At 68.5% G+C, this 54669-nt stretch carries 56 protein-coding genes and 3 tRNA genes (2 of these 59 cut by a window edge); 31 read left to right on the forward strand and 28 right to left on the reverse strand.

Annotation, left to right across the window (positions count from 1 at the left end):
- Both purD and CBM2586_RS04335 read right to left on the reverse strand, forming a co-directional pair.
- A protein-coding gene (gene purD / locus CBM2586_RS04330) for a phosphoribosylamine--glycine ligase (protein ID WP_115686911.1) crosses the window boundary here: on the reverse strand, positions 1–52 show its beginning. It extends 1217 nt beyond the left edge of the window; only the first 52 of its 1269 coding nucleotides appear in the window; it begins with the start codon at positions 50–52; the stop codon falls past the left edge of the window.
- An 89-nt stretch (positions 53–141) separates the two neighbouring features.
- Positions 142–867 carry a YebC/PmpR family DNA-binding transcriptional regulator gene (locus tag CBM2586_RS04335; protein WP_111518978.1) on the reverse strand — a complete coding sequence of 242 codons (726 nt, stop codon included), beginning with the start codon at positions 865–867 and terminating at the stop codon, positions 142–144.
- A 208-nt stretch (positions 868–1075) separates the two neighbouring features.
- On the opposite strand from CBM2586_RS04335, the gene CBM2586_RS04340 reads away from it, so the two are divergent.
- Positions 1076–2599 (forward strand): helicase HerA-like C-terminal domain-containing protein, encoded by a 1524-nt coding sequence (locus tag CBM2586_RS04340; RefSeq protein WP_115686912.1) that lies wholly within the window; start codon positions 1076–1078, stop codon positions 2597–2599.
- Positions 2600–2668: 69 nt separating this feature from the next.
- Here the strand turns inward: CBM2586_RS04340 and CBM2586_RS04345 are convergent, their stop codons facing one another.
- The 6 genes from CBM2586_RS04345 to CBM2586_RS04370 all read right to left on the reverse strand — a co-directional run bounded on the left by CBM2586_RS04345 (position 2669) and on the right by CBM2586_RS04370 (position 10437).
- Positions 2669–2833: a DUF3149 domain-containing protein gene (locus tag CBM2586_RS04345; RefSeq protein WP_115662737.1), complete on the reverse strand. Its 165-nt coding sequence runs from the start codon at positions 2831–2833 to the stop codon at positions 2669–2671.
- 129 nt (positions 2834–2962) lie between these two features.
- The gene (gene upp, locus CBM2586_RS04350; protein WP_012352165.1) at positions 2963–3613 is read right to left on the reverse strand and encodes a uracil phosphoribosyltransferase; all 651 of its coding nucleotides are present in this window, start codon (positions 3611–3613) and stop codon (positions 2963–2965) included.
- Between the two features lie 138 nt (positions 3614–3751).
- The gene (locus CBM2586_RS04355; protein ID WP_240987888.1) at positions 3752–5152 is read right to left on the reverse strand and encodes an MFS transporter; all 1401 of its coding nucleotides are present in this window, start codon (positions 5150–5152) and stop codon (positions 3752–3754) included.
- Between the two features lie 599 nt (positions 5153–5751).
- Positions 5752–8691 (reverse strand): c-type cytochrome, encoded by a 2940-nt coding sequence (locus CBM2586_RS04360; RefSeq protein WP_115686913.1) that lies wholly within the window; start codon positions 8689–8691, stop codon positions 5752–5754.
- Entirely contained in the window at positions 8688–9185 is a 498-nt protein-coding gene (locus tag CBM2586_RS04365; RefSeq protein WP_115686914.1) for a (2Fe-2S)-binding protein, read from the reverse strand. Before CBM2586_RS04365 ends, CBM2586_RS04360 begins: the two co-directional genes overlap by 4 nt.
- Positions 9186–9276: 91 nt before the next feature.
- Complete coding sequence (locus CBM2586_RS04370; RefSeq protein ID WP_115686915.1) at positions 9277–10437, reverse strand: FAD-dependent monooxygenase; 1161 nt, start codon at positions 10435–10437, stop codon at positions 9277–9279.
- Between the two features lie 375 nt (positions 10438–10812).
- On the opposite strand from CBM2586_RS04370, the gene CBM2586_RS04375 reads away from it, so the two are divergent.
- Genes CBM2586_RS04375 through CBM2586_RS04390 form a run of 4 tightly spaced genes read left to right on the forward strand, consistent with a single transcriptional unit; the run spans position 10813 to position 14137 of the window.
- A complete protein-coding gene (locus tag CBM2586_RS04375) occupies positions 10813–11565 on the forward strand; it encodes a maleate cis-trans isomerase family protein (protein WP_115662733.1) in 753 nt (250 codons plus the stop codon).
- Between the two features lie 11 nt (positions 11566–11576).
- On the forward strand, positions 11577–12407 hold the full coding sequence (locus tag CBM2586_RS04380; protein ID WP_115686916.1) for an alpha/beta fold hydrolase: 831 nt from the start codon (positions 11577–11579) through the stop codon (positions 12405–12407).
- Positions 12408–12420: 13 nt separating this feature from the next.
- A complete protein-coding gene (locus CBM2586_RS04385) occupies positions 12421–13509 on the forward strand; it encodes a 2,5-dihydroxypyridine 5,6-dioxygenase (RefSeq protein ID WP_115662731.1) in 1089 nt (362 codons plus the stop codon).
- A complete protein-coding gene (locus CBM2586_RS04390) occupies positions 13502–14137 on the forward strand; it encodes an N-carbamoylsarcosine amidohydrolase (RefSeq protein ID WP_115686917.1) in 636 nt (211 codons plus the stop codon). The genes CBM2586_RS04385 and CBM2586_RS04390 overlap by 8 nt, the downstream gene beginning before the upstream one ends.
- 27 nt (positions 14138–14164) lie before the next feature.
- On the opposite strand, the gene CBM2586_RS04395 is transcribed toward CBM2586_RS04390, so the two are convergent.
- Positions 14165–14917: a TetR/AcrR family transcriptional regulator gene (locus CBM2586_RS04395; RefSeq protein WP_115686918.1), complete on the reverse strand. Its 753-nt coding sequence runs from the start codon at positions 14915–14917 to the stop codon at positions 14165–14167.
- Positions 14918–15035: 118 nt separating this feature from the next.
- Between CBM2586_RS04395 and CBM2586_RS04400 the strand changes: the two genes are divergently transcribed.
- Positions 15036–17333 (forward strand): xanthine dehydrogenase family protein molybdopterin-binding subunit, encoded by a 2298-nt coding sequence (locus tag CBM2586_RS04400; RefSeq protein WP_115686919.1) that lies wholly within the window; start codon positions 15036–15038, stop codon positions 17331–17333.
- A gap of 69 nt (positions 17334–17402) precedes the next feature.
- Here the strand turns inward: CBM2586_RS04400 and CBM2586_RS04405 are convergent, their stop codons facing one another.
- Positions 17403–17879 (reverse strand): MarR family winged helix-turn-helix transcriptional regulator, encoded by a 477-nt coding sequence (locus CBM2586_RS04405; protein ID WP_115662727.1) that lies wholly within the window; start codon positions 17877–17879, stop codon positions 17403–17405.
- A 204-nt stretch (positions 17880–18083) separates the two neighbouring features.
- Here CBM2586_RS04405 and CBM2586_RS04410 point away from each other — a divergent pair, with 204 nt between their 5' ends.
- From CBM2586_RS04410 to CBM2586_RS04425, 4 genes are read left to right on the forward strand one after another with little or no spacing between them, the layout of a single operon-like run.
- The gene (locus tag CBM2586_RS04410) at positions 18084–18971 is read left to right on the forward strand and encodes a DMT family transporter (protein WP_115663802.1); all 888 of its coding nucleotides are present in this window, start codon (positions 18084–18086) and stop codon (positions 18969–18971) included.
- A 54-nt stretch (positions 18972–19025) separates the two neighbouring features.
- On the forward strand, positions 19026–19814 hold the full coding sequence (locus tag CBM2586_RS04415; protein ID WP_115662726.1) for an SDR family oxidoreductase: 789 nt from the start codon (positions 19026–19028) through the stop codon (positions 19812–19814).
- 54 nt (positions 19815–19868) lie between these two features.
- Positions 19869–20276: a methylglyoxal synthase gene (locus tag CBM2586_RS04420; protein ID WP_115662725.1), complete on the forward strand. Its 408-nt coding sequence runs from the start codon at positions 19869–19871 to the stop codon at positions 20274–20276.
- A 50-nt stretch (positions 20277–20326) separates the two neighbouring features.
- The gene (locus tag CBM2586_RS04425; protein ID WP_115662724.1) at positions 20327–21304 is read left to right on the forward strand and encodes a quinone oxidoreductase family protein; all 978 of its coding nucleotides are present in this window, start codon (positions 20327–20329) and stop codon (positions 21302–21304) included.
- 69 nt (positions 21305–21373) lie between these two features.
- Here the strand turns inward: CBM2586_RS04425 and CBM2586_RS04430 are convergent, their stop codons facing one another.
- From CBM2586_RS04430 to CBM2586_RS04455, 6 genes are all read right to left on the reverse strand, one after another.
- Positions 21374–21667 (reverse strand): YkvA family protein, encoded by a 294-nt coding sequence (locus tag CBM2586_RS04430; RefSeq protein ID WP_115662723.1) that lies wholly within the window; start codon positions 21665–21667, stop codon positions 21374–21376.
- Positions 21668–21767: 100 nt separating this feature from the next.
- A complete protein-coding gene (locus CBM2586_RS04435; protein WP_115686920.1) occupies positions 21768–22913 on the reverse strand; it encodes a BMP family ABC transporter substrate-binding protein in 1146 nt (381 codons plus the stop codon).
- Positions 22914–22966: 53 nt separating this feature from the next.
- Positions 22967–23887: an ABC transporter permease gene (locus CBM2586_RS04440; RefSeq protein ID WP_115662721.1), complete on the reverse strand. Its 921-nt coding sequence runs from the start codon at positions 23885–23887 to the stop codon at positions 22967–22969.
- A gap of 18 nt (positions 23888–23905) precedes the next feature.
- On the reverse strand, positions 23906–25015 hold the full coding sequence (locus CBM2586_RS04445) for an ABC transporter permease (protein WP_115686921.1): 1110 nt from the start codon (positions 25013–25015) through the stop codon (positions 23906–23908).
- Positions 25008–26570 (reverse strand): ABC transporter ATP-binding protein, encoded by a 1563-nt coding sequence (locus CBM2586_RS04450; protein ID WP_115686922.1) that lies wholly within the window; start codon positions 26568–26570, stop codon positions 25008–25010. The genes CBM2586_RS04445 and CBM2586_RS04450 overlap by 8 nt, the downstream gene beginning before the upstream one ends.
- A gap of 373 nt (positions 26571–26943) precedes the next feature.
- Positions 26944–27870 (reverse strand): pirin family protein, encoded by a 927-nt coding sequence (locus CBM2586_RS04455; RefSeq protein WP_115686923.1) that lies wholly within the window; start codon positions 27868–27870, stop codon positions 26944–26946.
- A gap of 670 nt (positions 27871–28540) precedes the next feature.
- Here CBM2586_RS04455 and CBM2586_RS04460 point away from each other — a divergent pair.
- The 5 genes from CBM2586_RS04460 to CBM2586_RS04480 are packed head-to-tail and all read left to right on the forward strand — an operon-like array spanning position 28541 to position 32466.
- Complete coding sequence (locus CBM2586_RS04460; protein WP_115662717.1) at positions 28541–29257, forward strand: ABC transporter permease; 717 nt, start codon at positions 28541–28543, stop codon at positions 29255–29257.
- 27 nt (positions 29258–29284) lie between these two features.
- On the forward strand, positions 29285–30214 hold the full coding sequence (locus CBM2586_RS04465) for a glycine betaine ABC transporter substrate-binding protein (RefSeq protein ID WP_115686924.1): 930 nt from the start codon (positions 29285–29287) through the stop codon (positions 30212–30214).
- 10 nt (positions 30215–30224) lie between these two features.
- Positions 30225–30875, forward strand: a complete 651-nt coding sequence (locus CBM2586_RS04470; RefSeq protein ID WP_115686925.1) for an ABC transporter permease — start codon at positions 30225–30227, stop codon at positions 30873–30875.
- Positions 30872–32044 (forward strand): osmoprotectant ABC transporter ATP-binding protein OsmV, encoded by a 1173-nt coding sequence (locus CBM2586_RS04475; RefSeq protein WP_115662714.1) that lies wholly within the window; start codon positions 30872–30874, stop codon positions 32042–32044. The genes CBM2586_RS04470 and CBM2586_RS04475 overlap by 4 nt, the downstream gene beginning before the upstream one ends.
- A gap of 50 nt (positions 32045–32094) precedes the next feature.
- Complete coding sequence (locus CBM2586_RS04480) at positions 32095–32466, forward strand: hypothetical protein (RefSeq protein WP_115686926.1); 372 nt, start codon at positions 32095–32097, stop codon at positions 32464–32466.
- A gap of 43 nt (positions 32467–32509) precedes the next feature.
- Here the strand turns inward: CBM2586_RS04480 and CBM2586_RS04485 are convergent.
- Positions 32510–32599 (reverse strand) — tRNA-Ser (locus tag CBM2586_RS04485).
- A 287-nt stretch (positions 32600–32886) separates the two neighbouring features.
- On the opposite strand from CBM2586_RS04485, the gene CBM2586_RS04490 reads away from it, so the two are divergent.
- Positions 32887–33396, forward strand: a complete 510-nt coding sequence (locus tag CBM2586_RS04490; protein ID WP_115662670.1) for a glycine zipper 2TM domain-containing protein — start codon at positions 32887–32889, stop codon at positions 33394–33396.
- 82 nt (positions 33397–33478) lie between these two features.
- Here CBM2586_RS04490 and hemW read toward each other — a convergent pair whose 3' ends face one another.
- The 5 genes from hemW to CBM2586_RS04515 all read right to left on the reverse strand — a co-directional run bounded on the left by hemW (position 33479) and on the right by CBM2586_RS04515 (position 38205).
- A complete protein-coding gene (hemW, locus tag CBM2586_RS04495) occupies positions 33479–34711 on the reverse strand; it encodes a radical SAM family heme chaperone HemW (RefSeq protein WP_115662669.1) in 1233 nt (410 codons plus the stop codon).
- Positions 34708–35325, reverse strand: a complete 618-nt coding sequence (gene rdgB, locus CBM2586_RS04500) for an RdgB/HAM1 family non-canonical purine NTP pyrophosphatase (protein WP_115662668.1) — start codon at positions 35323–35325, stop codon at positions 34708–34710. The genes hemW and rdgB overlap by 4 nt, the downstream gene beginning before the upstream one ends.
- Positions 35326–35341: 16 nt before the next feature.
- Complete coding sequence (gene rph, locus CBM2586_RS04505; protein WP_115662667.1) at positions 35342–36061, reverse strand: ribonuclease PH; 720 nt, start codon at positions 36059–36061, stop codon at positions 35342–35344.
- A gap of 105 nt (positions 36062–36166) precedes the next feature.
- A complete protein-coding gene (locus tag CBM2586_RS04510; RefSeq protein WP_115662666.1) occupies positions 36167–37081 on the reverse strand; it encodes a PP2C family protein-serine/threonine phosphatase in 915 nt (304 codons plus the stop codon).
- Positions 37082–37152: 71 nt separating this feature from the next.
- The gene (locus CBM2586_RS04515) at positions 37153–38205 is read right to left on the reverse strand and encodes a serine/threonine protein kinase (protein WP_115662665.1); all 1053 of its coding nucleotides are present in this window, start codon (positions 38203–38205) and stop codon (positions 37153–37155) included.
- A 228-nt stretch (positions 38206–38433) separates the two neighbouring features.
- Between CBM2586_RS04515 and CBM2586_RS04520 the strand changes: the two genes are divergently transcribed.
- The 4 genes from CBM2586_RS04520 to CBM2586_RS04535 all read left to right on the forward strand — a co-directional run bounded on the left by CBM2586_RS04520 (position 38434) and on the right by CBM2586_RS04535 (position 43003).
- Complete coding sequence (locus tag CBM2586_RS04520) at positions 38434–39369, forward strand: YicC/YloC family endoribonuclease (RefSeq protein ID WP_115686927.1); 936 nt, start codon at positions 38434–38436, stop codon at positions 39367–39369.
- A gap of 18 nt (positions 39370–39387) precedes the next feature.
- Positions 39388–40074, forward strand: a complete 687-nt coding sequence (gene gmk / locus CBM2586_RS04525; RefSeq protein WP_115662663.1) for a guanylate kinase — start codon at positions 39388–39390, stop codon at positions 40072–40074.
- Positions 40075–40179: 105 nt separating this feature from the next.
- Positions 40180–40383: a DNA-directed RNA polymerase subunit omega gene (gene rpoZ / locus CBM2586_RS04530; RefSeq protein ID WP_006578656.1), complete on the forward strand. Its 204-nt coding sequence runs from the start codon at positions 40180–40182 to the stop codon at positions 40381–40383.
- Between the two features lie 205 nt (positions 40384–40588).
- A complete protein-coding gene (locus CBM2586_RS04535; protein ID WP_115688638.1) occupies positions 40589–43003 on the forward strand; it encodes a RelA/SpoT family protein in 2415 nt (804 codons plus the stop codon).
- Positions 43004–43018: 15 nt separating this feature from the next.
- Here CBM2586_RS04535 and greB read toward each other — a convergent pair whose 3' ends face one another.
- A complete protein-coding gene (greB, locus tag CBM2586_RS04540) occupies positions 43019–43582 on the reverse strand; it encodes a transcription elongation factor GreB (RefSeq protein WP_115688640.1) in 564 nt (187 codons plus the stop codon).
- Between the two features lie 156 nt (positions 43583–43738).
- On the opposite strand from greB, the gene CBM2586_RS04545 reads away from it, so the two are divergent.
- From CBM2586_RS04545 to CBM2586_RS04555, 3 genes are all read left to right on the forward strand, one after another.
- Positions 43739–43815, forward strand: a tRNA-Arg gene (locus CBM2586_RS04545).
- Between the two features lie 181 nt (positions 43816–43996).
- Positions 43997–44257: a hypothetical protein gene (locus CBM2586_RS04550; protein WP_018006978.1), complete on the forward strand. Its 261-nt coding sequence runs from the start codon at positions 43997–43999 to the stop codon at positions 44255–44257.
- 150 nt (positions 44258–44407) lie between these two features.
- Positions 44408–44483: transfer RNA gene (locus tag CBM2586_RS04555), tRNA-Met, on the forward strand.
- A gap of 123 nt (positions 44484–44606) precedes the next feature.
- Here the strand turns inward: CBM2586_RS04555 and CBM2586_RS04560 are convergent.
- Positions 44607–44888, reverse strand: a complete 282-nt coding sequence (locus tag CBM2586_RS04560) for a hypothetical protein (protein ID WP_115662662.1) — start codon at positions 44886–44888, stop codon at positions 44607–44609.
- A 149-nt stretch (positions 44889–45037) separates the two neighbouring features.
- Between CBM2586_RS04560 and CBM2586_RS04565 the strand changes: the two genes are divergently transcribed.
- Positions 45038–45721 carry a Fe2+-dependent dioxygenase gene (locus CBM2586_RS04565; RefSeq protein WP_115686928.1) on the forward strand — a complete coding sequence of 228 codons (684 nt, stop codon included), beginning with the start codon at positions 45038–45040 and terminating at the stop codon, positions 45719–45721.
- Between the two features lie 58 nt (positions 45722–45779).
- On the opposite strand, the gene CBM2586_RS04570 is transcribed toward CBM2586_RS04565, so the two are convergent.
- Entirely contained in the window at positions 45780–46088 is a 309-nt protein-coding gene (locus CBM2586_RS04570; protein WP_012352256.1) for a hypothetical protein, read from the reverse strand.
- Between the two features lie 154 nt (positions 46089–46242).
- A complete protein-coding gene (locus CBM2586_RS04575; RefSeq protein ID WP_115686929.1) occupies positions 46243–47703 on the reverse strand; it encodes a PLP-dependent aminotransferase family protein in 1461 nt (486 codons plus the stop codon).
- Between the two features lie 161 nt (positions 47704–47864).
- Between CBM2586_RS04575 and CBM2586_RS04580 the strand changes: the two genes are divergently transcribed.
- The 5 genes from CBM2586_RS04580 (at position 47865) to CBM2586_RS04600 (ending at position 50285) form a co-directional block, all read left to right on the forward strand.
- A complete protein-coding gene (locus CBM2586_RS04580) occupies positions 47865–48308 on the forward strand; it encodes a carboxymuconolactone decarboxylase family protein (protein ID WP_115662659.1) in 444 nt (147 codons plus the stop codon).
- A 50-nt stretch (positions 48309–48358) separates the two neighbouring features.
- On the forward strand, positions 48359–48544 hold the full coding sequence (locus tag CBM2586_RS04585) for a hypothetical protein (RefSeq protein WP_373424219.1): 186 nt from the start codon (positions 48359–48361) through the stop codon (positions 48542–48544).
- Positions 48545–48571: 27 nt separating this feature from the next.
- The gene (locus CBM2586_RS04590) at positions 48572–48883 is read left to right on the forward strand and encodes a hypothetical protein (protein ID WP_115662658.1); all 312 of its coding nucleotides are present in this window, start codon (positions 48572–48574) and stop codon (positions 48881–48883) included.
- Positions 48884–49046: 163 nt separating this feature from the next.
- Positions 49047–49949 carry a lipid A hydroxylase LpxO gene (gene lpxO, locus CBM2586_RS04595; protein WP_115662657.1) on the forward strand — a complete coding sequence of 301 codons (903 nt, stop codon included), beginning with the start codon at positions 49047–49049 and terminating at the stop codon, positions 49947–49949.
- Positions 49950–50018: 69 nt separating this feature from the next.
- The gene (locus CBM2586_RS04600) at positions 50019–50285 is read left to right on the forward strand and encodes a putative hemolysin (protein WP_115662656.1); all 267 of its coding nucleotides are present in this window, start codon (positions 50019–50021) and stop codon (positions 50283–50285) included.
- A gap of 53 nt (positions 50286–50338) precedes the next feature.
- Here the strand turns inward: CBM2586_RS04600 and CBM2586_RS04605 are convergent, their stop codons facing one another.
- Positions 50339–51850, reverse strand: coding sequence for a sensor domain-containing diguanylate cyclase (locus CBM2586_RS04605; RefSeq protein WP_240987889.1), 1512 nt, complete (start codon positions 51848–51850; stop codon positions 50339–50341).
- A 176-nt stretch (positions 51851–52026) separates the two neighbouring features.
- The gene (locus CBM2586_RS04610) at positions 52027–53463 is read right to left on the reverse strand and encodes a PLP-dependent aminotransferase family protein (RefSeq protein WP_115686930.1); all 1437 of its coding nucleotides are present in this window, start codon (positions 53461–53463) and stop codon (positions 52027–52029) included.
- A gap of 175 nt (positions 53464–53638) precedes the next feature.
- Here CBM2586_RS04610 and CBM2586_RS04615 point away from each other — a divergent pair, with 175 nt between their 5' ends.
- Positions 53639–54010 carry a hypothetical protein gene (locus CBM2586_RS04615; RefSeq protein WP_115662654.1) on the forward strand — a complete coding sequence of 124 codons (372 nt, stop codon included), beginning with the start codon at positions 53639–53641 and terminating at the stop codon, positions 54008–54010.
- Between the two features lie 66 nt (positions 54011–54076).
- Positions 54077–54669: the 5' portion of an NAD(P)/FAD-dependent oxidoreductase gene (locus tag CBM2586_RS04620; protein WP_115662653.1), read on the forward strand. The gene runs 1033 nt beyond the window's last position; 593 of the gene's 1626 nt are visible here — the first part of the coding sequence; it begins with the start codon at positions 54077–54079; its stop codon lies off the right edge, out of view.

A 54669-nucleotide genomic window follows, 5' to 3' on the forward strand; every position in this document is an offset into this window, starting at 1 on the left:
TCCAGGCCAGCGCGTGTTCACGTCCACCCGAGCCGACAACCAATACTTTCATGATCCACTGCCAGAAAAGAAACGCATGCAAAAAAGGCGGCAGCTTGGTCTTGGGAGCCGGGCTGCCGCCGTTGGGAGCTTGTTACCGTTTTAGTCTTCGATCACCGCGTTGGTGAAGACTTCCTGCACGTCGTCCAGGTTTTCCAGGGCGTCGAGCAGTTTCTGCATCCTGGCCGCGTCGTCGCCGCTGAAGCTGACTTCGTTCTGCGGCTTCATCACCACGTCGGCAACTTCCGCCTTGAAGCCGGCGGCCTCCAGGGCCGCCTTGACCGCGGAAAAATCGTTGGGCGGGCAGGTGACTTCGATCGAGCCGTCGTCATTGGTGACGATATCGTCGGCGCCGGCTTCCAGCGCGGCTTCCATCAGCTTGTCTTCCGGCGTGCCTGGCGCAAACAGGAACTGGCCGCAGTGGGTGAACATGAAGGCCACCGAGCCCTCGGTGCCCATGTTGCCGCCGTGCTTGGAAAAGGCGTGGCGCACTTCGGCCACGGTGCGGGTGCGGTTGTCGGTCAGGCAGTCGACGATGATCGCCGCGCCGCTCAGGCCGTAGCCTTCGTAGCGGATTTCCTCGTAGTTCACGCCTTCCAGGCCACCCACGCCGCGCTGGATCGCGCGCTGGATGTTGTCCTTGGGCATGTTGGCGTCCATGGCCTTGTCCATGGACAGGCGCAGGCGCGGGTTGGAGTCGGGATCACCGCCGCCGAGCTTGGCGGCCACGGTGATTTCCTTGATCAGGCGGGTCCAGATCTTGCCGCGCTTGGCGTCGGCGGCAGCTTTCTTGTGTTTGATATTGGCCCATTTCGAGTGACCGGCCATGATTCTCTCCGAAGCGGAATGCGGTGATCTGCGGTGATGTTGTGCGGGGTCGCCAGGCGCGCCGCGGCTGCATCGGCAAGGCGGGCGCGCGGCGCGCGCCAGGTGACGGATATGCCTGGCGGCTGGCTATAATCAGCCCAGGATTTTATCACGCGGGCCTGCCTGCGCCGCCCAGACCGAACCCACCCTCACGGAATCCAGGAACATCATGGCCGACCCCATCCTCATCGCCAAGAACGCCGAACATGAACTGGTGCTGCTGCCGCAGATGGGTAACCGGCACGGGCTGATCACCGGCGCCACCGGCACCGGCAAGACGGTCACGCTGCAGACGCTGGCGCAGGGGTTCTCGCGCCTGGGCGTGCCGGTATTCATGGCCGATGTCAAAGGTGACCTGACCGGCATTTCGCAACCGGGCCAGCCGTCGGACAAGCTCAAGCAGCGGCTCGCCGACCTGAACCTGCCCGAGCCGGTCTGGGGCGGCTGCCCCACCACGCTGTGGGATGTATTCGGCGAGAAGGGGCACCCGGTGCGCGCCACGGTCTCGCACATGGGGCCGCTGTTGCTGTCGCGCATGCTGGAGCTGAACGATACCCAGCAGGGCGTGCTGAACCTGGTGTTCCGCATTGCCGACGCCAACGGCCTGCTGCTGCTCGACGCCAAGGACCTGCGCGCGATGCTGCAGTACGTCGGCGACAACGCCGGCCAGTTCACCACCGAATACGGCAATATCTCGGCCGCCTCGGTCGGCGCGATCCAGCGCGGGCTGATCGCGCTGGAGTCGCAGGGCGGCGACGTGTTCTTCGGCGAGCCCATGCTGAACCTGGAAGACTTCATCCAGACCGACGAGGGCCAGGGCGTGATCAATATCCTGGCCGCGGACAGGCTGATGAACTCGCCGCGGCTGTACGCGACCTTCCTGCTGTGGATGCTGTCCGAGCTGTTCGAGAAGCTGCCCGAGGCTGGCGACCTGGACCAGCCCAAGCTGGTGTTCTTCTTCGACGAGGCCCACCTGCTGTTCAACGATGCGCCCAAGGCGCTGCTCGACAAGATCGAGCAGGTGGTGCGCCTGGTGCGCTCCAAGGGCGTGGGCGTGTACTTCGTCACGCAGAACCCGGTCGATATCCCGGATACCGTGCTGGGGCAACTGGGCAACCGCGTGCAGCATGCGCTGCGCGCCTTCACCCCGCGCGACCAGAAGGCGGTCAAGGTGGCGGCCACCACCATGCGCGCCAACCCGAAGCTGGACCTGGAAACCGCGATCGGCGAACTGGGCGTGGGCGAGGCGCTGGTGTCTTTCCTCGACGCCAAGGGCACGCCGTGCGTGACCGAGCGCGCCTGGGTGCTGGCGCCCGGCAGCCGCATCGGCCCGGCCACCGAGGACGAGCGCAAGCAGCTGATCGCGAACTCGCTGGTGGCGGGCGCCTACGAGCAGACCGTCGACCGCGAATCCGCCTATGAAAAGCTGCGCGGCAGCGTGCCGACGGTGGCGAATGGCGGCAAGGGCGCGGGCGGCGCACCGGCCGGGCAGCCGGCCGGCGCGCAGGACGGCGGCTGGCTGGGCACCGCCGGCGAAATCTTCGGCACGCTGACCAAGGGCACCGGCAAGAGCGGCCGCGGCGATTCGATCCTGGAATCGATGGCCAAGTCGGCGGCGCGCACGGTGGGCTCGCAGGTCGGGCGCGAGCTGATTCGGGGCGTGCTGGGGAGTCTGCTGGGAAAGAAGAAGTAGGAGCGTCCTGCCGGTTCGCTCCCCTCGCCCGCGCGCGGGAGAGGGCGTACACCAGCGGTCATTGATGGGTCAGCGCCGCTGCGCCGCGTCGCGCGCCTTCGCCGCTTCAGCGTCCTCGCGCATCTTGCGCGCGAACATGCGGGCGAAGAACCAGCCCATGCCGATGATGAAGACGATCACGGCCAGGCTCATCAGCCCGGTGCTGGTACTGAACAGGATCTTGAAGGCTTCCATGCGTGGCTCCCTTTAGGTGTGGACGGTGGCACGCGGCGAGGTCTCGCCGGCGCTTGCCGCCAGTGTAGGGAGCCGCCCCGGGCGGGCTATTGAGGCGGGTCAAGCGCCGGCCAGCCCGCCCGCGCGCCGTCAGTTCTTGGTGCCGAACAGGCGGTCGCCCGCATCGCCCAGCCCGGGCACGATATAGGCATCGGCATCGAGGTGGCTGTCGAGCGAGGCGACGAACAGCTTCACCCCCGGATGCGCCTTCTGGAACACTTCCACGCCCTCTGGCGCGGCCACCAGCGCGACGAAGGTGATGGCCTCGTCCTTGACGCCGCGGCGCTTGAGCACCTCCACCGCGTGCGCTGCCGAATAGCCGGTAGCGACCATCGGATCGCACAGGATGAAGCTGCGGTCTTCCAGCGCCGGCAGGCGCACCAGGTATTCCACCGGGCGGTGCTGCTCGTCGCGGTACACGCCGATATGGCCGATGCGCGCCGACGGGATCAGCTCGACCAGGCCATCGCTCATGCCCACGCCCGCGCGCAGCACCGGCACGATGGTCAGCTTCTTGCCGGCGATCACCGGCGCGTCCAGCTCGACCAGCGGGGTCTCGATGCGGCGGGTGGTCAGCGGCAGGTTGCGGGTGATTTCGTAGCCCATCAGCAGCGTGATCTCGCGCAGCAGCTCGCGGAACGTGCGCGTCGACGTTTCCTTGTCGCGCATGTGCGAGAGCTTGTGCTGGATCAGCGGGTGGTCGAGGATGAAGAGGTTGGGAAAGCGCGGATCTTGTTTCATGGCTGGCGGCGAGGGCTCGGCGGGATGGCGAGTGAAGCGGGCGCGCGAGATCGGATGGACTCGCGCGCCGCGCCGTTGCAGCCGGATTGTAATGGAAGCGGGCCGCCGCGCCCGGCGGCGGCCCCGTGGCGCCCTGGGCTAGTCGAGCGCGCGGTTCTTCGATTCGATATCGACCATGAAGATGGCGAGCGCCGCCACGGCCAGGAACGAGGACAGCAGCGCCAGCGCCAGCGTGAACTGGCTGGCCATGATGGGCGCGACGATGGACGGGGCGAACAGGCCGCCGAAGCGCGCCATCGCGCCCGCGGTGCCCATGCCGCTGGCGCGCAGGTCGGTCGGATACACCTCCGGCGTGAAGGCGTACAGCGCGCCCCAGGTGCCGAGCAGCGAGAAGCTCATCAGCAGGGTCGAGCCGATCACCAGCGCCGGCGCCTGGCCCAGGCTGTACAGCATGCAGCCCGCCGCGCTCAGCAGCAGGAAGCCGATCAGGGTCGGCTTGCGGCCCCAGCGCTCGACGCCGTGCGCGGCCAGCGCGAAGCCTGGCAGCTGCACCAGCGCCAGCACGATCAGGAACACCTGGCCGCGCATGAAGCCGAAGCCCTGGCCCGCCAGCTTCACCGGCAGATAGACGAAGACCCCGTAGTAGGCGATCGAGATCAGCATCCAGGCGGCCAGCAGACAGATGGTGCGGCGCCGGCAGCCGGCCGCGAACAGCGCGAACACCGATTTGCGCTCCATCTTCTGCGGCTCGAGCGCGCCGATCTCCACCGACACGCGGTTGGCCGCGGCCACCCGCTGCAGTACCGCGCGGGCCTCCTCCGAGCGCCCCGATTTATTGAGGTAGAGCGGCGACTCGGGCACGAAGAAGCGGAACACCACGCCGACCAGCGCCGGGATGCCGGTGACCAGGAAGATCAGTCGCCAGGCATCGTCGCCGCGCGACACTGCAATCAGCGCCAGGATCGCCAGCAGGATGGTGCCGACCGCCCAGAACGACTCCAGCAGCACCAGCCAGCGGCCGCGCCGGTCCGACGGCAGGAACTCGGCCATCATGGTGTAGTCGACCGGCAGGGTGCCGCCGACGCCGATGCCGGTCAGGAAGCGCAACAGCAGCAGCCACTGGAAGTCGGGCGCGAAGGCCGAGGCCACGCCGCAGATGGCATCGATGACCACCGCCATCATCAGCACCGGGCGGCGGCCGATGCGGTCGGCCAGCCGGCCGAACACGAAGGCGCCGATCAGCATGCCGACGAAGAACATGGTGCCGGTCTGCAGCGCCGTCGGCACCGGGATGCCGAAGGTCGCCGCAATCGACGGCGCGGTGAAGCCGATCGACAGCACCTGCATGGCGTCGGCGAGCCAGACCAGTCCGAATATGACGAACAGCCGATACTGGAAGCGGCCGACGCCGGCGGCGCGGATGCCTTGCTCGATCGTGATGGATTGCGACGACGCTGCGCGCGCGCTGGGCTGGGGCGACGAGCCCAGCGTGGCGTCCGGGATGGTCGTGGTGGCCATGGATGAAATGGATGACGACATGTTTGTCTACCTGTCTTTATAGGCTGGTTCTGGAACTCGGAAGCACGCGTGGAGCGAAACAGGCCGGCACGCGATGCCGGCTGCTGCGCAATGCAACGGCGCCGGGCTGATGGCACCGCACGGCGTCCCGGCGAGGGGCGATGGCTTCCACCTGGCGAGGCTGGAACTAGCCCGGTAGCACGCCTGCAACAGCTTCCTGGTACTGATACGACATAGTCACTCCTGGTTGTCTACCCTTGGTTTGGTCAGGCCCGGTGTCCCGGTGGTCTGGCGGACCATGCAAGCCCCGCGCCAGCGCGTCCGGTGATGTATCGGGCCGGTCTTATGGTTTTGTGTTCTTGTTTGCCGCTTGCGGCGCGCCGTCCTTGTGCGGGGAGGCACCGCTGCGTGCCTGTCGGCACTCATGTAGTGCGCGCTACATGATCGTTCAGCGTAAGCTACATGAAACTGGCGGGCAAGGCCGAATTGCGGTTTCTCTCCTCGGGGTTTTCCCGCGCGCAAGCGCGCTGGCGCAGGGTCGGTCACGCACGCGCCCACGCGCCCACGCGCCCGGCGCCGATGCGCAAGGCCCGCCAGCGTGGGCACGGTGCTCCGGTGGTTCAGTGGGCAGGCGTCGCGCGCAGGCGCGCGACGGTTTTCTCCAGGTCCTGCCAGGCGGGTTTGTCGGGCGCAAAGCGCGCGCGCAGGTACTGCGCCAGTTGCGCGATCTGCCGGTCGTCGAGCGTGTCGGCATAGGACGGCATCGCGCCCAGTTCGCTGTTGGGCGGTGCCGGCATGCCGCGCAGCAGCACCTGGATCACGTTGTCCGGCAGCTTGCTGTGCAGGTTGGTATTGAGCGCCAGCGACGGCTTCACGCCGAACTGCGCGATGCCCTGGTCGGACTGGTGGCAGACCGCGCAGGCGCTCTGGTACAGGCGCTCGGCGGGGCCGCCGAGCGTGCGCGCGGCCTGCTGGCTGCGTTGTTCGAACTGCGCCGCCTGCGCCGCCAGTATCGATGGCGCCGGGGCGGGCACGCCGAACGAGGCCACGTAATGCGCGATCGCGCGCACGTCGTCCTCGGGCAGTTGCGCGAGTTCTTCCACCACCGGCGCCATCGGTCCCGCCGCGGCGCCATGGTGCGGCGCATAGCCGCCGCGCAGGTAGGTGAACAGCGCGGCCTCGGTCCACGGCACCGGCGCCTGCGACAGCGCGGTCAGGGCCGGCGCTTCCCAGCCTTCGGCGCTGCCGCCGGTCAGGTAGCGGCGCCCGCCTTGCTCGGCGCCGAGCGGGTTGCGCGGCGAATGGCAGGCGCTGCAGTGACCCAGCCCCTCGGCCAGGTAGGCGCCGCGATTCCATTGCGCCGAGCGCGACGGGTCCGGCGCAAAGCGTTCATTGCGATGGAACAGCAGGTTCCAGCCGGCCAGCAGCGGGCGCAGGTTGAAGGGGAAGGCGAGCTGCGTCGGCGGCACCGCGGATGTCACCGGCTCGGCCGACATCAGGTAGCCATATAGCGCCTGCATGTCGCCATCGCTGATTTTGGCGAAGGCGGTGTACGGGAACGCCGGATACAGGCGCCGCCCGTCGCGGTGGATGCCTTCGCGCATGGCGCGCTCAAAGGCGGCGAACGACCAGTTGCCGATGCCGGTCTGCACATCCGGCGTGATGTTGGTGCTGTAGACCGTGCCGAAGGGCGTTTCCAGCGGCAGTCCGCCGGCGTTCTTCGCGCCGCCCGGCGCGGTATGGCAGACCGCGCAGTCGCCGGCGGCGGCCACCAGCCGGCCGCGTTCGAGCGTGGCGGCGGAATAGAAGCCGGGCTCGGGCGGCGCCACCGGCGCGATCGGCGCGCGCCACGGCAACAGCGTGGCGCACACGCCGGCCGCGGCGGCGGCCGCCGCCGCGATCCAGCCGCGCTGCTTGCGTTTGTCGCGGGGGCTGGCCTCGGCCAGTGCCAGGCGGATGCGTTCGGCGCTGAACGGTGGCTTGCGCAGGCGCACGCCGGTGGCATTGTAGATGGCATTGGCCACCGCCGCGGCTGCGGGCAGCGAATCGGTGGCGCCGGCAGCGAGCGCGTCGTGGGTGGCCAGCGTGCCGGCCAGCCGCACTTCCGGCAGGGCCTGTGCCGGCACGGCAGGCAAGGTATCTCCGGCACCATGCGTGGCGGCTGGCCAGGTGTCGAACCCCGGCGTGGCGGCAGTCAGCCGCAGCGCGGCGGCGGCCACGTCCTGCTCGATCGAGCGCGTCGCTGCTGTGGCTTGCAGAGGCGCCAGCGATTCGCTGTCGTGGCCTACGGTAACGCGCGTGACCGCCAGCTCGCCGGTGCTGCGGTCGACCTCGACTTCCGCGACCCACGCCGACCAGCTCCGGCCGGCGTCGTGGTCGATGGTGTGGGCGTAGGCAAAGCCGCGGCCGCGCCGCACATTGCCCGCGGCGGAGTTGGCGCGTGGCGCGGCGGCAGTGCTGTCCAGGTCCCAGCCGGCGCGCTCGGCTACCTGCCGCACCAGCGCGGCGCCGCGCGGGTCGTGCAGATGCGCGAGGCGCAGCGCCACCGGATCGGCGCCGCTGGCGGCGGCAAGCTCGTCGAGATGCGATTCGCGCGCGAACAACTGCGCGCGGGCTGCCGTCAGCGGCGCGGCTGCGAATGCCGCCGGGTCGCCGCACAGCGCGAGCTCGACATGGGGGATGCCATACGGCGGCAGCGCCGCGCCGGCAGTGTTGCCCGCGTCGATGCTGTCCGTCACCGGCACGGGCGTTCGCGTCAGCCACAGCGCCAGCGACGCTGCCGGCGGCGGCGTGCCCGCCAGCGTGGCGGCGTAGGCATCGACGGTGGCGCCGCTGCGCGCGCTATCGACGCGGACATCGAGCGCGGCATCGGCCAGGCCGGCCTCGGCGGCGCACAGTCGGCGCACCACCGGTTGCCCGCTGGCGTGGGCGAGCAAGGCCGCATCGGCGGCGGCGTGTGGTGCCAGCAGCGCGGGGTCGCCACGGTCGTCGTGCGCTTGCCAGCAAACCATCTGCACTTGTGTTGGCGCGATGCCCAGCAGGGCAGCAAGTTCGGTGCGCAGGGCGCCAGGGCGCGTGGCGGGCAGCCATAGCGTCAGCGTGCCATCGCGCCAGTCGGCGACAGCGGTGCAGCAGGCCTCGTCGCCGGTGCTTGCCAGTGGCCACTGGTAATGCTGCGTATCGCGTGCGCCGGCACGCGCCAGTGCCTCGGCGGCATGGCCGCATTGCGCCAGCGTGTGGCGCGCCGCGGGTGTGGCGTCGGCGCGCGGCGGGGCGGACCAGCGCGCCCGCAGCGCCCGCGCCGCGTCGGCGGCCTGGGCGGCAGAGACCGCGGCCACGCCGGCAAAGTTATTGCGGACCACTACCGCGCGGATGCCGGGCAGCGCCAGCGCGGCGTCGCGCGCGGCGTGCAGCAGGCGCGCCGCGAGCGGCTCGCCGCCCACCCAGCGCAGGCCGGGCGGGGTCAGGACATGGGCCACCAGGCAATCGGCCGCGTGCGGCGGCACGCCGGCGGCCAGCGCCGTCGCGTGCGTGGCGGCTGGCACGATGGCCGCGCTCACGATGCCGCCCCTTGCGCGGCTTGTCGCTGCAGCACGGCGGCCCGCCTGACCGCGCGCACGATTTCCACATGCGTGCCGCAACGGCACAGGTTGAAGCGCAAGGCCTCGCGGATCTGCGTTTCGTCGGGGTCGGGGTTCTGCGCCAGCAGTGCCTTGGCGGTCATGATCATGCCGTTCAGGCAGTAGCCGCATTGCGCGGCCTGTTCTTCGATAAAGGCCTGCTGCACCGGGTCGGGATGCTGTGCCGTGCCCAGCCCCTCCAGCGTGGTGACCGCGTGCCCCACGGCGGCCCTGACCGGCAGCACGCAGGAACGTGCGGGCAGGCCGTCCACCAGCACCGTGCAGGCACCGCACTGGCCCAGGCCGCAACCGTACTTGGGCCCGTTGCAGCACAGGTCGTTGCGCAGGATGTAGAGCAGCGGCGTGTCAGGCGCCACCTCGAGGGTGTGCTCGACGTGGTTGACCTGCAGGGTCAGGGGGCGGGGCGCGTTCATCGGGAGCTGGGGGGCGGTTTGAACATCACGCATCGCGGCGCCGCGCCCCATTCTTGGCGAGGGGCGGCGGCGGGCAGGGGTGGTCAGGCGGTCAGGCGGCTTCGGACAGCGGCTTGCTCCCGGCCGACACCAGCGGCACGTTGAACACATCGTAGCCGAAACACCAGTCCGGGTTCTCGTTGCTGCGCAACCAGGTATTGTTGTGCGAGACCAGCTGGACCTTGCCGGCGCGCTCGGCGCGGTTGGCTTCATACAGCGCGAAGGCACTGGCGTAGTCGTCGGTGCCGGCTTCGGTGAAGCAGCGCGTCAGCATGGCGGCATCTTCGATCGCCATCGCGGCGCCCTGCGCCATGTGCGGCTTCATCGGGTGGCAGGCATCGCCCAGCAGTACCAGGCGGCCCCGGCTCCACAGCGGCAGCGGGTCGCGCTCCAGCAGCGGCCACTTGGTCACTTCGACCGTGCCTTCGATCAGCGATTGCACGCCTTCGTGCCAGCCGTCGAAGGCCGCGCGCATTTCTTCGACGCTGCTCGGCACCCAGCTCTTGCTCATGTCCCATTCGGGCTCGGGCACGCCGGTGACGTAGTAGATCTCGTCGAGCTTGCTGGTGTCGAAGTAGACCATCATGTGGCGGTCGTCGGTCCACCACTTGGTGCAGCGCTCGTGCGTGAAGCCCTTGACGCGCGCGATCGGGAAGACCGCGCGGTGCGCGACGTAGCCGGTGTACTTGGGCGGCTCGGCGCCCAGCAGGGTCTCGCGGATGCGCGAGTTGACGCCGTCGGCGCCGATCACGATATCGGCTTCTTCGACCGTGCCGTCGGTGAAGCGCAGTTGCACCACATCGCCCTGGTCAGTGACGCTTTCCAGCTTCTTGTCGAAGAACAGCGTGCCGGGCGCCACCGCGTCGGTCAGCAGCTTGTGGAAGTCGCCACGGTGCACGGTCAGGTAGCTGGCGCCGTAATGGCGCACCGCATAGTCGCCCAGCGGGATCTGCGCGATCACCTCGCCGGTGAGGCCGTCGCGGCTGTACCAGTAGTCGGGGTGGCAACCCATGTCGTTGAGCGCGTCCTCGATGCCGATGCGCCGCATGATCTTCATCACGTTGGGCCCGACGTGGATGCCCGCGCCCAGGCGCGAGAACGCCGGTGCCTGTTCATACAACCTGACTTGGAAGCCGGCTCGCTGCAGCAGGGCGGCCGCGGCCGTCCCTCCGAGTCCGGCGCCGACAACTGCGATTCGCGGTTTGCCTTGCACGTTATTTCTCCTGGCAATGACACAAGGTCGATGGGGGGCTGGGGCGGCCACGCGGCCGACCGTTGAAAACGAGTGTACACACTCAAAATATCGAGGTAAAGGCGAAATTTTGCGAACCTATGGAAAACCCTGATGTCGATGTGATCGTACCGCAATGATGCGCTGCGATGGGGAAAACCGGCGCAAAAACGGGCTTCATTGATTCAGCGTGCACTGAACCAGTGAATCTCCGCGGGCGCAGAATCTGTTTGCCTATATAAAGTGTGTACACTACAATCAGTCGCAGCATGCAGGCCCCCGGCCGCTGCAGGCAGACAGACCGCGAGCGCTACCAAGGCGCAACCAAGGGCAGACAAACAGATGACGGAGTCGACAGTGCAGAAAGTTTTCCGAATCGGCCAGATCGTGCCGAGCTCCAACACCACCATGGAAACCGAAATTCCCGCCATGCTGGCCGCGCGCCAGCTGGTGCGCCCGGAGCGCTTCACCTTCCACTCGAGCCGGATGCGCATGAAGAAGGTGGTCAAGGAAGAGCTGGCCGCCATGGATGCGGAATCCGACCGCTGCGCGGTGGAACTGAGCGACGCCCGCGTCGACGTGCTCGGCTACGCCTGCCTGGTGGCGATCATGGCGATGGGCCACGGCTACCACCGCGTCTCCGAGCAGCGCCTGCAGGCGCATACCGCGGAGAACGGCGGCGATGCGCCGGTGATCACCAGCGCCGGCGCGCTGGTCGATGCGCTCAAGGTGTTGGGCGCGAAGCGCATCGCGGTGGTGGCGCCGTACATGAAGCCGCTGACCGAGCTGGTGGTTGACTACATCCGCAACGAAGGCTACGAGGTGGTCGACTACCGCGCGCTCGAGATCCCCGACAACCTCGACGTGGGCCGCCACGACCCGGCGAAGCTGCCGGAGATCGTCGCGCAGATGGATTACGCCGATGCCGACGTGATCGTGCTGTCGGCCTGCGTGCAGATGCCGTCGCTGCCGGCGGTGGCCAAGGTCGAGGCCATGACCGGCAAGCCGGTGGTCACCGCCGCCGTCGCCACCACCTATGCGCTGCTCAAGCGCCTGGGCCTGGAGCCGGTGGTGCCGGGCGCCGGCGCGCTGCTGTCCGGCGCCTACTGAAGGAGGCGGACATGACGACCAGCACCTTTCTCTACGGCGCCAACGTCCACGCCAACGGCATCCGCCAGCACTACCTGCGCTATGGCGGGCAGGCGGGCGTGCGCGCGCAGCGCGATGCGGTCATCATCGTGCCGGGCATCACCAGTCCCGCGGTGACCTGGGGCTTTGTCGGCGAGCGCTTCGGGCAGCAGTTCGATACCTATGTGCTCGACGTGCGCGGCCGCGGCTTGTCGCAGGCCGGCGCGGAGCTGGACTACAGCCTCGATGCGCAGGCCGCCGACGTGGTTGCCTTTGCCGCGGCGCTGGGACTGCAGCGCTATGCCGTGGTCGGCCATTCGATGGGCGCGCGCATCGGCATCCGCGCCGCGCGCGGCAAGCCCGCGGGCCTGACGCGGCTGGTGCTGGTGGATCCGCCGGTATCCGGCCCGGGGCGCCGCGCCTACCCATCGCAACTGCCGTGGTACATCGATTCGATCCGGCTGGCGCGGCAGGGCATCGACGCCGAAGGCATGCGCGCTTTCTGCCCGAGCTGGAACGAAGACCAGCTGCGCCTGCGGGCGCAATGGCTGCATACCTGCGACGAGCGCGCGGTACTGGCCAGCTTCAACGGCTTCCACGAGGACGATATCCATGCCGACCTGCCGCAGGTCGCCGTGCCGGCGCTGCTGATGACCGCCGGGCGTGGCGACGTGATCCGCGCGCAAGACGTGCAGGAAATGCGCTCGCTGCTGCCGGCCTTGCTGGTCGCGCACGTGGCCGATGCCGGCCACATGATCCCGTGGGACGACGAGCCCGGCTTCTACCGCGCCTTCGGCGACTTCCTCGGCGCGGCGCTGACTTGATCAAGGAGCGAACATGCCCGTAAGCGATTACGACCTGACCGTGGCGTGGCAGCAGGTGCTGACGCTGTCGAAGCTGCAGCCGGGGCAGACCGTCACGGTGCTGACCGGCGCGGCCACGCATCCGCAGACGCTGCGCACGGCGATGGTGGCGGCGGCGTCGATGGGCGCCATCGTCAACCGGCTCGACCTGCCGCCGGTCAACGGCGAGAAAGCGCTCAGCCGCGATGCGCTGGCCTACCTCGGCACCACGCCGCTGACCGGCAATCCCGCGGCGATCGCCGCGCTCAAGGCGAGCGACCTGGTGCTGGACCTGATGACGCTGCTGTTCTCGCCCGAGCAGCACGAGATACTGGCCGGCGGCACCAAGATCCTGCTGGCGGTGGAGCCGCCCGAAGTGCTGGCGCGGCTGGTGCCGACCGAGGCCGACCGCGCACGCGTCCAGGCCGCCACGCAGCGGCTGGGCAAGGCGCGCGAGATGCATATCGTGTCCGATGTCGGCATGGACCTGCGCTGCCGGCTGGGCGAGTTCCCCGCGATCAGCGAATACGGCTTTGTCGACGAGCCCGGGCGCTGGGACCACTGGCCGAGCGGCTTCGTGCTGACCTGGCCCGACGAGGGCGGCACCGACGGCACCATCGTGCTGGACCGCGGCGACATCCTGCTGCCGATGAAGTCCTACCTGCAGGCGCCGGTCCGCATCACGGTCGAGGCCGGCTACGTGCGCCGCATCGAAGGCGGCGTCGATGCCGAGCTGCTGGCCGACTACATGGCCTCGTTCAACGATCCCGAAGCGTATGCGATGTCGCATATCGGCTGGGGCCTGCAGCCGCGCGCCAGTTGGTCGGCGCTGGCGATGTACGACCGCGAGGCCACCATCGGCATGGACGCGCGCGCCTACGAGGGCAATTTCCTGTGCTCGTTCGGCCCCAACAACGAAGCCGGCGGCAGCCGCACCACCGCCTGCCATATCGATATTCCCGTGCGCCACTGCACCGTCAGCCTCGACGGCGAGCCGGTGGTGGTGCGCGGCAAGGTGATGGACGGGCACCATGCGCCCGCCGCATCGCTCTACCAGGCTGACAAGGATTCGCGCCATGGATGACGCAGTGCAGACTTACCAGCGCCAGGGCTTCGGCGCCTCGATGGAGCTAAAGGCGCCGTACGGCCTGCTGATCATCGACTTCGTCAATGGCTTTGCCGATCCGGCGGTGTTCGGTGGCGGCAATATTGCCGAGGCCATCCGCAACACCCAGCCGTTGCTGCGCGCCGCGCGCGAGCACGGCTGGCCGGTGGCGCACAGTCGCATCGTGTTCGCCGACGACGACAGCGACCACAACATCTTCACGCTTAAGGTGCCGGGCATGCTGACGCTGAAGGAAGATGGCCACAACAGCCAGATCGTGCCCGAGCTGGCGCCCGCGGCGGGCGAGCTGGTGGTGCGCAAGACGGTGCCGTCGGCGTTCTTCGGCACCTCGCTGGCGGCATGGCTGACGCAGCGCGGCGTGCAGACGCTGCTGGTGGCCGGCTGCGTCACCAGCGGCTGCGTGCGCGCCAGCGTGGTCGATGCGATGTCGCTGGGATTCCGCCCGCTTGTGGTTTCGGATTGCGTTGGCGACCGCGCGCTGGGACCGCACGAGGCCAACCTGTTCGACATGGCGCAGAAATACGCCACGGTGCTGACGCGCGACCAGGCGCTGGCGCAGGTGGCAGGCGTGCGCGCCGCCGCCTGAGGACGTGGCGGGGCCGTGGGGCGGGCTTCAGCCGGCCGCGCGCCTGCCGCGTGCCGCCTTGCGCGGCGGGGCGGCGGGTGGCACATGTGCCTCCGCCACGGCGCCGGGCACGGCCACCGTGCGCAGCACGGTCTGCTGGATCACATCGCGCCAGTGCGCCAGCGCGGGCGGGCTCATCATGGGCTCGCCCAGGAAAGCGCTGAGCGTATGATGGTTGGAGTTGTAGAAGTAGCCAAGCGAAGCGATCACCATATAGACGTCGCGCGCGCCGGCGTCAGCGCGGAACAGCCCGGCGTCCTTGCCGCGCGCGAGGATGCCGTCGAGCACCGCCAGCGCATAGCTGGAGATCTCGCGCAGCCGCACCGACTTTTTCGCGTGCCTGCCCTGGCTCATGTTCTCGCTGGTCAGGATGGCGACGAACTCGGGATGGTCGAGGTAGTACTGCCAGACGAAGTCGATCAGCTGCGACAGCGCGCGCACGGGGTCGGCGGCGTCGAGCTCGTGCTCCAGCTGCTGCTCGGCCTGGTTGAGCTGCAGGTAGATGGTCTCCAGCACTTCGACGAACAGCTTTTCCTTGCTGCCGAAGTAGTAGTAGATCATCCGGTCATAGGTCTTGGCCAGCGACGAGATGCGCTCGACGCGGCCGCCGTCGTAGCCGCGCTGGGCGAAGACCTTGATGGCAGCCTTGAGGATGCGCTCGCGGCTGTCCTGCGCCTGCCTGGCCCGGGTGCCGGCTGCCGCCCGCCGGGCGGCGGGCGCGGCCGCAGTCTTGGTGGTCATGGTGGGTGGTTGTGCTGTGTGCCTGTTGGCTCGCAGTATAACGGTGACATGCGCGGTGACATGCGCGGTGACATGCGCGGCGACATGCGCGGCGGCTGCTAACGGAGAGAATGGAACGATGACGGCAACCCAGCTGCAACCACCGGCACAGGCCGACGCCGCCACGCCGCGCGCGCTGCGGCTGGCACTGCTGCAGGCCACCGGCGTGCTGCTGGTGACGCGGGCCCCGCAGGCGGCCGCGCGCCCGGCGCCGGGCCAGCCAGGCGCGGCGTCCGACTATGTGCCGGCGCTGCCGGACCTGTTTATCGCCGTGCGCGACAGCGGCGAGGTGCTGGCCTTCAACGGCCACGTCGACCTCGGCACCGGCATCCGCACCGCGCTGGCGCAGATCGTCGCCGAAGAACTCGATGTGCCGCTCGAGAGCGTTCGCATGGTGCTGGGCCATACCGAAGCCACGCCCAACCAGGGCCCGACCATCGCCAGCGCCTCGATCCAGATCTCGGCGCTGCCGCTGCGCCGCGCCGCGGCACAGGCGCGCGCGTGGCTGCAGGCGCGCGCGGCGCAACAGCTCGGCGTCGACGCCGCCGCGCTGGCAGCGGAGAACGGCGTATTCCGCGTGCCTGGCACGCAGGCCGGCATCCGCTACGCGGCGCTGGTTGCCGGCGCGCACGTGGAGCTGCCGCTGGCCGAAGACGTGCCGACCAAGCCGGTCGACGCCTATCGCATCGTCGGCCACGCGGCGCCGCGCGTCGATATCCCCGACAAGGCGCGCGGGGCGCTGACCTTTGTCCACGACGTGCGCGTGCCCGGCATGCTGCACGGCCGCGTGGTGCGCCCGCCGTATGCCGGGCGCGACAGCGGCGCCTTCGTCGGCAACAGCCTGCTGGCCATAGACCGGGACTCGGTGCGCGACGTGCCCGGCCTGGTCGAGGTGGTGGTGCAGGGCGACTTCGTCGGCGTGGTGGCCGAGCGCGAGGAATATGCGGTGCAGGCCGCGCGCCGGCTGCGCGTGCGCTGGCAGCCGGTGCCGCCGTTGCCCGCGCTGGACGACCCGGAGCCGGCGCTGCGCGCCAACCCGGCCACGCGGCGCGAGCTGCTGAGCGAGGGCGAGCTGCCCGCCGACGGCGCCGGCACGGTATTGCGGCGCCGCTACGTGTGGCCGTACCAGATGCACGGATCCATTGGCCCGTCCTGCGCCGTGGCCGACTGGCATGAAGAGGGCCTGACGGTCTGGTCCGGCACGCAGAACCCGCACATGCTGCGCATCGACCTGTCCCGGCTGTGCGGACTGGGCGAGGACCGCATCGAGATCGTGCGCATGGAGGCCGCCGGCTGCTACGGGCGCAATTGCGCCGACGACGTCTGCGCCGACGCGGCGCTGCTGTCGCGCGCGGTGGGGCGGCCGGTGCGCGTGCAGCTGTCGCGCGAGCAGGAGCACTTGTGGGAGCCCAAGGGCGCGGCGCAGCTGATGGATGTCAGCGCCACGCTCGGCGCCGACGGCGCGCTGCTCGGCTATGACTTCACCAGCCGCTATCCCTCGAATGACGCGCCCACGCTGGCGCTGGTGCTGACCGGCGTCGTGCCCAACGCGCCGCGCACGCTGGAGATGGGCGACCGCACCGCCGTGCCGCCCTACGCTTATACCGCGCGCCGTATCGGCTGCGACGACACGCCGGCGATCGTGCGCGCGTCGTGGCTGCGCGGCGTGTCGGCGCTGCCCAATGCGTTCGCGCACGAGTGCGTGATCGACGAGCTGGCGCTGGCGGCGGGCGCCGATCCGGTGGATTTCCGGCTGCGCCACCTGCCGGACCAGCGCGCCGCGGATTTGCTGCGCGCCGTCGCCGAGGCGGCCGGCTGGCAGCGCGGCGCGGCCGGAACGCGCGGCGTGCCGGATGCCGACGGCCAGCTGCGCGGACGGGGCGTGGCCTATGCGCGCTATATCCACAGCCGTTTCCCCGGCTTCGGCGCGGCCTGGGCCGCCTGGGTAGTGGACCTGTCCGTGGACGCGGGCACGGGCCGCATCACCATCGACAAGGTGGTGGTGGGGCAGGACACCGGCATGGTCGTCAATCCCGACGGCGTGCGCCACCAGGTCCACGGCAACGTGGTTCAGACCCTCAGCCGCGTGCTGAAGGAACAGGTCCGCTTCGATGCCGACGGCGTCGCCAGCCGCGAATGGGGCAGCTATCCGCTGCTGACCTTCCCGGAGATCCCGCCGATCGAGGTGGTGCTGATGCCGCGCCAGTCAGAGCCGCCCCTGGGCGCAGGCGAATCGGCCTCGCTGCCAGGCGCGCCGGCGCTTGCCAATGCACTGTTCGATGCGCTGGGGGTGCGCCTGCGCCGGCCGCCGTTCGTGCCGGAAACGGTGCTGGCGGCGATGGCATCGATGACAGCGGCGGCATCTACCAAAGGCTGACGGTGTACTCCCTCTCCCGCTTGCGGGAGAGGGTTGGGGAGAGGGAGACAACCCTCGATATCTGCGGCCCTAGGGCCCATTCCCTTCGTCGATCTCGCTCATCTTGCGCAGCAGGTAAGTCACCGCCACGCGCTCGGCCGGATTGAGGCTGCCGAAGGTCTGCTCCGAGATTTCCTTGGCGAACGGCACGGTCTCGTCGATCAGGGCCAGCCCGGCCGGCGTGACCGTCACCACCACCTTGCGTCGGTCGTTGGGATCGTGCGAGACCGCGATCAGCTTGCGCGACTTGAGCCGGTCGATGATGCCGCGCACCGTGGCCTGGTCGATCGCGGTGGCGCGCACCACCTCGTTCATCGAACACGGCTGCCGGTCGCGCACCGCGCACAGCACCACGAACTGCGCCGCGGTCAGCTGCGAATCGGGGATGGTCTGCTGGAAGATCGCCACATGGCGCTGGTAGGCGCGCCGCAGCAGGTGGCCCACCTGCTCGGTGAAGTCATAGTCGGCGGCGGGCTTGCCGGAAGGCGTGGCGGCGGGCTGGGGCACGAAACAGGTGCGGTGGCTGGAGTGTGACCCAGAGTATACCGAGGAAGCCCCGGAACAGGGGGGCGCGCGGCCGGGGCGGCGTCCGATGCCCTCGCGCCTTTTCGAATACAATCGTCGGGTCGTTTTGCGGGGCCGCCGTGCCGGCCCGCTTTCCCCGTATTCTTCGTGCCCACCTCCCAGAAGTCTCTCGCCGTGCCCGCCGCGCTGCCGTCGCCGCAGCGCTCGGGGCTCGTCATCGCCGCCGTGGGCGCGGTGCTGTTCTCGGCCAAGGCGATCGTCGCCAAGCTGATGTACCGCTACCACGTCGATGCGGTGATGGTGCTGACGCTGCGCATGCTGTTCGCGGTGCCGCTGTTCATGGCGATCGGCTGGTGGCAGTCGCGCCGGCTGGCGCCGCTGTCATGGGCGGACCGTGGCCAGGTGGTGTTTCTGGGTTTTATCGGCTACTACCTGTCCAGCTTCCTGGACTTCATCGGCCTGCAGTACATCACCGCCGGGCTGGAGCGGCTGATCCTGTTCCTGACGCCGTCGTTCGTGCTGCTGGCCACCGCGCTGGTATTCCGCCGGCCCATCGGCACGCGCCAGTGGCTGTCGCTGCTGCTGGCCTATGCCGGCATCGTGCTGGTGTTCGCGCATGACCTCGATGTCAGCGGCAGCCAGGTGTGGCTGGGGGGTGCATTGGTGCTGGGCAGCGCCATCACCTACGGCATCTACCTGATCCTGAGCGGCGAGCTGGTCCAGCGCATCGGTTCGCTGCGCCTGGTGGCGTATGCCATGTGCGTGTCGACCGCCTGCTGCGTGATCCAGTACCTGGTGCTTGGCCGGCCGCTGGCGGAGCTGGCGCAGCCGGCGCCGGTACTGTGGCTGTCGCTGGTCAATGCGGTGTTCTGTACCGTGCTGCCGGTGTCGCTGACCATGGTTGCGGTGGCGCGCATCGGCGCGCCGATGGCGTCGCAGGCCGGCATGATCGGGCCGGTGTCGACGCTGTTCCTCGCCTTCTGGCTGCTCGGCGAGCCTGTCAGCGGCGTGCAGCTGGCCGGTAGCGCGCTGGTGATGGGCGGCATGTATTTGCTGTCGGCAAGGAAAACCTGAATCGGGCCGGCCCGGAGACGGGCCGGTCACAGACAACAGACAAGGGAGAAACACATGGATCTGGGACTGCGCGGCAAGCATGCGCTGGTATGCGGCGCCAGCAAGGGCCTGGGCTTCGCCTGCGCCGATGCGCTGGCGGCCGAGGGCGTCGACGTGGTGATCGTGGCGCGCGGCGCCGAGGCGCTGGAAAAGGCCGCGGCCGACCTGCGCGCGCGCCATGGCCGCCGCGTGATCGCGGTGGCGACCGACATCACCACGCCCGAGGGCCGCAAGGCGGCGCTCGCCGCCGCCGCCAAGCTCGGCGAGCTCGACATCCTGGTCAACAACGCCGGCGGCCCCCCGCCGGGCAATTTCCGCGACTGGGAGCGCAGCGACTGGCTGGCCGCGCTCGACGCCAACATGCTGACCCCGATCGAGCTGATCAAGGCCACCGTCGACGGCATGATCGCGCGCAAGTGGGGCCGCATCATCAATATCACCAGCGGCGCGGTCAAGGCGCCGATCGATGTGCTGGGCCTGTCCAATGGCGCGCGCTCCGGCCTGACCGGCTTCGTTGCCGGCGTCGCGCGCGAAGTGGCGCAGCACGGCGTCACCATCAACAACCTGCTGCCGGGCCCGTTCAATACCGACCGCCTGTTCAAGACCATGGAGGGCGGCGCGAAGAAGGCCGGCCTGAGCATCGAGGAAGTGGCGCAGCGCCGCGCCGCGGCCAACCCGTCGCGCCGCTTCGGCGAGCCCGCCGAGTTCGGTGCCACCTGCGCCTTCCTGTGCAGCCGCCATGCCGGCTACATCACCGGACAGAACATCCTGCTCGACGGCGGCGCCTTTCCCGGCACGTTCTGATCCGCAGTGTCCTGACCTTACCCGTACCCCGCAAAAGGAAGAAAGGAAGCCCTGATGACCCGGCCCTCTATGCCGCGTATAGCGCTGATCGCCCATGACCACAAGAAGGACGACATCGTCGCCTTCGCCGCACGCCATCGCGACTTCCTGTCGCAGTGCGAACTGCTTGCCACCGGCACCACCGGCGGGCGCCTGATCGACGAAGTCGGCCTGGACGTCACCCGCATGCTGTCGGGCCCGTGGGGCGGCGACCTGCAGATCGGCGCGCAGCTGGCCGAAGGCCGCGTCAACGCCGTGGTGTTCCTGCGCGACCCGATGACACCGCAGCCGCACGAACCCGATATCAACGCACTGGTGCGCGCCTGCGACGTGCACAACGTGCCGTGCGCCACCAACGTGGCCAGCGCCGAGTTGCTGCTGGCGGGGCTTGCGCGCGAGAACGGCGCGGCGCAGGCCGGCTGAAGTTCCCCACATCCCCGATCGATGCCTCACCAAAACAAGGAGCGACGCAGATGAGCAAAGCCATCCGGATCGAGCAGACCGGCGGTCCCGAAGTCATGCAGTGGGTCGATGTACAGGTGGGCGATCCCGGCCCCGGCGAAGTGCGCGTGCGCCACGAGGCAGTGGGCCTGAACTATATCGATGTCTATTTCCGCACCGGGCTGTACAAGCAGCCGCTGCCGGGCGGGCTCGGCATGGAAGGCGCCGGCGTGGTCGAGGCGGTGGGCGAGGGCGTGCGCCACGTTGCCGTGGGCGACCGCGTGGCCTATGCCGGCCGTCCCACCGGCGCCTATGCGCAGGTGCGGGTGATGCCGGCCGACATCGTGGTGCGGCTGCCCGACGCGATCCCGTTCGACACCGCCGCGGCGATGATGCTGCAGGGGCTGACGGCGCAGTACCTGATCCGCGACAGCTACCCGGTGCAGCCGGGAGACACCGTGCTGCTGCACGCGGCCGCGGGCGGCGTCGGCCTGATCGCGTGCCAGTGGCTGAAGGCGCTGGGCGTGACCGTGATCGGCACCGTCGGCAGCGACGAGAAGGCCGAACTGGCGCGCGCCAACGGCTGTGCCCACACCATCGTCTATACGCGCGAGTCGTTCGTCGAGCGGGTCAGGGAGATCACCAACGGCAAGGGCGTGCCGGCGGTCTATGATTCGATCGGCGCCGATACCTTCCGCGGCTCGCTCGACTGCCTGGCGCCGCGCGGCACCATGGTCAGCTTCGGCAACGCCTCCGGGCCGGTGCCGCCGTTCGACCTGTCGGTGCTGGGCAACAAGGGCTCGCTGCGGCTGACGCGGCCGACGCTGATGACCTACGTGGTGCACCGCGAACTGCTCGAGCCGATGGTGGCCGACCTGTTCGACGCCGTCACCACCGGCAAGGTCAAGATCGACATCCGCCAGCGCTACGCGCTGTCCGAGGTGGCGCAGGCGCACCGCGACCTGGAAGCGCGCAAGACCACCGGCTCGACCATCCTGCTGCCGCACTGATACCGGTTCGGCGCGGCCATGAAAAATCCCCGGGACAGCGCGTGTCCCGGGGATTTTCTGTTGGCGGCGTCAGTGCGGCCGCACCGTGGTCGCCGTGGCGCGCGCCTGCGCCTGGCGCAGGATATGCGGCGGCAGGCGCTTCAGGATCAGGTGCACCGCCAGCGGGATCAGCACCACGTCGTCGATGATGCCGAGGCCCGCGACCACGTCAGGCACCAGGTCGACCGGCGAGATCGCGTAGAGCAGCAGGCCGATGGCGGCTGGCTTGAGCCACGCCGGCGCGTCCGGATGGCGCAGCGCGTACCAGAACAGGCGGCCGTCGCGGCGAACCAGCGTCCACAGGGCCGAAAAACGCTTCAACATGAGAGGCCTCCTTCACATGGCGGGCGCCTGACACTGGCGCATACGCAGAGAGGTTGGGCCGGTCCCGCGGGCTTCAAGTTCCGGAGGTGCGCGCCGATGCTCAACCCGGAATCTTTCCTTCCACGCCCTCGACATAGAACTTCACGCCGTGCAGGAATTTGTCGTCCGCGACCTGGTCCTTGGCCAGCTGCTCCTTGCCGGTGTTGTCCTTGATCGGGCCCTTCCAGATTGGTGCGGTGCCGTCGATGATGCCCTTCTTGCGCTCGTCGACCAGTGCCTTGACCCCAGCCGGCACCTCGGCGTTGTAGCTCTTCAGGTCGATCATGCCTTCCTTCAGGCCCCACCACGTGGTGCTGTTCTTCCACTGCTGGTTCAGCACGTCTTCGACCACCTTGTTGTAGTACACGCCCCACGAGATCACCGACGCGGCCAGGTGGGCCTTGTCGCCGAACTTGGTCATGTCGCTGTCCCAGCCGAAGGCATGCACGCCTTTCTCCTGCGCGGTCTGCACCACGGCGGCGGAGTCAGTGTTCTGCATCAGCATGTCGACGCCCTGGCCGATCAGCGTGGTCGCGGCTTCGCGTTCCTTGCCCGGATCGAACCACTTGTTGACCCACACCACCTTGACCGTCGCGTTCGGGTTGACGCTGCGCGCGCCCAGCGTGAACGAGTCGATATTGCGGATCACCTCGGGGATCGGCACCGACGCGACCACGCCCATCTTGCCGGTCTTGCTCATCTTGCCGGCGACCACGCCCGCCAGGTAGGCGCCCTCATAGGTGCGCACGTCATACTGGGCCAGGTTATCGGCGGTCTTGAAGCCGGTGGCGTGCTCGAACTTCACGTCCGGGAATTCCTTCGCCACCTTGAGCATCGACTCCATGTAGCCGAAGGTGGTGCCGAAGATCAGCTTGTTGCCCTGGCTGGCGAGGTCGCGGAACACGCGCTCGGCGTCGGCGGCGGACTCGGGCACGTTCTCGACGAAGGTGGTCTTGACCTTGTTGCCGAACTTCTCTTCGACCGCCTTGCGGCCGTTGTCATGCGCAAAGGTCCAGCCGGCGTCGCCGACCGGGCCGATATAGACGAAGGCGACCTTGAGCGGCTCGGCCGCCTGCCCGGCAGCGGGCGCGGAAGCGGCGCCGGAGGGTTCGGCGGGCTTGTCGGCCTCTTTCTTGCCGCAGCCTGCCAGGGCCAGCACGGCGGTGGCGGCCAGCGCCGCCAGGGTCTTCCTGCGCGTGACGATCATGATTTCTCCTTGTGTGAATCGTTGATGGCTCGGGATTTCCGTCAGAAAAACGATCAGGCGTTGCCGGGGCGGAACGGCTTGCCCAGCGACGCCGGCATGTTCAGGCGTATCCACGCCGGATTGCGCGAGATCAGCGCCAGCACCACGATGGTGGCGGCGTAGGGCAGCATCGACAGGAACTGCGACGGCACCGACACGCCCACGCCCTGCAGGTAGAACTGCAGGATGGTGACGGCGCCGAACAGCCACGCGCCCACCAGCACGCGGCCCGGCCGCCATGTCGCAAAGGTGGTCAGCGCCAGCGCGATCCAGCCCCGGCCCGCCACCAGGTTCTCGACCCACATCGGGGTGTAGACCAGCGACAGGTAGGCGCCCGCCAGCCCGCAGCAGGCACCGCCGAACAGCAGCGCGCCGAAGCGGATGGTGCGCACGGGGTAGCCCAGCGCATGCGCCGACTCGGGCGATTCGCCGATCGCGCGCAGCGTCAGCCCGGCGCGCGTGCGGAACAGGAACCACATGATGGCGCAGCACAGCAGCAGGCTGAAATACACCATCCAGTGATGCTGGAAGAAGGCCGGCCCGATAAAGGGCAGGTCGGCCAGGCCAGGCACGGCCTTGGCCTGCGCCGGCATGGCGAAGCCGACGAAGCGCTGGCCCATGAAGGCTGACAGCCCGGTGCCGAAGATCGACAGCGCCAGCCCGGTAGCCACCTGGTTGGTGGCCAGCACCAGCGCCAGCCACGAGAACAGCGTGGCCATCAGCATGCCCGCCAGCGCGCCGGCGGCAAAGCCGAGCAGCGGCGACTGGGTCTGGTAGCCCACCATGAAGCCGGCCACCGCGGCGACCAGCATCATGCCTTCGGCGCCCAGGTTGAGCACGCCCGAGCGTTCGTTGATCAGCAGGCCCAGCGCCGCCAGCAGCAGCGGCGTGCCGGCGTTGATGGCGGTGGCGATGAGGGGAGCGAGTTGTTCCATGGTCTTGGTGGGCTCCGCTCAGGCCGTGGTGGCGCGCCAGCGCAGGCGGTTGTCGATCAGCGTGTCGCACGCCAGCAAAAAGAACAGCAGCATGCCCTGGAACACCCAGCCGATGGCCGAAGGCAGGCCCAGCCGCGACTGCGCCATTTCTCCGCCGATATAGAACAACGACATCATGATGCCGCCGAACACGGTGCCGACCGGATGCAGCCGGCCGATAAAGGCGACGATGATGGCGGTGAAGCCATAGCCCGGCGAGATCGACGGCAGCAGCTGGCCGATCGGGCCGACCACTTCGAACGCGCCGGCCAGTCCCGCGGTGGCGCCCGAGATCAGCAGCGCACTCCACAGCGCGCTGCGCGCCGAAAAGCCCGCATAGCGCGCCGCGGCCGGCGCGGTGCCGCCCACCTGCAGCCGGTAGCCGGCAAAGCTGCGGAACACGAACACCGTCATCACCGCCACCAGCACCAGCATCACCACAAAGCCGGCATGCAGCCGCGAGCCCGACATCAGGTTGGGCAGCAGGTACTCGGACGAGAACACCTTCGATTGCGGGAAGTTCATGCCGTTGGGGTCCTTCAGCGGCCCGTTGACCACCCACAGCAGCAGCTGCTGCGCGATATAGGTCAGCATCAGCGAGACCAGGATCTCGTTGGCGTTGAAGCGGTCCTTGAGCAGCGCGGTGAGCGAAGCCCACGCCATGCCGCCGGCGATGCCGGCCAGCGACGCCAGCCCCAGCACCACGGTGCCGCTCATCGCTTGTCCCGGCACATCGAAATACAGCACCGCCGCGCCGGCGCAGATGCCGCCGGCAATCAGCTGGCCGTCGGCGCCGATATTCCACACGTTGGCGCGGTAGCACACCGACAGGCCCAGCGCGCACAGCACCAGCGGCACGGTCTTGAGCAGCACCTCGCCGATGGCGCGCCGGTCGCGCAGCGGATCGGCCAGAAACACCTTGAGCGCGGCCACGGGATCCTTGCCGAGCGCCAGGAACAGCAGCGCGCCGAACAGCAGCGTCAGCGCCAGCGCCAGCACCGGCGAGGCGTACGCCATCGCGCGCGAGGGCACGCCGCGCGGCGCCAGCGTCAGGGGAGAACGGGGCATCAGGGTGCGCACCTCAGCCATGGCTTGCCACCTCCGTGCCGGCATGGGCCGGGGCCGGGCCGCCTTGCCACAATCCGCTCATCCACAGCCCGACCTGCTCGCGCGTGGCGGTCTCGGCGGACACCGACGGCGACAGCCGCCCCTTGGCGATCACGTGGAGCCGGTCGCAAATCGCGAACAGCTCGTCGAGCTCTTCCGACACCACCAGGATGGCGCAGCCGGTGGCCTTCAGCGCCAGGATCTCGTTGTGGATCTGCGCCGCGGCGCCGACGTCTACGCCCCAGGTCGGTTGCGCCACGATCAGCACCTTCGGGCCGCTTTCGATCTCGCGCCCGACAATGAATTTCTGCAGGTTGCCGCCCGACAGGCTGCGCGCCAGCGCCTGCGGCCCGCTGGCCTTGACGCGGAAGCGGCCGATCACGGCCGACGCCAGCCCGCTGGCGGCGCCGGGCGAGATCATGCCTTGCCGGACATAGGGCGGGGTCTGGTGCGACAGCAGGATATTGGTGGCCAGGCTCATGCCCGGCACCGCGCCGCGGCCCAGGCGCTCTTCCGGCACGAAGGCCAGCCCGACGCGGCGGCGCTGGCGCGCATCGAGGCGGCCCGCCGGCTTGCCATCGAACTGCACCGAGGCGGCGTCGGCGCGCGTGTCCTCGCCGGACAGCGCCGCCAGCAACTCCTGCTGGCCGTTGCCCGAGACCCCGGCAATGCCGACGATCTCGCCCGCGTGCACATCGAGCGAAACCCCGCTCAGCTCGGTCGCGAACGCATGCGCGCGCGGCAGCGACAGGCCCTGCACGCTCAGGCGCACCGGGCCGCGCTGCGCGGCCACGCGCGCCTCGCGCGGCGGCTCGCCGCCGATCATCAGGCGCGACAGCGACGCCGCGGTTTCCTGGCGCGGATCGCACACGCCGGTGACCTTGCCCATGCGCATCACGGTGGCGTGATGGCACAGCGCGCGGATCTCGTCGAGCTTGTGGCTGATATAGAGGATGCTGGTGCCTTCGGCGGCCAGCTGGCGCAGCGTGACGAACAGCGTTTCCACGGCCTGCGGCGTCAGCACCGAAGTGGGCTCGTCCAGGATCAGCAGCTGCGGGCTGGCCAGCAGCGCACGCACGATCTCGACGCGCTGGCGCTCGCCGACCGACAGCGTGTGCACATGGCGGTTGGGCTCCAGCGGCAGGCCGTAGCGCTCGGCGGTGGCGCGGATGCGCTCGGCCAGCTGCTTCATGTTGCCCTGCTGCGCGGCGGGCAGGCCCAGCGCAATGTTTTCCGTGACGGTGAGCGTGTCGAACAGCGAGAAATGCTGGAACACCATGGCGATGCCCAGGTTGCGCGCGTCGTGCGGGCTGCCGATGCTGACCGGTGCCCCGTTGAAGTGCATCTCGCCGGCATCCGGACGGACCGCGCCGAAAATGATCTTCATCAGGGTGGACTTGCCGGCGCCGTTTTCGCCCAGCACGGCATGGATCTCGCCGGGTGCAACGCTGAGGCTGACGTCGTCGTTGGCGACGACGCCCGGGTAACGCTTGCTGATATGGGCCAGCGCCAGCCGGGGAGGGAGTTGTGATGTCACTGAGGCGGCTCGGGTTGTTGTTGTGGCAGCAACGGGGGATGCGTCAAAGCGCGGCAGTGCGTGGCGCAGCATCGCCGCGACGCATTGCAGCATTCATCATGAACGGGTGATGCTTGATATTTGCGACGAATTATATAAGTGTGCGGGGTCTGGAAGGCCCGAAACGGGCGAGTGTCCAGTCCCCGCAACGGTTGCAGGCAGGTTGCAAGTCGCATGCCGGCAACGGCACGAAAAAAACCGCCGCCTCCTGGTGGAGGCGGCGGCTTGTGGTTGCAGACGACGCCGGAACTGCGAGGGGATTCTTTCCTCTCCCGCCAGCAGGAGAGGGGAGCAAACCAGCCGAAGCACGGACGCCCCCGGGCTCCGGCCAGCGTCACGCCCCGGAACCCGCCGCGATCGTCGCAAAGCGCCCATCGCGGAAATCCGCCAGCGTCTGGTAGATCTGCTCTTGCGTGTTCATCACGAACGGGCCGTACTGCGCGATCGGCTCGTTCAGCGGGCGGCCGGCGATCAGCAGGAAGCGCGCGTCGGCGTCGGCCGTGACGATGACGCCGTCGGACTGGCCGGCGTTGTCCAGCACGCCCATGCGCTGCGCTTCGATCACGGCGCGATCGTCGCCTGCGCCCACCGAGACCTGGCCCCGGTACACGTAGATAAAGGCGTTGTGCCCGGCCGGCAGCGACTGCGCAAAGGCCTGGCCGGCCGGCAGGTCGACGTCCAGGTAGACCGGCTCGGTCACCGGCCGCGTGATCGCACCCGCCACGCCATGGCTCGCGCCGGCCAGAACGCGCACGGTGGCGCCATGCTCCAGCGCTACCGTCGGGATCTCGGCGGCGGGCAGGTCGCGGTACCACGGCGCCGTCATCTTGTCGGCGGCCGGCAGGTTCAGCCACAGCTGGAAGCCTTCCATGCGGCCGTCTTCCTGCTCGGGCATTTCCGAGTGCACCACGCCGGCGCCCGCCACCATCCATTGCGCGCCGCCGTTCTGCAGCAGGCCTTCGTTGCCGGCGCTGTCGCGATGGCGCATGCGTCCGGCCAGCATGTAGGTGATGGTCTCGAAGCCGCGATGCGGATGATCGGGGAAGCCGCCGATGTAATCGTCCTTGCTGTCGGTGCCGAAGGCATCGAGCATCAGGAACGGGTCGAGCCGGCGCTGCAGGTTCTGCGTCAGCACGCGCGTCAGCTTGACGCCGGCGCCGTCCGAAGTGGCGATGCCGCGCACCACGCGGTCGACGGTGCGCGAGCGCTGCACGCTTTCCGCGGCGGCGGCGGGAATGGTGGCGAGGGTACGGTTATCCATGTCTTGCTCCTGTGGGGAGGTCCGGCGCGGCTGATGGCTGGCCGGTCCGTCGTTTCAGCTACCTCGCCAATTTAGTGGTTTGGCCGGGAAAGAGTAGAGGGTGCCAGGGCAACAGATTGTTCCGCTCATGCGGCAAATTGATCCATGGCGGACCAAATTCAGAACGATGGCCGACTGCCATGTGCGCTGCCCGCTGCCCCTAGCCCGGCTCGCAAAAACCCAGAAGATCGGCGGCAGATCCGCTCCGAAATCGCCGAAGGTGACAAGATCGATGAAGATCGCTATAATAGCGCTCTCTTTGTCATCCGTTGATGCGAGAAGCAGGGTGGGGAAACTCCCGCCAGCCCTTGCCAGTCAACGGCCGATGGACCGGCGGCGCGTCGGAAAACTTCAATACTTGCGTTGCCACTGGCCAACCGCCCGCGATGTGCTTGCACCGCCGGTTGCGCCGCTTCAGGGAGTGCCGCCCAACGGCATCCCGTCAATCGCGATTCCCCGCCCACGGCGGACGAATCCACAGACCGTCCGCCGGCAATCGTGCCGGTCATGGCGGCAATGCAATCTGAACCGGGCCTGGTGGCGCCCCTTCTCCGCACGCACCAGCCCATATTGTTTTCCGTCGCCGGGAAGTGGCGTGCTGCGCGCTTTCCGGGGTTGGAAAGGGGAGAGTATGTCAAAGCAATCGGCACGGGCCATGGCCTGGGCAGGACTGACGCTTGCCGCGCTGGCCGCACTGGTGGCGTGGATCGGCGTCGATGTGATTCGCCAGTACCAGGAGCGCCTGCTCTACGACGTCGCCGACCACCTGCGGCTGGTGGTGCTGTCGATGGCGCTGGCGCTGGCCACCGGCATCCCGGCCGGCATCGCGCTGAGCCGCCCGTGCATGCGCCGCTGGGCCGACCGGCTGATGCAGGTCTTCAATGTCGGCAATACCGTGCCGTCGCTGGCGGTGCTGGCGCTGGCGCTGGCCGTGCTCGGCATCGGCGAGCGGCCCGCCATCCTGGCGCTGTGGCTGGCCTCGCTGCTGCCGATCGTGCGCAACACCTACGAGGGCCTGCGCAATGTCTCGCCCACGCTGCTCGAAGCGGCGCGCGGCATCGGCATGACCCCGGTGCAGCGCCTGGCGCGGGTGGAACTGCCCAACGCGCTGCCGGTGATGCTGGCCGGCATCCGCATCGCGCTGGTGATCAACGTCGGCACCGTGCCGCTGTCGTTTCTGATCGGCGCCAACAGCCTGGGCGAGCTGATCTTCCCGGGTATCTACCTGAACAACCAGCCGCTGCTGCTGCTGGGCGCCGCCGCCACCGCGCTGCTGGCGCTGGCGCTCGATGCACTGTTCGCCGCCGCCGGCCAGCTGTACCTGCGCCGCCGCGGCCTGGCGCGCTGAACCGGGGACACCGAAATGGAAAAACAGATGCAATACCTGCGCCGCCGCGCCCGCCGGGCGATGCTGCTGGTGGCGGCGGTCACCGCCTTCGCCGCCGGCCTGGCGCTGGCCACCGCGCCCGGGGCCCGGGCCGCGGGCGCGCCCGTCCGCGTGGGCGGCAAGAACTTCACCGAACAGCTGCTGCTGTCGTCGATGACCGCCAAGTACCTGCGCGCGAAGGGCTTCGACGCCGAGCTGACCGCCGGCCTGGGCAGCACGCTGATGCGCCAGGCCATGGAGAACGACCAGCTCGACGTGGTGTGGGACTACACCGGCACCGCGCTGATCGTGTTCAACAAGGTCGAGGAGAAGCTCGACGCGCAGGCAAGCTATGCGCGCGTCAAGCAGCTTGACGGCGCGCGCGGGCTGGTGTGGCTCGAGGCCTCGGGCATCAACAACACCTACGCGCTGGCGATGCCGAAGGAGCGCGCCGCCGCCAGCGGCGCGACTACGCTGTCGGCCTTTGCCGAGCAGATGCGCCGCGCCGACGCCAGCCATCCGTTTGCCGTCGACATGGAATTCGCCGCGCGCCCGGACGGGCTGGAGCCGCTCAAGGCGCTGTACCAGCTGCCGTTCTCGCGCCGCGACGTGATCCAGCTCGATCCGGGCCTGGTCTATACCGCGCTGAAGAACAACCAGGTCGAGCTGGGCCTGGTGTACGCTACCGACGGCCGCGTCAAGGGCTTCGACCTGGTGCTGCTCGAGGATGACCAGCATTTCTTCCCGCCGTACAACGCGGTGCCGGTGGTGCGCAAGCCCGTGCTGGACCGGCATCCGGAACTGGCGGGCCTGCTCAATGCGCTCGCGGCCAAGCTCGACAACCAGAGCATGACCGAGATGAACTACAAGGTGGACATCGGCCAGCAGCCGGTGGACAAGGTGGCGGAGGACTTCCTGCACGGCCACGGACTGATCTGAGGAGGGTCGCATGGAGTTGTTCGCATACCTGCAACACGGCTGGCCCACGCTGCTCAGGCTGACCGGCGAGCACCTGGCGCTGGTGAGCTCGGCGGTGGGACTGGCGATCCTGATCGGGGTGCCGCTGGGCATCCTGATCACGCGCTTCCGCGCACTGGCGACGCCGCTGCTGGCGCTGGCGACGATCGTGCTGACGCTGCCGTCGATCGCGCTGTTCGGGCTGATGATCCCGGTGTTCGCCCGCTTCGGCCACGCGCTCGGCTACGTGCCGGCGGTGACCGCGGTGTTCCTGTACTCGCTGCTGCCGATCATGCGCAACACCTACACCGCGCTGGCCAATGTCGACCCCGGCATCCAGGAAGCGGGCCGCGGCATCGGCATGACCACCTGGCAACGGATGCGGCTGGTGGACCTGCCGCTGGCGGTGCCGGTGATCCTCGGCGGCGTGCGCACCGCCGTGGTGATGAATATCGGGGTTGCCACCATCGCCGCCATCATCGGCGCGGGTGGCCTTGGGGTGCTGATCCTGCAGGCGATCAGCCAGAGCAACATGAGCAAGCTGGCGGTGGGCGCGGTCCTGGTCAGCCTGCTCGCCATGGTGGCGGACGCCTTGCTGCAGTGGTTGCAGCGGGCGCTGACGCCGAAAGGAATCCGGCTATGATCGAACTCGACCAACTCACCAAGTCCTTCCCGCAGAAGGACGGCACCGAGATGCGCGCCGTCGACGCCGTCTCGCTGACGGTGCCGCGCGGCGAGATCTGCGTCTTCCTGGGCCCCTCGGGCTGCGGCAAGACCACCACGCTGAAGATGATCAACCGGCTGATCGAGCCGACCTCGGGCACGGTGCGCATCGAGGGCGAGGATACGCGTGGCCTCGATGGCGTGACGCTGCGTCGCAAGATCGGCTATGTGATCCAGCAGATCGGCCTGTTCCCCAACATGACCATCGAAGAGAACATCATGGTGGTGCCGCGCCTGCTGGGCTGGGACTTCAAGCAGTGCCGCGAGCGCGCGCGCGAGCTGATGGCGATGGTGCAGCTCGATCCCAACCGGCTGCTGTCGCGCTATCCGCGCGAGCTGTCCGGCGGGCAGCAGCAGCGCATCGGCGTGATCCGCGCGCTGGCCGCCGACGCGCCGCTGCTGCTGATGGACGAGCCCTTCGGCGCGGTCGACCCGATCAACCGCGAGAGCATCCAGAACGAGTTCCTGCAGATGCAGCGCCAGCTCGGCAAGACCGTGATCATGGTCTCGCACGATATCGACGAAGCCATCAAGCTGGCCGACAAGGTGGCGGTGTTCCGCCGTGGCAAGCTGGTGCAGTTCGACCACCCCGACGCGCTGCTGGCGCATCCCGCCGACGAGTTCGTGCAGGCCTTCGTCGGACATGACAACACGCTCAAGCGCCTGTTGCTGGTGCGCGCCGGCGATGCCGCCACCATGCCGCCGAGCTGCCGCCCCGGCATGCCGCTGGCCGAAGCCCTGGCGGTGATGGACGACGCCGACGTGCGCCACCTGCCGGTGGTGGACGACGCCCAGGTGGCGCTGGGCTACGTCACGCGCCGCGACGCGCGCGCGGGCCAGGGCCTGTGCCGCGACGCGATGCGCCCGTTCGCCGCCACGGCCGCGTTCGACGAGCACCTGCGCATCGTGCTGTCGCGCATGTACCAGCACAACACCAGCTGGCTGCCGGTGATGGGCGCCGATGGCGCCTATCTGGGCGAGGTCACGCAGGAATCGATCGCCGGCTACCTGAGCTCCGGCCGCTCGCGCGGCCAGGCCGGTGCGCCGGCGAACCCGGCCGCCGCCACGCCGCTGCGCGCGGCGGCCTGAACGCGCCCCACGCCACGGCGCGAGCGCGGCATGCGCGCTATGCTAGAGACATGCTCCGCTGCTGCCGCTCGCCCCTGTGCCTGGTCATCGAAACCCGCTGGCTGATCCCGCGCGGGTTTGACGGCTTCACGCCCGGTCCGCTGATCCTGCTGCGCCCCGGCGCCAGCGAGGCGCTGATCGAACATGAAAAGGTCCACGTGCGCCAGTTCTGGCGCAGCTGGGGCCTGATGGGCGTGCTCTACCTGGGCAGCCGGCGCTGGCGCCTGCGCTACGAAGTCGAGGCCTACCGGGAGCAGCTGCGCCACAGCCCTCCGGGCGCCGCCCGCGGGCTGGCGCGCGTGCTGGCCACCAAGTACCGGCTCGGGATTTCCGAAGCCGACGCCTACCGTTTGCTGAAGCGGGGGATCGACGACGCCGAATGAAAAACGGCCCGCGCCAGTGGCTGGTGCGGGCCGTTTTCTTGTCTGGCGGAAGCGGTGAGATTCGAACTCACGGATGGGTCACCCCATCGGCAGTTTTCAAGACTGCTGCCTTAAACCACTCGGCCACGCTTCCGGAAAAGTGCGGGCATTGTAGCGCGAAAGGGCGGGGCCTCCGGCGCATTGCCGCATGGAGACGCAACGGTCTGGCCGCGCATTATACAAGGCCCGCGTGCCCTGATGGGGACTTGCATCGCGGCAAGCGCGCAGCCGCAAATTCGCTGCCACCTGGGTTGCCGCGCTGTCGGGCTCTGTCTGACAAGGCGGAACCTTCACATCGCGCCATCGCTCATATTGTCGTGCCGGGCACTGCGGTGTGTGCCGCATCCCCGGCTTTGACCTGGCAACAGAGGAGAACTCAAAATGCGAATCCCTAGCAAGACATGGCTGATCGTTCCGGTGGCCGCGGCGGCTGCGCTGGCCGGTTGTGCGGCGCCCTACAACAGCGGCTACGACCAGGGCTACAACACCGGCTCCAACGCGCCGCCTCCGGGTTACCAGACCCCCAACGCCTCGCAGGCCCCGGCCGGCGCGGTCTACTACGGCCGGGTTGAATCGATCGAACCGATCACCACCACGCAGGGCAGCTCGGGCCTGCTCGGCACCGTCATCGGCGGCGCCGCGGGCGGCTTGCTGGGCCACCAGATCGGCGGCGGGAGCGGCCAGACCGCAGCGACCATCGGCGGTGCCGTGCTCGGTGCCGTGGCCGGCAACCAGGTCGAGAAGCGCGCGGGCAGCAATACGCAGACGGTCTATCGCGTCAACGTGCGGCTCGATGACGGACGCCTCGCCACGGTGACGCAGTCCAACCTGGGCAGCCTGCAAGTGGGCATGCGCGCGCGCGTGGCCAACGACATGGCCACGCCGTACTGACCTGCCAGCCTGACGTTTGCCAGAAGTGAAAGGCCACGCGCTTGCGTGGCCTTTTTTTTAACGCTGCCGGCGTGCGGGCCGCTCAGTCCTTCAGGAACATCTCCTGCAGGTCGTTGAGAAAGCGCCGGCCCAGCTCGGTGGGGCGGATGGTGGTCAGGTCGGCTTCCAGCAAGCCTTTTTTCTCGGCCTCGGCCAACTGCCGGCTGATGGTGTGCAGCGGCAGCCCGGTGTAGTCGTGGAAGCTCGAGGCCGGCACGCCGTCGGTCAGGCGCAGCGCGTTGAGCATGAACTCGAACGGCAGCTCGTCAGCGCCGACGTCGCGCGCTTCCTGCACCGCGTTGCCGGCCATGGCCTGCGCCATGTAGGTCGCCGGATGCTTGTGCCGCATCTGGCGCAGCACGCGCTGCGGGAACGACAGCTTGCCGTGCGCGCCGGCGCCGATGCCAAGGTAGTCGCCGAAGCGCCAGTAGTTCAGGTTGTGGCGCGCCTCGCGATGCGGCCTGGCATAGGCCGAGGTCTCGTAGTGCCGATAGCCCGCCGCGGCGGTGCGCGCTTCGATCCAGTCCTGCATCTCGTACGCGGTGTCGTCGTCGGGCAGCGCTGGCGGAAATTTCGCGAACAGCGTGTTCGGCTCCAGCGTCAGGTGGTACAGCGACAGGTGCGTGGTGCCGTAGGCCAGCGCGGCCTCGACGTCCGCCTGGCATTCCTGGAGGGTCTGGCCCGGCAGCGCGTACATCAGGTCCAGGTTGATGTTGTCGAAGCTGGCCTGGGCGATGTCGATGGCGCGGCGCGCTTCGGTGCCGCCGTGGATGCGGCCCAGTGCCTGCAGGTGGCGGTCGTTGAAGCTCTGGATGCCGATCGACAGCCGGTTGATGCCGCTGGCGCGGTAGCTGGCGAACTTGTCGGCTTCAAAGGTGCCGGGATTGGCCTCCATCGTGATCTCGGCATCGGCGTCGAGCGGCAGCAGGGCGCGGATATCCGACAGCAGCCGGTCCATGCCCGCCGCCGACAGCAGGCTGGGCGTGCCGCCGCCGATAAAGACCGTATGCACCGGGCGCCCCCATACCAGCGGCAACGACTGCTCCAGGTCGGCGCGCAGCGCGTCAAGGTAGAGGTCTTCCGGAATCTCGTGGCTGTCGGCGCCGGGCGCGGCGTGCGAATTGAAATCGCAATACGGGCACTTGCGCACGCACCACGGGATATGCACGTACAGCGACAGCGGCGGCGAGCCGGGCAGGCTGATCTGCCCGGGCTTGAGCCACAGCTGCTTGCTGTCGACGGGCATGGCCGCCGAGGCCGGTACGATCGGAATCATCGCGTGACAGGCTCCGCGGCCTCGGCCTGCAGCCGGGCCACCAGTGCGCGCAGCGCCTGGGCGCGGTGGCTGACGCGGTTCTTCTCTTCCGGCGGCAGCTCCGCCGCGGTCTTGCCCAGCGCCGGCAGCAGGAAGTGCGGGTCATAGCCGAAGCCGCCGGCGCCGCGCGGCGCGTCGACGACCTCGCCATGCCACACCCCTTCGGCGATGATCGGGCACGGGTCCTCGGCGTGGCGCACGAACACCAGCACGCAGTAGTAGTACGCGTGGCGGTTGAGCTTGCCGGCCAGCTGCGAGACCAAGTAGGCGTTGTTGGCCGTATCCGACCGGGCCTGCCCCGCCATCTGCGCATAGCGGGCGGAATAGACCCCGGGCGCGCCGCCCAGCGCCTGCACGCAGATGCCGGAGTCGTCCGCCAGCGCGGGCAGGCCGGCGAGCCGGCTGGCATGACGGGCCTTGGCCAGCGCGTTCTCGACGAAAGTGGCAAAGGGTTCTTCGGCCTCGGGGATGCCGAGCTCGCCCTGGGTCACCACGTCAAAGCCGAGCGGGGCCAGCAGTGCGCCGAATTCGCGCAGCTTGCCGGGATTGTTGGAGGCCAGTACCAGGCGTTGCATCGCGGGGCTCCGTGGCTCAGGCCAGGCCCAGCGCTTCGCGCTGGCGTTGCACCAGGCGGGCGATGCCGGCTTCGGCCAGGCGCGTCATGGCGTCGAGGTCGGCGCGGCTGAAGGGCGCGCCTTCGGCGGTGCCCTGCACCTCGACAAAGCCGCCGCTGCCGGTCATGACCACGTTCATGTCGGTGTCGCAGTTGCTGTCCTCGGCGTAGTCGAGGTCCAGCACCGGCACGCCGTCGACCATGCCGACCGAGACCGCGGCGACATGGTCGCGGATCGGGCTGGTGGCGATCAGGCCGTCGCGCAGCATGGTCGCGACCGCGTCATGGGCGGCGACAAAGGCGCCGGTGATGGCCGCGGTGCGGGTGCCGCCGTCGGCCTGCAGCACGTCGCAGTCGAGGTGGAGGGTGTGTTCGCCCAGCGCCGCCAGGTCGAACACCGAGCGCATGGCGCGGCCGATCAGGCGCTGGATTTCCTGGGTGCGGCCGGTCTGCTTGCCGCGCGCGGCCTCGCGGTCGGAACGCGTATGCGTGGCGCGCGGCAGCATGCCGTATTCGGCCGTGACCCAGCCTTCGCCGCTGCCTTTCTTGTGCGGCGGCACCTTGGCCAGCACGCTGGCGGTGCACAGCACCTTGGTATCGCCGAAGGCGCACAGCACGGAGCCTTCGGCGTGGCGGGTGTAGTGGCGGGTAAGGCTGATGGAACGCAGCGCATCGGCTGCGCGGCCGCTGGGTCGCATGAGATGGTTTGTCCGCAAGGGGTAGAGGGGAGAGTCCGCGATTCTACCGCTGCCGGCCGCCGCGCGCTGGCGCGCCGACCCGTGCCGGCCCCCTGCGGGGCGCCATCACCGCATCAGGTTGCTGGTCTTGTCGATGGCGGCGCGGATCTCGGCGATGGAGCGCTCGATCTCTTCCTCGGACAGCAGGTCGCTGTCGGTGCCGGTGCGCTCCAGGATCGAAGTGGTGAAGGCATTGAGCGGCAGGGTGTCGGTCATCACCGCATCCTGGCCGGCGGTGTTGTTGTCCAGCTCCCACATCATGGCGATGCCGGTGGTGTTGTCGGCACCTTCGCCGGCCTGCTGCAGCGCCTGGTCGATCAGCGCCGGCACCGCCTGCACCACCGACAGCCGCGACAGCTTGTCCACCAGCACCGGCTCGTCCAGTGGGCCCCACAGGCCGTCGGAGCACAGCAGGGCGACGTCGCCCGGGTCCAGTCGCACCGGCCCGCCCAGGTCGATCAGCGGCAGGTTGGGGGAGCCCAGGCAGTTGTAGAGCTTGTTGCGCTCGGGGTGGTTGGCCACCTCCATCGGCAGCACGCGCTCCTGCTGCAACAGGTTCTCGATCTTGGAGTGGTCGCGCGTGCGCGTCAGCAGCCGGCCCTTGCGCAGCAGGTAATAGCGCGAATCGCCGGCATGTGCCCAGTGGATCTGGCCGTGCTGCACCAGGCAGCAGACCACCGTGGTGCGGGGTACGTCGGCCATCTGGTTGGCCTCGGCATAACGGTGGATCTCGCGGTGCGCCAGCATGATGGTGTCCTGCAGGAACTCGGCCGGGTTGCGCACCGCGGGCCGCGCCTGCAGCTGGAACTGGCGCGCCAGCGTCTGCAGGGCCTGCTGCGCGGCAACTTCGCCGTGGGCGTGGCCGCCCAGGCCGTCGGCCAGCACCATCAGCAGCGCGTCGCGCGTGAAGCAATAGCCCATGCGGTCCTGGTTGATGCGGCGGCCGCCTTTCCTGCTTTCCTGGTAGACAGAGAATCGCATGTTGGCTGGTTGGCTTTCCTGGGGTTCGATGGCCCGGCAGCGCGCGGAGCCGCTGCGGCCGGGTTTGTGATTCAGTCGACGCTTGCGCCGGGAGCCGGCTCGTCACGCCGGCGCAGCAACGTCAGGAAGCGCGAGGTCGCGGGCGCTTTTTCCGGCGGCGCGGCGGCGGTGGCGGGCGCCTGGGTCGCGGGCGCCAGCGCCTGCTCGCCCAGCGCGTTGGTCTGCTCGCGCAACTCCTTCTGCAGCCGGAATACGCTCTGCGGGCGTCCCGACGGCTCCAGCCTCAGGCACCACTCGACCAGGTCGACCAGGCCATTGGTGTAGCTGCTGCGCAGCCGCATCAGTGCCTCGCCCATGCGGTCGTCCTTTTCGCGCTGGTTGGCTTCCTGCGGCGGCAATCCGGCCATGCAGGCGTAGAGCGTCGCGCCCAGGCTGTAGATGTCGGTCCACGGGCCCAGGTCAGTGTGCTTGCCGTACAGTTCCGGCGCGGCAAAGCCAGGCGTGTACATCGGCTGGAAGCGCGCCGCCTCCATGGTCAGGGTCTGCCGCGCCGCGCCGAAATCCAGCAGGATCGGCGACTCGTCCTCGCGCAGGTAGATGTTGCCGGGCTTGATGTCCAGGTGCAGCAGCTTGTGGATATGCACTTCGCGCAGGCCGCTCATCAGGTCGTGGAAGACCTTGCGGATGAAATGCTCGCGCAGCACCTTGGCGCGCCCCTGCTGCCGGGCCGCCAGCACGTGTTCCTGCAGCGTCTTGCCCAGCTCGTAGTTCATCACCATGTAGACGGTGGCGTTCTCGCGGAAGAAGTTCACCACGCGCACCACGCTGGGATGGGAAATGCGGGCCAGCGAGCGGCCCTCTTCGAAGAAGTACTTCAGGCCCAGCCGGAACGCCGCGGCGTTTTCCTCGGGCACCACGGGGATCAGTTCGCCCGGGTTGCGCCGCGCCAGCGACGACGGCAGGTACTCCTTGATGGCGACCGGCGCGCCGGTTTCGTCGGTGGCCAGGTAGACGAAACTGAACCCCCCGCTGGCCAACTTCTTTACAATACGATAGTTGGACAGCAGCGTGCCGACGGGCAGCGGTGCACTCTTCGGTTGTGGCGTGCCCTTTGGCTCTGTCATGGGAATAGGACCGGAGTTGCCCCCGCGGATTTGCCTCCGGACGGATTTGCCTCCGGATTGTCCGGGCTAATCGGTCACTTGTAAAGAACACAAATACGGGCGTTATTGCCCGCCTTTCAACGTTTTGAGGGCGCCCCCACAGGCTGCGCCGCGCGCCGGCCGGGCGGGCGGGCGCCGGCAGGCCGCCGCAGCTTCCGGCTGGCGCGGCGCCAATCACGAGAACAACCAATGATCCACAGCATGACAGGCTACGGCCTGGCGACGCGCCAGGCGCCATTGACCAACGCGCAGGGCGAGCCCAGCGGGCGCACCGCGTCCGTCTCGGTGGAATTCCGCACTGTCAATTCGCGTTTCCTCGACCTGTTGTTCCGGGCCCCCGAGGAGTGCCGCGCGTTCGAGCCGGCGTTGCGCGAGATGCTGATGGCCGAGCTGTCGCGCGGCAAGCTGGAATGCCGCATCAACCTGCAGCGCACCGATGCCGGCGGCGCCACGCTGGCGCTGAACGACGGGCTGCTGGCGCAGATCCGCGCGCTCGAAACCACCGTGGCCGCCACCTTCAGCACTGCCGGCACGTTGCGCATGGGCGAGATCCTGCGCTGGCCCGGCGTGCTGGTCGAGCCCGAGCTGTCGCAGGAGGCGCTGCGCGAGGCCGTGCTTGGCGCCGCGCGCGAGGCGCTCGAGCAGCTGCTGGAAGCGCGCCGCCGCGAGGGCGACGCGCTCAAGGCCACGCTGACGGAGCGCATCGACGCCATGCTGGCGATCGTCGAGCGCCTGACCCCGACCATCCCGCAGCTGATCGCGCACCACCAGGAAAAGCTGACCGAGCGCCTGCAGGAAGCCTTCAACCTGGCCGCGCCCAACGGCATGCCGTCGATGAACCGCGACGAGATCGCCGAGCGCATCCGCCAGGAAGCCACCGTCTACGGCATCCGCATCGATATCGCCGAAGAATTGTCGCGGCTGCAGGCCCACCTGAACGAAACGCGCCATATCCTGAAGAAGGGCGGCCAGGTCGGCAAGCGCCTGGACTTCATGATGCAGGAGCTCAACCGCGAGGCCAACACGCTGGGCTCCAAGGCCGCCGCCAAGGAGCTGGCCGATGCCTCGATGGAGCTCAAGCTGCTGATCGAGCAGATGCGCGAGCAGGTCCAGAATCTAGAGTAAGACAGTCACCGAATCATCATGAGCCAAACTTCTCCATCGGCCGCCAATCCGACCTCCCCGGCGACCTCCCACACGGCCATCGACACGGTCTATCCCGGCAACCTCTTCATGGTGGTGGCGCCCTCGGGCGCGGGCAAGTCGACGCTGGTCAACGCGCTGCTGGCGCAGGACCCGGCCATCCGCCTGTCGATCTCGCACACCACGCGTGCACCGCGCCCAGGCGAGGAGGACGGCCGCGAGTATCACTTCGTGACGGTCGATGCGTTCCGCGCCGCGCGCGACCGCGGCGATTTCCTGGAATGGGCCGAAGTGCACGGCAACTACTACGCGACCTCGCGCGTGTGGATCGAGCAGCAGATGGCGCAAGGCAACGACGTGCTGCTCGAGATCGACTGGCAGGGCGCGCAGCAGGTGCACCAGCGCTTTTCCAACGCGGTGGAGATCTTCATCCTGCCGCCGTCGCTGACCGCGCTGGAAGAGCGCCTGAAAAAGCGCGGCCAGGACGAGCCCAACGTGATCGTGCGCCGCCTGCTGGCCGCGGGCAGCGAAATGGCCCACGCCTCGGAGTCGGACTACGTCATCATCAACGAGGTGTTCGACGATGCGCTGGAGCAGCTGCGCAACGTGATCAGCGCCACGCGGCTGCGCTTTTCGTCGCAGAAGGCGCGGCATGCGGAGCTGTTCATCGAGCTGGGCATCCACTGAAACCGTGCCCGCCGATGACAGTCGCGCGGGGCGCCACCGGCGTTTCCCGCCGCGTGCTGTAAAATAGCAACCCAACGTAAGGTTTTGTCCCAAGGTGGATTTGATATGGCGCGTATTACCGTCGAAGATTGTCTGAAACACATTCCGAATCGTTTCGAGCTCGCGCTGGCGGCCACGTACCGTGCGCGCCAGCTGGTGCAGGGCCACACGCCCAAGGTCGAAGCGAAGGACAAGCCGACCGTGGTGGCACTGCGCGAGATCGCGTCGGGCCAGGTCGGCATCGAGATGCTGAAAAAGGTCCCGACCTGATCGACCAGGCGGCCCATGGCTCATTCCTGCATCGTGCCAGCATTGTTCCAGGCTCTCCAGCCGGATTTCCCGGGCCGCCGCCATGCCATCGCCGCATCCGCCCTCCAAGCCTCCATCCCAGCCGTCGCCGACCGCCGTCGCGCCGGCGCCTGGCGATGCGGCCCCGCCCGCGGCGCGTAAGCGCACCATTCCGGGCCAGTCTTCCGTGAACGCGCGCACCGGCGCTCCCAATCTTCCCGATCCGCTCGGCGACGATGTTGTCGGCGAGCGCGCGGTCGCGCCCGCGCTGGCGCCTGGGAAGGCCCGCGGCGCCGCCGTGCACGACGAACTGGCCACGGTGCAGCCCGTGGCGCCGCCGGTGGCCGACAGCCTGTTTATCGATGCTGTGCTGGCGCAGTCATACCGGCACTTCTTCGGCCCGACCTCGCAGCCGGCGGTGCCGCCGCGCCAGCAGGTCATTTCCATCACCCGGCTGATGGGGAAGCTCGCGTACCTGAAGGCGCCCGACCTGGCGCGCGTACGCGAGGCTTTCCAGTTTTCCGACGAGGCCCACCTCGGCCAGTACCGCCAGAGCGGCGAGCCCTACATCACCCATCCGGTGGCGGTGGCCGAGCTGTGCGCGGACTGGAAGCTGGACGTGCAGTCCATCATGGCGGCGCTGCTGCACGACGTGATGGAAGACCAGGGCATCACCAAGAGCGAGCTGGCCGAGAAATTCGGCCCCAAGGTCGCCGAACTGGTCGATGGCCTGACCAAGCTGGACAAGCTCGAATTCCAGAGCCGCGAGCAGGCGCAGGCGGAAAGTTTCCGCAAGATGCTGCTGGCGATGGCGCGCGACGTGCGCGTGATCCTGGTGAAGCTGGCGGACCGTACGCACAACATGCGCACGCTCGACTTCGTGCCGCCGGAGAAACGCCGCCGCATCGCGCTCGAGACCATGGAGATCTATGCGCCGATCGCGCACCGTCTCGGTCTCAACACGATCTATCGCGAGCTGCAGGAACTGTCGTTCAAGGTCGGCTCGCCGTTCCGCTACGCCACGCTCGAAAAGGCCGTCAAGGCCGCGCGCGGGAACCGGCGCGAGGTGGTCAAGCGCATCCTCGAGGCCGCGCAGAAGGGGCTGGCAGATGCCGGCATCGTCGCCGAGCTTTCCGGCCGCGAGAAAACGCTGTACAGCATCTACCGCAAGATGCACGACAAGCAGCTGTCGTTCTCGCAGGTGCTGGATGTATACGGTTTCCGCGTGGTGGTGGAAACGCAGATGCACTGCTACATGGCGATGGGCGCGCTGCACGGCCTGTACAAGCCGATGCCGGGCAAGTTCAAGGACTACATCGCGATCCCCAAGATCAACGGCTACCAGTCGCTGCACACGACGCTGGTGGGACCGTTCGGCACGCCGGTGGAGTTCCAGATCCGCACGCGCGACATGCACCAGATCGCCGAGGCCGGCGTGGCGGCGCACTGGATGTACAAGCACCAGGCCGATCACGCCAACGATATCCAGCAGCAGGCGCACCAGTGGCTGCAGTCGCTGCTCGATATCCAGAGCCAGACCGGCGATTCGCAGGAATTCCTCGAGCACGTCAAGATCGACCTGTTCCCCGACGCGGTCTACGTGTTTACGCCCAAGGGCCATATCCGCGCGCTGCCGCGCGGCGCCACCGCACTGGATTTCGCCTACGCGGTGCACAGCGACCTGGGCAACCAGTGCGTCGCGGTCAAGATCAACAACGAGATGCTGCCGCTGCGCACCGAGCTCAAGAGCGGCGACATCGTCGAGGTGGTGACCGCGCCATACTCCAAGCCGAACCCCGCCTGGCTGTCGTTCGTGCGCACCGGCAAGGCGCGCGCGGCGATCCGCCATTATCTCAAGACCACCAAGCTGGACGAGGCGATCCAGCTGGGCGAGCGCCTGCTGGAGCAGTCGGCGCGCCAGCTCGGCATCGAACTGAAAGCGGTGCCGCAGTCGGTGTGGGACCGCATGATCCAGTGGACCGGCAACAAGCAGCGCGAAGATATCTTCGCCGACCTGGCGCTGGGCCGGCGCGTGCCGGCGGTGGTGGCGAAGCGCATGGAGATCCTGCTGCAGGAGCTGTCCGGCGACGTCGACAGCGCGCTGCTGGCGGCGGTGCAGACCTTTGCCGGCGAGGAAGCGCCCGCGGTGCCGATCACCGGCGACGAAGGCATGTCGATGATCTTCTCGGCGTGCTGCCGCCCGATCCCCGGCGATTCGATCGTCGGCTACCTGGGCAAGGGCGAAGGGCTGCAGATCCACGTGCAGGACTGCAAGATCGCCAAGCGCCTGCACAGCAAGGATCCGGAGCACTGGATCGACGTGATGTGGGCCAAGAAGACCACGCGTGCCTTCGACGTTTCGATCAAGGTGATGGTGCGCAACGTCAAGGGCATCGTCGCGCGCGTGGCGGCGGACCTGACCGCGGCCGACGCCAACGTTGCCCACGTGGCGATGGAGCAGCAGGACGCCGGCCATCAGGAAGCCACCTACATGCAGTTTATCATCCAGGTGCAGAACCGCCTGCATCTGGCCAACGTGATGCGCGGGCTGCGCCGCAACCCGGACGTCATCCGCATCTTCCGCGACCGCAACGATAATTAAGGCGCCGGCGCCGGCTTACTGCTTGCGCACCGGGTAGCGGACTTCCAGGATATCGATCTGCTCGACGCCGGCCGGCGTGCGCAACGGCACGGTGTCGCCTTCGCGGGCCTTGAGCAGCGCCTTGGCGATCGGCGAGATCCAGCTGACGTGGTTGTGGTCGAGGTCGACCTCGTCCATCCCGACGATGGTGATGGTGGTCTCTTCGCCCGAGGCGTGCGCGTAGGTGACGGTGGCGCCAAAGAAGATCTGGTCGTTGTCGCCCTGCAGGGACGGGTCGACCACTTCGGCCTTGTCCAGGCGGCGCGTCAGGAAGCGGATGCGGCGGTCGATCTCGCGCAGGCGCTTCTTGCCATAGAGATAGTCGCCATTCTCGGAGCGGTCGCCATTGGACGCCGCCCACGAGACGATCTGCACCACGTCGGGCCGCTCGACATCGATCAGGTGCATCAGCTCATCGCGCAGGCGCGTATAGCCTGCCGCGGTGATGTAGTTCTTGGTGCCGGGTGGCAGCGGCGCTGCGCCTTCGGGAAGATCGTCGTCCTCGTCGCCAGAGGACTCTTTGACAAATGCCTTGTTCATGGTCTGGATCACTTCTTCAGTCTGCCATTATAGGAAAAGCCCGCTGGCAGGCTGCCTGCGGGCCGTGCCGCTTCGACCCGTCCCAATAAAGATCACAAAAAAGTTGGGAGGGGGCTTCACAAAAACGAAAACTGGGTTATAATCTTTTTCTCGCGTGCGGCTGTAGCTCAGTTGGATAGAGTACTTGGCTACGAACCAAGGGGTCGTGGGTTCGAATCCTGCCAGCCGCGCCACCTATGCAGAAAGAAGAGGGCTTCCGGAAACGGAAGCCCTTTTTGCTTTGCTGCATGCTTTGCCGATGTCATTGCCGCTACGGCATGCAGGCCGCGTTGTCACGTGCTCGCGTTATGCCTTGCGGTCGCGCGTGGCGCCTCCTAGTCTCGAAGAACCATCACGGATCCGGGAGTCGCGCACATGGACAACGCAGACTGGCGCGTCGAGGCGTATCGCGGCATGGACGTCTACGTCCTGGTGTCGCCGCAAGGGCAGGGCAGCATCGGCCGTTGGGGTTACGAAGTGCGCGTATCGCAGGAAGGAGCCGATCCGGCGGACGCGGGCGACACCGAGCTGCTTGCCAGCGGGCCGCAGCAGTTCGCCACGCGCCATGCGGCCGAGGTGGCGGCGTTCGGCGCGGGCTATGCGCTGGTCGATCGCTTGCTGGGGCCCGCCGAGTGAGCGCACCGCGCCATTGCGCCATCGCGCTGGCAGCGATTCATATCACGTTGTGATGGATTGACTTGCCCGCAGCGGCGAACGAATTGAACCAGCGACACAAATAGTGCTTGCCATGCGCCGCTGGATCGCCCATAATCCATCTCCTTCAGACGCGGGGTGGAGCAGTTGGCAGCTCGTCGGGCTCATAACCCGAAGGTCGCAGGTTCAAGTCCTGCCCCCGCAACCAACGCCTGGCATCCGCCACAGTCCCTCAAGCGTTGTTCCACAGGCCGACCGGCCGGATTCCCTTAGTGTTTTGACATCGATGCCAATGCGGCCAGTGCACGCATGGACTCGCGGCGCATTCACGTCAGGCCGGCACGCGTTGCGCCGCAAGCCTGAAGGTATCGCGTACCAGCGGCTGGTCTTCGCGTTCGGCGGCATCGGCGCGATCGCGCAGGCGCGCGGCCAGCACCGTCAGCGTTCCCTGCGCCTGCGGCCCGCCGGCGGCCTGGCATTTGGTCACGGCTTCGCGCATCACCGCATCGAGTTCGCCGCTGACGTCGGCGCCATCGAAGGCGCTGACCGAAAGGGCCGAGATGCGTTCCAGGTAGAGATTGACCAGCGCTTCGTCGTGTAGCGGTTCGGACATGTCTTCTCCTTGTCGATGGCGGCATGCATCAACCATTGTAGTGAAGCCGCCGCCTGCCCGGGATCAAACAATAATGATTCTTGTTATCGGCCTGTATCGGCTTCCCATACAATGGGCGCCTGCCGATTTATCCCGACGTAGAAGCCATCATGATGCTGCAGATTCCCGATGTACTGACCAAGGCCCAGGTCGCGCAAGTGCGCGAGATCATCGACGCGGCGCCGTGGGCCGACGGCAATGAAACTTCCGGCTACCAGTCGGCGCTGGCCAAGCGCAACCTGCAGTTGCCCGAGGGCTCGCCGGCGGCGCGGCAGGTCGGCGACCTGATCCAGGATGCATTGGGCAACCATGCCCTGTTCTTCTCGGCGGCGCTGCCGCTGAAGGTTTATCCGCCGCTGTTCAACCGCTACGAAGGCGGGCATACCTTTGCCAACCATGTCGACAACGCGATCCGCTATCTGCGCGGCACCAGCTTCCGCATCCGCAGCGACCTGTCGGCGACGCTGTTCCTGACCGAACCGGAGGACTATGACGGCGGCGAGCTGGTGGTCGAGGACACCTACGGCCAGCAGCGCGTGAAGCTGCCGGCCGGGCACATGGTGCTGTACCCGGCCACCAGCATCCACCACGTGACACCGGTCACGCGCGGGGCGCGGGTGTCGTCGTTCTTCTGGATCCAGAGCATGGTCCGCGACGACGGCCAGCGCGCGATGCTGTTCGAGCTCGATGGGCGCATCCGCCACGTGGCGCAGCAACTCGGCCAGGCGCACGAAGCGGTGATTGGCCTGACCGGCGTCTATCACAACCTGCTGCGGCGCTGGGCGGACGCGTGAGCGCTGCCGGCGCCCGGGTGGGCGCGCGGCGCTGGATCAGCCAGGCTGCGAAACGCGACTATTGGTCGCGCCGCCGCTGGTTCTGCAGCAGCTCGATGGGAGAGGGCTGGATGCGCCGTCGCGCCGGACGCAGCGCCCGGTTCGGCCACAGCACGTAGTTGGTGTGCGGGTCCAGCGGTTTGCCGAAGTACGAGACCCAGACCTGTACGCCCTGCTCGGTTTCGGCAACGATGGCCGCGACGGCGCGCGCCGCGGCGGACGGGGACTTGAGCAGCTCCGCCAGGGCCTCGACGCCCTGCACGACATGGTGCTTCACCCCTGCAAACCATGCGTACTGACGCATGGCGGACAACAAACGCTTGGTCATGAACGCGACTCGGGTTGGTTGGAAGTGCGAATGAGACTTTCGGACATCCGATTTGTTCACAGCAAATTCGCCGGGCAAGTATGACTGAGGCGCCATGTCGAAGGTGTGTCACCTGCTTGCCGTGCGAGGCTGGCGTCTCCCGGTGCCGGCCCCGTCACGCAATGGACGGCGCAATGGGCGGCGGGGCCGGAGCCAAGGCAGAGAGTACCATTGCCAGCCGGTCCAGGGCAGGGTCGATATCCAGCAGGTCGATCGCGCCAAAGCCCAGCAGCAGCCCGGCGCAACTGGCGGGCGGACTGGCATAGCAGGGGTCCAGCGTGGCCAGCTCCAGATCCGCCAGCCGCGCCATCGACACCAGCGCCTCGGTTGCCACCGGCACGCGCAGTCGTGCCGCCAGGTGGAAGCCGGCCACCGCCGGTAACGGCTCCAGCCACGGCGACAGGTCGCCCTGCAGCCGCGCCAGCAGCCGCGCGCGGCGCTGGGCATGGCGCGCATGCGAACGCCGGATATGGCGCAGCAGGTGGCCTTCCGACAGGAAGCGCGCCAGCGCCTGCTGCAGCAGCGTCGGCGTGTACCAGTCCATCAGGTGCTTGACCTTGCGCGCCGCCGGCATCAGCCAGGGCGGCACCACCACATAGCCGCCGCGCAGGTTGGCCGCCAGGGTCTTGGAAAACGTGCCCAGGTAGACCACGCGGCCGTGCCGGTCCAGCGTCTGCAGCGCGTCCAGCGCCTGGCCGCCGTAGCGGAACTCGCTGTCATAGTCGTCTTCCAGGATCACCGCATGGCGGCGCGCGGCCCAGTCGAGCAGGGCCTGGCGCCGCGCCAGGCTCATCGGCACGCCCAGCGGCGACTGGTGCGAGGGCGTGACATAGACCAGGGTGGCGTCACTGGGCAGCGCCGCCACCACCAGTCCTTCCGCATCGACCGGCACCGGCACCACCGGGGCACCAAGGCCCTGGAACAGGGCGCGCGCCATCGGATAGCCCGGATCCTCCATCGCCACCACCGCGCCCGGCCCGAGCAGCAGCCGCGCCAGCAGGTCGATGCCCTGCTGCGCGCCGCTGGTGACCAGGATGTCGGTCGGGGCGCTCTGCACGCCGCGGGTAAAGGCGATATGGCGCGCGATTGCCTGGCGCAGCGGCATCTCGCCCGCGGCGTCGGCCGGGCCGGGTGCGCGCACGCGCTCGGCCGCCAGCGCCGCGCGCACGCAACGTGCCCAGGCTTCATGCGGAAAGCGGGTGGTATCCGCCTGGCCGGGCTGGAAGGCGTAGCGTGCGCCACCGGACGGAGCCAGGAACGGCGTCGGCACCGCCAGCCAGCGCTGCACCGCCGGCGGCTGCACCGGCGCTGCGGCGATCCGCACCGCCGAGCGCGCCAGGCCGTGCGCGACATAGGTGCCGTCGCCGATGCGCGCGTGCAGCCAGCCCTCCGCCACCAGCCGCTCATAGGCCGTGGTCACGGTCTTGCGCGCCACGCCCAGTTGCGTGCCGAGCAGGCGCGAGGGTGGCATGCGCGCGCCGGCTTCGAGCCGGCCGCCCTGGATCGCGTCGCGGATGTGGTGGACGATCTGCGCGGTCAGGTCGCCGGCGTGATCCAGGGCCAGATGCAGTTCCATGGCGGGTAGCGTCGATCGCGATTGGTCTACTGATTTTGCCAAAAATTGGCAGTGTACGGAGCCAATGTTCGGGTCTATCGTTCATTCCGTCGGGCGCCGAACCAGCGCCCGCTGCATCGAACCGGAATCCAACCTGCTGAACCTGCTCAAGGAGATCGATCATGGAAGAACGGATGAACTGGCAAGACGTGGCCCCCGACGCCTACAAGGCAATGATCGGGGTCGAGGTCTACCTGGCGCGCTGCTCGCTGGAAACCACGCTGAAGGAACTGGTCAAGATCCGCGCCTCGCAGATCAACGGCTGCGCCTTCTGCCTCGACATGCACGTGACCGACGCGCGCAAGCACGGCGAAAGCGAGCGCCGCCTGAACCTGCTGCCGGCCTGGCGCGAAGTGGGCTGGTTCACCCCGCGCGAGCGCGCCGCGCTGGCCTGGACCGAGGCGCTGACGCTGCTGCCGCAGAGCCAGGCGCCGGATGCGGACTACCAGGCCCTGTGCGAGCAGTTCTCGGAAAAGGAAATGGCCGACCTGACGCTGCTGATCTCGGCCATCAACGCGTGGAACCGCTTTGGCGTCGGCTTCCGCCGCCAGCCGCCGGCGCTCTGAAGCCGGCACGCCTGGTCGCTTGACAAGCCGGCGCGCTGCATTGGCTCCCGTTGCAGCAACACCACATCGGGCAACAGCCGGCCGCGCCGGACCGCAAGGCCGACGTGATGGTAGGCTATGCCAGTGGCTATGCCGACCAGGCCGAGCGCGACTACGATCAGTCTGTCGCTGCCTGCCGCTCGGGGCGGCTGGAAGCGCGCACCGATGCCGACATGGCCGCGGATTTCCGCGTGTAGTTGACTTGGCCCGCCAGGAGTCTGCCCATGACCGAAGACACCCTGCTGCAACTGATGACCGAAGTCGAAAAGGAAGACCCGATCGACTACGCCGACCTGCCGTTCGACGACGCCGCGCTGCGCCGGCTGGCTTGCCGCCTGATCGCCGAGCGCTCCAGCGAGCTCGAAGCCTCCGGCCTGCCGGTGGAGGCGCTGCTGGCCACGATGTGGGCCTCGACCGCCAAGCTGGTGCTGGAGAACCTGGTGCTCAATGCGCGCCTGCTGACGCTGCAGGGACAGCCCGGCGACGCGCGCGCGCTGATCGAGCGCATCGCCCGCCAGTCGCGCGGCGACACCTGATTCGCTGCTATCCGACGCTATCGGCCGGCGCTTGCGCCGGCCTCGCCATGTGCCGCAGCCGGCGCAAGCTGCGGTGCTCCCGCCGTTTCGCTAAAATGCGGGTTTTCACCCAGCCGGGCCGCGGCACGCCGTGCGGCGCAGGCGGCTGACCAGGAGGATTTCGGTGATCAAGTGGATAATCGTCGCGGGCTACCTCGGTGCCATCCTGTATGTGCACTTCCGCGGCAAGGTGCGCCTGCGCCTGTGGCGCCAGCTGCTGGACCATTCGGCCCTGGTGGCCCCGATCAACTGCTTCATGTACGCGTTCTCGGGCGTGCCGCGCACCCCGTACATCCCGGTCGACGATTTCCCCGACCTGGAAAAGCTGCGCGCGGCCTGGCCGGAGATCCGCGATGAAGGCCTGGCCCTGGCGGCGATGCGCAAGATCAAGGCCGCCGACAAGAACGACGATGCCGGCTTCAATTCCTTCTTCAAGTACGGCTGGAAGCGCTTCTACCTGAAATGGTACGAGGCCCAGCACCCGTCGGCCGAGCAGCTGTGCCCCAAGACCGTGGCGCTGCTGCGCGAGTTGCCCACGGTCAAGGCGGCGATGTTCGCCGAGCTGCCGCCGGGCGGCAAGCTCAATCCGCACCGCGATCCGTTTGCCGGCTCGCTGCGCTATCACCTGGGCCTGGCCACGCCCAACGATGACCGCTGCTTTATCGAGGTCGACGGCGAGCGCCACAGCTGGCGCGACGGCGAGGGCGTGGTGTTCGACGAGACCTACCTGCACTGGGCCGAGAACCGCAGCGACGCGAACCGGCTGATCCTGTTCTGCGATATCGAGCGCCCGATGCGCTACGGCTGGGCCGCGAAATTCAACCACTGGATGGGCCGCAAGGTCATGACCGCGGCCAGCTCGCCCAACGACGAGCACGACCAGACCGGCATGATCAACCGCCTGTTCCGCTTTGTCTGGCTGGGCGGCCAGTATCGCCGCCGCTTCAAGGCCTGGAACCGCCAGCTCTACTACGTGGCCAAGTTCGGCCTGATCGTGCTGGGCGTGGGGTTGATCGTCTACCTGTAAGCAGCACGAGAGCCGGCGCCAGCCGGCTCTTTCGTTTTGCTGACCTGTTTGCGCCTGCCGGAGATGTCGATGCGCTTTCTTGCCGTAGCCCTCGGGCTGGCTGCCAGCCTTGCGGCGGCCGCTTGCAGCACCACGCCTGCCGAGCGTGCCGCCAGCCCAGCCAGCAGCGGGGCCGCCGTCGGCATGGCCAACCCCGCCTCGGTCAACTGCGCGCAGCGCGGTGGCAAGCTGCAGATCGTGTCGACGCCGGCGGGCCAGACCGGCATCTGCACCTTCCCTTCGGGCAAGCAGTGCGAGGAATGGGCGCTGATGCGCGGCGAGTGCACGCCGGGCTGAGGTGACGCCCTGAAGCGACACCGCTGAAGCGACACCGCTGAAGCGCCTGGCCTTCAGTCGCGGCGGCGTTCGTTGGCGAGCGCGGCGTAGTGGTCGCGCTTGGCCTGGTACATGCGGCTGTCGGCCAGCTTGACGATGTCGGCGAGGCGTTCGCCTTCGTGGCAGGTGGCCTGGCCGATGGAGAAGCTGAGCCGCGTGCCGGGGTAGAACTGGTTGTTCAGCTCCACCACCTTGTCGATCTGCTCGATTACGGTGGCGGCGCCGCGCTCGTCGCGCCCGGGCAGCAGCACCATGAACTCGTCGCCGCCGATGCGCGCCACGCAGGCCTGCTCGCCCACGGCTTTCTTCAGCACCTCGCCGGTGCGGCGCAGCAGGCTGTCGCCGTCGGCGTGGCCGAACTGGTCGTTGACGACCTTGAGCCCGTTCAGGTCGACCGCCACCACGCTCACCGGCCACGGGCCCTTGCGGCCCAGCCGCGCCAGTTCGTCCTCATAGTAGGCGCGGTTGTAGAGCTTGGTCAGCACGTCATGCTTGCCGAGGAACTCGACATAGGCCTCGGCCTTCTTGCGCGCCGTGATATCGGTCAGCGACACCAGCACCTGGTCCCAGTCCGCTTCGCGCCCGGGAAACACCGACCACTGCATGAACACGTCGACGGCGCGGCCATCGAGCGCGTAGTTGATGACCTCGCGCTGCTTCCACAGCCGGCCATGCCACAGGTCGATCAGCTGCTCGGCAAAATGGATGCGCATGTCGTCGCGAAACACGTCGCCGAGCCGCGACAGCAGCGTCGCCTTGCTGTCGGCGCCGAACATCAGCAAGGTCTGCTGGTTGACATCGAGCACGCGGATTTCCTGCATGCAGCGCGAGACGAAGTCCGGATGCACGTTGAGGAAGGTGCGAAAGTCGGTGATGCCGGCGGCGCGCACCTCGTCGATCAGCACCTTGACCGGGCTGAAGTCCTCCACCCACAGCGACACCGGCGAATGCTCGAACAGGCCCAGCGCGTACTGTTCGCTGCGGCGCAGCTCGCGCTCGGTGCGCAGGCGCGGGGTGATGTCCTTGATCGACAGCAGCACGCGTTCCCAGGTCTGTTCGTGGCCCGGCATCACCGTGGCCTCGAGCTGGATGTCGAGCCGCGTGCCGTCCAGCGCGTAGTTGACGGTCTGGCTGGCAAAGCCGTCGGCGCCGTCCCACAGCTGGCCGAGTTCTTCGACATGCTGCTCGAACATGTCGTCGCGGAAGACGGTGTCGAGGTTGGCTACCAGCTCGTCGAGGTCGGCCGCGCGGAACAGCTCCAGCGTGCGCCGGTTCACCGCGATCACGCTGATCAGCGCGGAACACTGCGCCACCCGCCGGGGCTCGGCGCGCAAATGCGCGCGCACGTCGGTGATGCCCTGCTGCCGCCATTGCGCGAAGCACTCGCGCACCGCGCTGAAATCCTCCAGCCACAGCGACACCGGCGCCAGCTGGAACAGGGCCTGGTAATCGTCAGCCAGGGCGCGGGCAGGGTCGCCGCTACCCTGGCCGGCGGAAGGCGCCACGGATGTACTGGTCAAGGCCATTCTCCTTGTTCTTGTTGTGAAGGTGCGCGGCGGCCGCGGCCAACCGATGCGATCAGGCCTCCGGGGACCAGCCGGACGGGCGCCCGCACACCAGCGCACTAGGATAGGCGAGGCGCCGGCAAAAAGGGAGGGTTGTTGCAAATCGGAGCGAGCAGCGGCGCCGACCTCCGCATCGCTCAGCCCGCCAGCCGCTGCACGATCGCGGCCAGCGTGCCGAGCGCGCGCTCGATCTGCGCGGAGCGCGGCGCGCCGCAGTTGATGCGCAGGCAGTGGTCGAAGCGCCCGGCGTTGGAGAACATCACGCCCGGCATCACGCGGATGCCGGCCTGCAGCGCCTGGTCGAACACCGCCTCGGACGAGACCTGCGCGGGCAGTTCCACCCACAGGTGCATGCCGCCGCGCGGCGCGCCCAGCCGCGTGCCGGCGGGAAAACTGGCGCCGATGGCCTGCGCGAACCATTCGCGCTGCGCGCGCAGCCGCGTGCGCAGCCGGCGCAGGTGGCGGTCGTGCGCGCCCGATGCCAGGAACTCGGCCGCCGCCATCTGCGACAGCATCTCGTTGGGCCGCGACAGGCCGAACTTCAGCATCTCGACGCGCGCCTGCCATCTGCCCGCGGCGATCCAGCCCAGCCGCATGCCGGGCGCCAGCACCTTGTGCAGCGAGGCGCAGTGAATCACGTTGCCGCTGCCGTCCCAGGCCTTGGCCGCCGCCGGCGGCGCGTCGCCGTCGGCGGTGGCCGAGAAGCAGTCGTCCTCGATCAGCGCGATGCCGCGCGCCTCGCACCACTGCACCAACCGCGCCTTGTGCGCGTCGGGCATGATGCAGCCGAGCGGGTTCTGCAGGTTCGGCACCACCGCGACCGCGCGGATGTTGTCGTAGTGCTGCGCGGCCAGCTCCAGCGCTTCGAGCGAGATGCCGGTCTGCGGGCTGCACGGGATCTCCAGCGCGCGCATGCCCAGGCTTTCCAGGATCTGCAGCAGGCCGTAGTAGGTGGGGGACTCCACCGCGATCACATCGCCCGGTCCCGCGACCGCGCGCAACGCGAGGTTCAGCGCCTCGGTGCAGCCGTTGGTGATGACGATCTCCTCCGGCGCCAGCTGCACGCGGTGGCGCAGCGCCTGCCGGGCGATCGCGGCGCGCAGCGGATGGTAGCCATCGGGCTCGACGCCCTCGCCGAACAGCTGCGGATGCCGGCGCAGCGCGCGCAACGCGGCACTGCGCAGGGCCTCGGTCGGGTACAGCGAGGGCGCACAGTAGGCGCCGCCGAGGTTGGTGTGCACGTGCTCGTGCTGGCCGCGCGCGAGCAGGCCGGAGATGCGCTGGTGGATGCCGACGTACTGGGCCGGATCGGGCAGCGCGGCGGCGGGCTCGGACAGCGCGGCCAGCGCGGCGCGCCGCGGCGCGGCAACGAAGTAGCCCGAGCGCGGCCGCGCTTCGAGCATGCCGTCGCTTTCCAGCTGCCGGCAGGCCTGCAGCGCCGTCGACAGGCTCACGCCATGCAGCGCCATCAGCGCGCGCACCGACGGCATGCGGTCGCCGGCGGCGAGCGTGCCGGAGTCGATGGCGCGGCGGTAATGGCTGGCAAGCTGGCGATAGAGCGGGGAGGTATCCATGGCGGCATCGTGGCGTGGCCGGCCGCATCGGTACAGATACAGAGGCGGGCGCTCTGTATCGTAACAGGCGAAAATCCCGGTTGCTGTTCCGGTCGCCGCAATGCGGCCTTGTGCCTGCCGCGCGTTTGAGGCGATCGATACGCTGGAGTCCTGTGCCTGCTACCGGAGTCCTGCCATGCCAAGCAATCTCGACGACATCCCGACCGTGATGCCACTGCCGGCCGGCCAGGCCTTGCGCCTGCAGGTGGCGGCCGGCACCGTGCTGCACGCCCTGACGGGCGAAATGGCGCTGGCCGGGCCGATGCAATGGCTCGCCGGCCACTGCCACATGCCGCGGCGGCGCCTGCGCACGGGCGACACCTGGATCGTGCCCGAGCGCGGCTGGCTGACGGTGTCGGCGAGCCAGAGCGGGGCGTTGTCGGTCACGGTCCCGCCGGGGTGGCTGGCGCGGCTGCGGGCGCGGCTGGCGCTACCGTGGCGCGGTCCTGGTCCGGCCTCCCGGCCGGCCCCGCAGCGGATTCCCGACCCCGCGCGCCAAAGACGATAAAATTGCGCTCCGGCCGGCCTGGCACATTGGTGTGCCCAACCCCCGGCCGCAGTTCCCGGGTTCCCCATGCTACGTCTAAGTGAAGTCAAACTCCCGCTCGACCATACCGAAAGCGACCTCGACGCCGCCGTGCGCGCCGGTGCCGCGCAGATCGGCGTCAAGGGCGACGGCCTGATCGGCTATACCGTATTCCGCCGTGCCCACGATGCGCGCAAGCGCTCGGATATCAAGCTGACCTACATCATCGATATCGAGGTGCGCGACGAGGCCACGGCCATCCGCCGCATGGCCGGCAAGCCGAACTGGAGCGTGACGCCCGACATGGCGTACCACTTCGTCGCGCGCGCGCCGCAGGGCGGCACGCATCCGCGCCCGGTGGTCATCGGCATGGGCCCGTGCGGCCTGCTGGCCGGCCTGATCCTGGCACAGTCGGGCTTCCGCCCGATCATCCTCGAGCGCGGCAAGGAAGTGCGCGAGCGCACCAAGGACACCTTCGGCCTGTGGCGCAAGAGCGTGCTCAACCCGGAGTCGAACGTGCAGTTCGGCGAAGGCGGCGCCGGCACCTTCTCGGACGGCAAGCTGTACAGCCAGATCAAGGACCCGAAGCACTACGGGCGCAAGGTGCTGAACGAGTTCGTGCGCGCGGGCGCGCCGGAAGA

This window comes from Cupriavidus taiwanensis (assembly GCF_900250115.1).
In the GTDB taxonomy this organism is placed as follows: Bacteria; Pseudomonadota; Gammaproteobacteria; order Burkholderiales; family Burkholderiaceae; genus Cupriavidus; species Cupriavidus taiwanensis_B.

Bases quoted from the DNA above. Each gene is read 5' to 3' on its own strand.
- CBM2586_RS04605 (WP_240987889.1), bottom strand. From the start codon at position 51,850: ATGGCCTTGACCAGTACATCCGTGGCGCCTTCCGCCGGCCAGGGTAGC.
- CBM2586_RS04420 (WP_115662725.1), top strand. From the start codon at position 19,869: ATGACCCGGCCCTCTATGCCGCGTATAGCGCTGATCGCCCATGACCAC.
- rpoZ (WP_006578656.1), top strand. From the start codon at position 40,180: ATGGCGCGTATTACCGTCGAAGATTGTCTGAAACACATTCCGAATCGT.
- CBM2586_RS04460 (WP_115662717.1), top strand. From the start codon at position 28,541: ATGTCAAAGCAATCGGCACGGGCCATGGCCTGGGCAGGACTGACGCTT.
- CBM2586_RS04395 (WP_115686918.1), bottom strand. From the start codon at position 14,917: ATGACCACCAAGACTGCGGCCGCGCCCGCCGCCCGGCGGGCGGCAGCC.
- CBM2586_RS04510 (WP_115662666.1), bottom strand. From the start codon at position 37,081: ATGCGATTCTCTGTCTACCAGGAAAGCAGGAAAGGCGGCCGCCGCATC.
- CBM2586_RS04385 (WP_115662731.1), top strand. From the start codon at position 12,421: ATGCCCGTAAGCGATTACGACCTGACCGTGGCGTGGCAGCAGGTGCTG.
- CBM2586_RS04520 (WP_115686927.1), top strand. From the start codon at position 38,434: ATGATCCACAGCATGACAGGCTACGGCCTGGCGACGCGCCAGGCGCCA.
- rph (WP_115662667.1), bottom strand. From the start codon at position 36,061: ATGCGACCCAGCGGCCGCGCAGCCGATGCGCTGCGTTCCATCAGCCTT.
- upp (WP_012352165.1), bottom strand. From the start codon at position 3,613: ATGAAACAAGATCCGCGCTTTCCCAACCTCTTCATCCTCGACCACCCG.
- CBM2586_RS04400 (WP_115686919.1), top strand. From the start codon at position 15,036: ATGACGGCAACCCAGCTGCAACCACCGGCACAGGCCGACGCCGCCACG.
- gmk (WP_115662663.1), top strand. From the start codon at position 39,388: ATGAGCCAAACTTCTCCATCGGCCGCCAATCCGACCTCCCCGGCGACC.
- CBM2586_RS04570 (WP_012352256.1), bottom strand. From the start codon at position 46,088: ATGACCAAGCGTTTGTTGTCCGCCATGCGTCAGTACGCATGGTTTGCA.
- CBM2586_RS04380 (WP_115686916.1), top strand. From the start codon at position 11,577: ATGACGACCAGCACCTTTCTCTACGGCGCCAACGTCCACGCCAACGGC.
- CBM2586_RS04435 (WP_115686920.1), bottom strand. From the start codon at position 22,913: ATGATCGTCACGCGCAGGAAGACCCTGGCGGCGCTGGCCGCCACCGCC.
- CBM2586_RS04390 (WP_115686917.1), top strand. From the start codon at position 13,502: ATGGATGACGCAGTGCAGACTTACCAGCGCCAGGGCTTCGGCGCCTCG.
- CBM2586_RS04610 (WP_115686930.1), bottom strand. From the start codon at position 53,463: ATGGATACCTCCCCGCTCTATCGCCAGCTTGCCAGCCATTACCGCCGC.
- CBM2586_RS04575 (WP_115686929.1), bottom strand. From the start codon at position 47,703: ATGGAACTGCATCTGGCCCTGGATCACGCCGGCGACCTGACCGCGCAG.
- CBM2586_RS04580 (WP_115662659.1), top strand. From the start codon at position 47,865: ATGGAAGAACGGATGAACTGGCAAGACGTGGCCCCCGACGCCTACAAG.
- CBM2586_RS04425 (WP_115662724.1), top strand. From the start codon at position 20,327: ATGAGCAAAGCCATCCGGATCGAGCAGACCGGCGGTCCCGAAGTCATG.
- CBM2586_RS04565 (WP_115686928.1), top strand. From the start codon at position 45,038: ATGATGCTGCAGATTCCCGATGTACTGACCAAGGCCCAGGTCGCGCAA.
- hemW (WP_115662669.1), bottom strand. From the start codon at position 34,711: ATGATTCCGATCGTACCGGCCTCGGCGGCCATGCCCGTCGACAGCAAG.
- CBM2586_RS04590 (WP_115662658.1), top strand. From the start codon at position 48,572: ATGACCGAAGACACCCTGCTGCAACTGATGACCGAAGTCGAAAAGGAA.
- CBM2586_RS04490 (WP_115662670.1), top strand. From the start codon at position 32,887: ATGCGAATCCCTAGCAAGACATGGCTGATCGTTCCGGTGGCCGCGGCG.
- CBM2586_RS04560 (WP_115662662.1), bottom strand. From the start codon at position 44,888: ATGTCCGAACCGCTACACGACGAAGCGCTGGTCAATCTCTACCTGGAA.
- CBM2586_RS04440 (WP_115662721.1), bottom strand. From the start codon at position 23,887: ATGGAACAACTCGCTCCCCTCATCGCCACCGCCATCAACGCCGGCACG.
- CBM2586_RS04600 (WP_115662656.1), top strand. From the start codon at position 50,019: ATGCGCTTTCTTGCCGTAGCCCTCGGGCTGGCTGCCAGCCTTGCGGCG.
- CBM2586_RS04335 (WP_111518978.1), bottom strand. From the start codon at position 867: ATGGCCGGTCACTCGAAATGGGCCAATATCAAACACAAGAAAGCTGCC.
- CBM2586_RS04445 (WP_115686921.1), bottom strand. From the start codon at position 25,015: ATGGCTGAGGTGCGCACCCTGATGCCCCGTTCTCCCCTGACGCTGGCG.
- CBM2586_RS04465 (WP_115686924.1), top strand. From the start codon at position 29,285: ATGCAATACCTGCGCCGCCGCGCCCGCCGGGCGATGCTGCTGGTGGCG.
- CBM2586_RS04455 (WP_115686923.1), bottom strand. From the start codon at position 27,870: ATGGATAACCGTACCCTCGCCACCATTCCCGCCGCCGCCGCGGAAAGC.
- CBM2586_RS04345 (WP_115662737.1), bottom strand. From the start codon at position 2,833: ATGGAAGCCTTCAAGATCCTGTTCAGTACCAGCACCGGGCTGATGAGC.
- CBM2586_RS04550 (WP_018006978.1), top strand. From the start codon at position 43,997: ATGGACAACGCAGACTGGCGCGTCGAGGCGTATCGCGGCATGGACGTC.
- CBM2586_RS04470 (WP_115686925.1), top strand. From the start codon at position 30,225: ATGGAGTTGTTCGCATACCTGCAACACGGCTGGCCCACGCTGCTCAGG.
- CBM2586_RS04430 (WP_115662723.1), bottom strand. From the start codon at position 21,667: ATGTTGAAGCGTTTTTCGGCCCTGTGGACGCTGGTTCGCCGCGACGGC.
- CBM2586_RS04475 (WP_115662714.1), top strand. From the start codon at position 30,872: ATGATCGAACTCGACCAACTCACCAAGTCCTTCCCGCAGAAGGACGGC.
- CBM2586_RS04515 (WP_115662665.1), bottom strand. From the start codon at position 38,205: ATGACAGAGCCAAAGGGCACGCCACAACCGAAGAGTGCACCGCTGCCC.
- CBM2586_RS04415 (WP_115662726.1), top strand. From the start codon at position 19,026: ATGGATCTGGGACTGCGCGGCAAGCATGCGCTGGTATGCGGCGCCAGC.
- CBM2586_RS04365 (WP_115686914.1), bottom strand. From the start codon at position 9,185: ATGAACGCGCCCCGCCCCCTGACCCTGCAGGTCAACCACGTCGAGCAC.
- CBM2586_RS04355 (WP_240987888.1), bottom strand. From the start codon at position 5,152: ATGTCGTCATCCATTTCATCCATGGCCACCACGACCATCCCGGACGCC.
- greB (WP_115688640.1), bottom strand. From the start codon at position 43,582: ATGAACAAGGCATTTGTCAAAGAGTCCTCTGGCGACGAGGACGACGAT.
- rdgB (WP_115662668.1), bottom strand. From the start codon at position 35,325: ATGCAACGCCTGGTACTGGCCTCCAACAATCCCGGCAAGCTGCGCGAA.
- CBM2586_RS04340 (WP_115686912.1), top strand. From the start codon at position 1,076: ATGGCCGACCCCATCCTCATCGCCAAGAACGCCGAACATGAACTGGTG.
- CBM2586_RS04480 (WP_115686926.1), top strand. From the start codon at position 32,095: ATGCTCCGCTGCTGCCGCTCGCCCCTGTGCCTGGTCATCGAAACCCGC.
- CBM2586_RS04615 (WP_115662654.1), top strand. From the start codon at position 53,639: ATGCCAAGCAATCTCGACGACATCCCGACCGTGATGCCACTGCCGGCC.